The sequence below is a fragment of the Selenomonas sp. GACV-9 genome (assembly GCA_900116485.1).
GTDB classification, from domain to species: Bacteria; Bacillota; Negativicutes; order Selenomonadales; family Selenomonadaceae; genus Selenomonas_A; species Selenomonas_A ruminantium_G.
Window position 1 is genome coordinate 1 of the sequence record FPAX01000009.1, and the last position, 57,671, is coordinate 57,671.

60 protein-coding genes, 2 tRNA genes, 1 other RNA gene and 1 riboswitch (1 of these 64 running past the window's edge) are annotated in these 57,671 nt (G+C 53.1%); of the genes, 61 read left to right on the forward strand and 2 right to left on the reverse strand.

Translation table 11 applies throughout. The features are described from left to right. Positions 1–220: 220 nt before the first annotated feature. The 4 genes from BM322_RS08535 to BM322_RS08550 are packed head-to-tail and all read left to right on the forward strand — an operon-like array spanning position 221 to position 4,401. Complete coding sequence (locus BM322_RS08535; RefSeq protein WP_075429654.1) at positions 221–1,201, forward strand: biotin--[acetyl-CoA-carboxylase] ligase; 981 nt, start codon at positions 221–223, stop codon at positions 1,199–1,201. A gap of 21 nt (positions 1,202–1,222) precedes the next feature. Beyond that, positions 1,223–2,038 carry a type III pantothenate kinase gene (locus BM322_RS08540; protein WP_075429656.1) on the forward strand — a complete coding sequence of 272 codons (816 nt, stop codon included), beginning with the start codon at positions 1,223–1,225 and terminating at the stop codon, positions 2,036–2,038. Between the two features lie 2 nt (positions 2,039–2,040). Next, the gene (gene dusB, locus BM322_RS08545; protein WP_075429793.1) at positions 2,041–2,997 is read left to right on the forward strand and encodes a tRNA dihydrouridine synthase DusB; all 957 of its coding nucleotides are present in this window, start codon (positions 2,041–2,043) and stop codon (positions 2,995–2,997) included. 18 nt (positions 2,998–3,015) lie between these two features. Then, positions 3,016–4,401: an aminopeptidase gene (locus BM322_RS08550; RefSeq protein WP_075429658.1), complete on the forward strand. Its 1,386-nt coding sequence runs from the start codon at positions 3,016–3,018 to the stop codon at positions 4,399–4,401. A gap of 88 nt (positions 4,402–4,489) precedes the next feature. Here the strand turns inward: BM322_RS08550 and deoD are convergent, their stop codons facing one another. After that, positions 4,490–5,200, reverse strand: a complete 711-nt coding sequence (deoD, locus tag BM322_RS08555; RefSeq protein ID WP_075429660.1) for a purine-nucleoside phosphorylase — start codon at positions 5,198–5,200, stop codon at positions 4,490–4,492. A 185-nt stretch (positions 5,201–5,385) separates the two neighbouring features. Here deoD and rnpB point away from each other — a divergent pair. The 47 genes from rnpB (at position 5,386) to BM322_RS08790 (ending at position 48,810) form a co-directional block, all read left to right on the forward strand. Then, an RNA gene (rnpB, locus tag BM322_RS08560) (RNase P RNA component class A) lies at positions 5,386–5,741 on the forward strand. A 172-nt stretch (positions 5,742–5,913) separates the two neighbouring features. After that, a riboswitch (cyclic di-AMP (ydaO/yuaA leader) is annotated at positions 5,914–6,062 on the forward strand. A 17-nt stretch (positions 6,063–6,079) separates the two neighbouring features. Further along, positions 6,080–6,730, forward strand: coding sequence for an NlpC/P60 family protein (locus BM322_RS08565; RefSeq protein WP_177220848.1), 651 nt, complete (start codon positions 6,080–6,082; stop codon positions 6,728–6,730). Positions 6,731–6,998: 268 nt separating this feature from the next. Then, entirely contained in the window at positions 6,999–7,361 is a 363-nt protein-coding gene (gene folB / locus BM322_RS08570) for a dihydroneopterin aldolase (RefSeq protein WP_075429664.1), read from the forward strand. Positions 7,362–7,529: 168 nt separating this feature from the next. Further along, on the forward strand, positions 7,530–8,627 hold the full coding sequence (gene dprA, locus BM322_RS08575; RefSeq protein WP_075429666.1) for a DNA-processing protein DprA: 1,098 nt from the start codon (positions 7,530–7,532) through the stop codon (positions 8,625–8,627). After that, on the forward strand, positions 8,590–10,857 hold the full coding sequence (topA, locus tag BM322_RS08580; RefSeq protein WP_075429668.1) for a type I DNA topoisomerase: 2,268 nt from the start codon (positions 8,590–8,592) through the stop codon (positions 10,855–10,857). The genes dprA and topA overlap by 38 nt, the downstream gene beginning before the upstream one ends. Positions 10,858–10,859: 2 nt before the next feature. Next, complete coding sequence (gene trmFO / locus BM322_RS08585) at positions 10,860–12,194, forward strand: methylenetetrahydrofolate--tRNA-(uracil(54)-C(5))-methyltransferase (FADH(2)-oxidizing) TrmFO (protein ID WP_075429670.1); 1,335 nt, start codon at positions 10,860–10,862, stop codon at positions 12,192–12,194. Positions 12,195–12,198: 4 nt separating this feature from the next. Continuing rightward, positions 12,199–12,741: an ATP-dependent protease subunit HslV gene (gene hslV, locus BM322_RS08590; RefSeq protein ID WP_075429672.1), complete on the forward strand. Its 543-nt coding sequence runs from the start codon at positions 12,199–12,201 to the stop codon at positions 12,739–12,741. After that, positions 12,741–14,132 carry an ATP-dependent protease ATPase subunit HslU gene (hslU, locus tag BM322_RS08595; protein ID WP_075429674.1) on the forward strand — a complete coding sequence of 464 codons (1,392 nt, stop codon included), beginning with the start codon at positions 12,741–12,743 and terminating at the stop codon, positions 14,130–14,132. Before hslV ends, hslU begins: the two co-directional genes overlap by 1 nt. Positions 14,133–14,291: 159 nt before the next feature. Next, positions 14,292–15,068 carry a GTP-sensing pleiotropic transcriptional regulator CodY gene (gene codY, locus BM322_RS08600; protein WP_075429676.1) on the forward strand — a complete coding sequence of 259 codons (777 nt, stop codon included), beginning with the start codon at positions 14,292–14,294 and terminating at the stop codon, positions 15,066–15,068. 192 nt (positions 15,069–15,260) lie between these two features. Next, complete coding sequence (gene flgB / locus BM322_RS08605) at positions 15,261–15,683, forward strand: flagellar basal body rod protein FlgB (protein WP_075429678.1); 423 nt, start codon at positions 15,261–15,263, stop codon at positions 15,681–15,683. A gap of 31 nt (positions 15,684–15,714) precedes the next feature. After that, positions 15,715–16,161, forward strand: coding sequence for a flagellar basal body rod protein FlgC (flgC, locus tag BM322_RS08610; protein ID WP_075429680.1), 447 nt, complete (start codon positions 15,715–15,717; stop codon positions 16,159–16,161). Between the two features lie 37 nt (positions 16,162–16,198). Then, on the forward strand, positions 16,199–16,501 hold the full coding sequence (fliE, locus tag BM322_RS08615; protein WP_075429681.1) for a flagellar hook-basal body complex protein FliE: 303 nt from the start codon (positions 16,199–16,201) through the stop codon (positions 16,499–16,501). 46 nt (positions 16,502–16,547) lie between these two features. Next, on the forward strand, positions 16,548–18,137 hold the full coding sequence (gene fliF, locus BM322_RS08620) for a flagellar basal-body MS-ring/collar protein FliF (RefSeq protein ID WP_075429682.1): 1,590 nt from the start codon (positions 16,548–16,550) through the stop codon (positions 18,135–18,137). Further along, positions 18,138–19,166, forward strand: a complete 1,029-nt coding sequence (gene fliG, locus BM322_RS08625) for a flagellar motor switch protein FliG (protein WP_143102218.1) — start codon at positions 18,138–18,140, stop codon at positions 19,164–19,166. Then, positions 19,159–19,944: a FliH/SctL family protein gene (locus tag BM322_RS08630; protein WP_075429683.1), complete on the forward strand. Its 786-nt coding sequence runs from the start codon at positions 19,159–19,161 to the stop codon at positions 19,942–19,944. Before fliG ends, BM322_RS08630 begins: the two co-directional genes overlap by 8 nt. Further along, positions 19,941–21,281: a flagellar protein export ATPase FliI gene (gene fliI, locus BM322_RS08635; protein ID WP_075429684.1), complete on the forward strand. Its 1,341-nt coding sequence runs from the start codon at positions 19,941–19,943 to the stop codon at positions 21,279–21,281. Before BM322_RS08630 ends, fliI begins: the two co-directional genes overlap by 4 nt. 5 nt (positions 21,282–21,286) lie before the next feature. Beyond that, positions 21,287–21,751, forward strand: a complete 465-nt coding sequence (gene fliJ / locus BM322_RS08640; protein WP_075429685.1) for a flagellar export protein FliJ — start codon at positions 21,287–21,289, stop codon at positions 21,749–21,751. Continuing rightward, complete coding sequence (locus BM322_RS08645) at positions 21,748–22,395, forward strand: lytic transglycosylase domain-containing protein (RefSeq protein ID WP_075429686.1); 648 nt, start codon at positions 21,748–21,750, stop codon at positions 22,393–22,395. The genes fliJ and BM322_RS08645 overlap by 4 nt, the downstream gene beginning before the upstream one ends. 48 nt (positions 22,396–22,443) lie before the next feature. After that, entirely contained in the window at positions 22,444–23,076 is a 633-nt protein-coding gene (locus BM322_RS08650) for a MotE family protein (protein ID WP_075429687.1), read from the forward strand. A 110-nt stretch (positions 23,077–23,186) separates the two neighbouring features. Then, a complete protein-coding gene (locus BM322_RS08655) occupies positions 23,187–24,812 on the forward strand; it encodes a flagellar hook-length control protein FliK (RefSeq protein ID WP_075429688.1) in 1,626 nt (541 codons plus the stop codon). Between the two features lie 18 nt (positions 24,813–24,830). Then, entirely contained in the window at positions 24,831–25,352 is a 522-nt protein-coding gene (locus BM322_RS08660) for a flagellar hook capping FlgD N-terminal domain-containing protein (RefSeq protein WP_075429689.1), read from the forward strand. Between the two features lie 35 nt (positions 25,353–25,387). Beyond that, positions 25,388–25,762 carry a TIGR02530 family flagellar biosynthesis protein gene (locus BM322_RS08665; RefSeq protein WP_075429690.1) on the forward strand — a complete coding sequence of 125 codons (375 nt, stop codon included), beginning with the start codon at positions 25,388–25,390 and terminating at the stop codon, positions 25,760–25,762. A 110-nt stretch (positions 25,763–25,872) separates the two neighbouring features. Then, positions 25,873–27,429: a flagellar hook protein FlgE gene (locus tag BM322_RS08670; protein ID WP_075429691.1), complete on the forward strand. Its 1,557-nt coding sequence runs from the start codon at positions 25,873–25,875 to the stop codon at positions 27,427–27,429. Positions 27,430–27,620: 191 nt separating this feature from the next. Next, positions 27,621–27,821, forward strand: coding sequence for a flagellar FlbD family protein (locus BM322_RS08675; RefSeq protein WP_075429692.1), 201 nt, complete (start codon positions 27,621–27,623; stop codon positions 27,819–27,821). A 62-nt stretch (positions 27,822–27,883) separates the two neighbouring features. Further along, a complete protein-coding gene (locus BM322_RS08680; RefSeq protein WP_075429693.1) occupies positions 27,884–28,390 on the forward strand; it encodes a flagellar basal body-associated FliL family protein in 507 nt (168 codons plus the stop codon). A 34-nt stretch (positions 28,391–28,424) separates the two neighbouring features. Next, a complete protein-coding gene (gene fliM, locus BM322_RS08685; protein WP_075429694.1) occupies positions 28,425–29,429 on the forward strand; it encodes a flagellar motor switch protein FliM in 1,005 nt (334 codons plus the stop codon). Then, complete coding sequence (gene fliY / locus BM322_RS08690) at positions 29,422–30,660, forward strand: flagellar motor switch phosphatase FliY (RefSeq protein ID WP_075429695.1); 1,239 nt, start codon at positions 29,422–29,424, stop codon at positions 30,658–30,660. The genes fliM and fliY overlap by 8 nt, the downstream gene beginning before the upstream one ends. 92 nt (positions 30,661–30,752) lie before the next feature. Continuing rightward, positions 30,753–31,115: a response regulator gene (locus BM322_RS08695; RefSeq protein ID WP_014423701.1), complete on the forward strand. Its 363-nt coding sequence runs from the start codon at positions 30,753–30,755 to the stop codon at positions 31,113–31,115. Positions 31,116–31,174: 59 nt separating this feature from the next. Then, on the forward strand, positions 31,175–31,639 hold the full coding sequence (fliO, locus tag BM322_RS08700; protein ID WP_318254579.1) for a flagellar biosynthetic protein FliO: 465 nt from the start codon (positions 31,175–31,177) through the stop codon (positions 31,637–31,639). Positions 31,640–31,709: 70 nt separating this feature from the next. Continuing rightward, complete coding sequence (gene fliP, locus BM322_RS08705; RefSeq protein WP_075429699.1) at positions 31,710–32,441, forward strand: flagellar type III secretion system pore protein FliP; 732 nt, start codon at positions 31,710–31,712, stop codon at positions 32,439–32,441. Between the two features lie 26 nt (positions 32,442–32,467). Next, complete coding sequence (gene fliQ, locus BM322_RS08710; RefSeq protein WP_075429701.1) at positions 32,468–32,737, forward strand: flagellar biosynthesis protein FliQ; 270 nt, start codon at positions 32,468–32,470, stop codon at positions 32,735–32,737. A gap of 11 nt (positions 32,738–32,748) precedes the next feature. Beyond that, the gene (gene fliR / locus BM322_RS08715) at positions 32,749–33,531 is read left to right on the forward strand and encodes a flagellar biosynthetic protein FliR (protein WP_075429703.1); all 783 of its coding nucleotides are present in this window, start codon (positions 32,749–32,751) and stop codon (positions 33,529–33,531) included. Further along, positions 33,485–34,612, forward strand: coding sequence for a flagellar biosynthesis protein FlhB (gene flhB / locus BM322_RS08720; RefSeq protein ID WP_407047829.1), 1,128 nt, complete (start codon positions 33,485–33,487; stop codon positions 34,610–34,612). Before fliR ends, flhB begins: the two co-directional genes overlap by 47 nt. 37 nt (positions 34,613–34,649) lie before the next feature. After that, positions 34,650–36,737, forward strand: coding sequence for a flagellar biosynthesis protein FlhA (flhA, locus tag BM322_RS08725; protein WP_075429707.1), 2,088 nt, complete (start codon positions 34,650–34,652; stop codon positions 36,735–36,737). Then, on the forward strand, positions 36,738–38,111 hold the full coding sequence (gene flhF, locus BM322_RS08730; RefSeq protein ID WP_075429709.1) for a flagellar biosynthesis protein FlhF: 1,374 nt from the start codon (positions 36,738–36,740) through the stop codon (positions 38,109–38,111). It begins immediately after the preceding gene. A 1-nt stretch (position 38,112) separates the two neighbouring features. Beyond that, a complete protein-coding gene (locus BM322_RS08735; protein WP_075429711.1) occupies positions 38,113–39,027 on the forward strand; it encodes a MinD/ParA family protein in 915 nt (304 codons plus the stop codon). 18 nt (positions 39,028–39,045) lie between these two features. Further along, positions 39,046–39,738, forward strand: coding sequence for a flagellar brake protein (locus tag BM322_RS08740; protein ID WP_075429713.1), 693 nt, complete (start codon positions 39,046–39,048; stop codon positions 39,736–39,738). A gap of 24 nt (positions 39,739–39,762) precedes the next feature. Beyond that, positions 39,763–40,968, forward strand: a complete 1,206-nt coding sequence (locus tag BM322_RS08745; protein ID WP_075429715.1) for a chemotaxis response regulator protein-glutamate methylesterase — start codon at positions 39,763–39,765, stop codon at positions 40,966–40,968. A 22-nt stretch (positions 40,969–40,990) separates the two neighbouring features. Continuing rightward, entirely contained in the window at positions 40,991–43,057 is a 2,067-nt protein-coding gene (locus BM322_RS08750; RefSeq protein WP_075429717.1) for a chemotaxis protein CheA, read from the forward strand. Positions 43,058–43,072: 15 nt separating this feature from the next. Next, positions 43,073–43,540 carry a chemotaxis protein CheW gene (locus tag BM322_RS08755; protein WP_033169888.1) on the forward strand — a complete coding sequence of 156 codons (468 nt, stop codon included), beginning with the start codon at positions 43,073–43,075 and terminating at the stop codon, positions 43,538–43,540. 65 nt (positions 43,541–43,605) lie between these two features. After that, entirely contained in the window at positions 43,606–44,220 is a 615-nt protein-coding gene (locus tag BM322_RS08760) for a chemotaxis protein CheC (protein ID WP_033169889.1), read from the forward strand. A 1-nt stretch (position 44,221) separates the two neighbouring features. Next, on the forward strand, positions 44,222–44,707 hold the full coding sequence (locus tag BM322_RS08765) for a chemotaxis protein CheD (protein ID WP_075429718.1): 486 nt from the start codon (positions 44,222–44,224) through the stop codon (positions 44,705–44,707). A gap of 44 nt (positions 44,708–44,751) precedes the next feature. After that, the gene (locus BM322_RS08770; RefSeq protein WP_318254580.1) at positions 44,752–45,135 is read left to right on the forward strand and encodes a hypothetical protein; all 384 of its coding nucleotides are present in this window, start codon (positions 44,752–44,754) and stop codon (positions 45,133–45,135) included. A gap of 53 nt (positions 45,136–45,188) precedes the next feature. Next, positions 45,189–45,941 carry a FliA/WhiG family RNA polymerase sigma factor gene (locus BM322_RS08775; protein ID WP_075429797.1) on the forward strand — a complete coding sequence of 251 codons (753 nt, stop codon included), beginning with the start codon at positions 45,189–45,191 and terminating at the stop codon, positions 45,939–45,941. Between the two features lie 27 nt (positions 45,942–45,968). Next, on the forward strand, positions 45,969–47,642 hold the full coding sequence (locus tag BM322_RS08780) for a DUF342 domain-containing protein (protein ID WP_075429720.1): 1,674 nt from the start codon (positions 45,969–45,971) through the stop codon (positions 47,640–47,642). A gap of 38 nt (positions 47,643–47,680) precedes the next feature. Further along, the gene (locus BM322_RS08785) at positions 47,681–48,001 is read left to right on the forward strand and encodes a hypothetical protein (protein WP_082334439.1); all 321 of its coding nucleotides are present in this window, start codon (positions 47,681–47,683) and stop codon (positions 47,999–48,001) included. A 20-nt stretch (positions 48,002–48,021) separates the two neighbouring features. Next, positions 48,022–48,810, forward strand: a complete 789-nt coding sequence (locus BM322_RS08790; protein ID WP_075429722.1) for a hypothetical protein — start codon at positions 48,022–48,024, stop codon at positions 48,808–48,810. A 53-nt stretch (positions 48,811–48,863) separates the two neighbouring features. Here BM322_RS08790 and trpD read toward each other — a convergent pair whose 3' ends face one another. Beyond that, positions 48,864–49,880: an anthranilate phosphoribosyltransferase gene (gene trpD, locus BM322_RS08795; protein ID WP_075429723.1), complete on the reverse strand. Its 1,017-nt coding sequence runs from the start codon at positions 49,878–49,880 to the stop codon at positions 48,864–48,866. A gap of 163 nt (positions 49,881–50,043) precedes the next feature. On the opposite strand from trpD, the gene BM322_RS08800 reads away from it, so the two are divergent. The 10 genes from BM322_RS08800 to mreD form a co-directional block, all read left to right on the forward strand. After that, a tRNA-Pro gene (locus BM322_RS08800) sits at positions 50,044–50,120 on the forward strand. Between the two features lie 9 nt (positions 50,121–50,129). Next, positions 50,130–50,206: transfer RNA gene (locus BM322_RS08805), tRNA-Arg, on the forward strand. A 179-nt stretch (positions 50,207–50,385) separates the two neighbouring features. Beyond that, the gene (locus BM322_RS08810; protein ID WP_075429724.1) at positions 50,386–52,140 is read left to right on the forward strand and encodes a diguanylate cyclase; all 1,755 of its coding nucleotides are present in this window, start codon (positions 50,386–50,388) and stop codon (positions 52,138–52,140) included. A 165-nt stretch (positions 52,141–52,305) separates the two neighbouring features. After that, complete coding sequence (locus BM322_RS08815; RefSeq protein ID WP_075429725.1) at positions 52,306–53,583, forward strand: SLC13 family permease; 1,278 nt, start codon at positions 52,306–52,308, stop codon at positions 53,581–53,583. 131 nt (positions 53,584–53,714) lie between these two features. Then, on the forward strand, positions 53,715–53,987 hold the full coding sequence (locus BM322_RS08820; RefSeq protein ID WP_407047830.1) for a DUF4321 domain-containing protein: 273 nt from the start codon (positions 53,715–53,717) through the stop codon (positions 53,985–53,987). Positions 53,988–53,998: 11 nt separating this feature from the next. Then, positions 53,999–54,589 (forward strand): nucleoside triphosphate pyrophosphatase, encoded by a 591-nt coding sequence (locus BM322_RS08825; RefSeq protein WP_075429726.1) that lies wholly within the window; start codon positions 53,999–54,001, stop codon positions 54,587–54,589. Further along, the gene (gene radC, locus BM322_RS08830) at positions 54,558–55,247 is read left to right on the forward strand and encodes a DNA repair protein RadC (protein WP_075429727.1); all 690 of its coding nucleotides are present in this window, start codon (positions 54,558–54,560) and stop codon (positions 55,245–55,247) included. Before BM322_RS08825 ends, radC begins: the two co-directional genes overlap by 32 nt. A gap of 157 nt (positions 55,248–55,404) precedes the next feature. Continuing rightward, complete coding sequence (locus BM322_RS08835) at positions 55,405–56,451, forward strand: rod shape-determining protein (protein ID WP_075429728.1); 1,047 nt, start codon at positions 55,405–55,407, stop codon at positions 56,449–56,451. Then, positions 56,448–57,398, forward strand: coding sequence for a rod shape-determining protein MreC (gene mreC / locus BM322_RS08840; RefSeq protein ID WP_075429729.1), 951 nt, complete (start codon positions 56,448–56,450; stop codon positions 57,396–57,398). Before BM322_RS08835 ends, mreC begins: the two co-directional genes overlap by 4 nt. Further along, positions 57,395–57,671, forward strand: partial view of a rod shape-determining protein MreD gene (gene mreD, locus BM322_RS08845; protein ID WP_075429730.1) — the 5' portion only. Its footprint extends 224 nt past the window's final position; 277 of the gene's 501 nt are visible here — the first part of the coding sequence; its start codon is at positions 57,395–57,397; the stop codon falls past the right edge of the window. Before mreC ends, mreD begins: the two co-directional genes overlap by 4 nt.

The window sequence follows — 57,671 nt, forward strand, 5'->3', positions numbered from 1 at the left end:
ACACCAGCGCGGGTCATTTAGCGAAGCGGAGAAAAAGTGCACCCACCCTCACCCAAGCTGAGCTGTATCACGCTTATTGTAATCTCGCACTAACAGACAAACTGCAATTTACGTAACAAATATGGATGAGATGAACTGGCATTTTGCCACACCGTCTTTTTTAATGTCGGGATTCGTTGTATAATGAACAGGTGTGAAATTGGCAGAGGAGGAAATTCCATTGCGGACAAAGATACTCGAAATCCTGCGCAGTGCAGGCGATGCTTATATATCCGGCGAGGAGATGGCCAGCCGGCTTGGTGTTTCGCGGACGGCTGTCTGGAAACACATCCGTGAGCTGCGGGAAAACGGCTATGATATCGTCAGCCATTCGCGCAGCGGCTACTCGCTGCGTGAGACGCCGGACCGGCTGCTGCCGAGTGAGATCCGGCATGGGCTGAAGACGCAGTGCGTGGGGCGGGATATCCACTTTGAGGAGGTCCTCGACTCGACCAACAATGTCGCCAAGCGCTTGGCAGCTGCTGGTGCGGCCGATGGCACCATCGTGGTGGCTGAGCAGCAGACTGGCGGCAAAGGACGGTTGGAGCGCCAGTTCTTTTCGCCGGCAGGCAAGGGCATCTGGTTCTCGGCAATCCTGCGGCCGCCGTTCATGCCACAGGAGGCGCCAAAATGCACGCTGATGGCAGCGGTAGCTGTGTCAATGGCCATGGAGCGGTTTGGACTTAAGGCCGGCATCAAATGGCCTAACGATCTGCTCTACGAGAACCGCAAGCTCGTGGGGATATTGACTGAGATGAGTGCTGAGATGGATCGCATCAATCACATCATCATCGGCACGGGCATCAATGTCAACATACTGCCGGAGGAATTTCCCGCCGATATCCGGGAAACTGCGACTTCCTTGCAGGCGATGAACGGCGGCAGGCCGCTGCCGCGGGTGAAGTTTTTCCAGGCGGTCTTAGAGGCAATGGATGAGCTTTATGCTGAGGTCCTGGCAAACGGCTTTGCTCCAATCATGGAGGCCTGGCGCAAGTATTCAATCACGCTGGGGCAGGAAGTCCGCGTCATCGGCGTGCGGAATGGGGAAGAATATACGGGGACGGCCGTAGATATCGATGATGATGGCGCGCTGCTCGTCGATGCGGCTGATGGCCGCCATCGTGTATTGGCTGGCGATGTCTCCATCCGTCCGAAGAAGTAAGAAAATCAGGAGGAATATCCTTTGTTATTAGTATTCGATATTGGCAACAGCAACATTGTCATGGGAACTTATGAGGGCAAGAAACTCATCAAGCATTGGCGTATCTCGACCGACCGGCAGAAGACTGGTGATGAGTACGGCATGCTCATGAATGACTTGTTCCGCTATCAGGGAATCCGCATGACGGATATCCATGCGATCATCATCTCGTCGGTGGTACCGCCGCTCGTCGTGCCGATGGTCAAGATGTGCGAGCGCTATTTCCACATCCATCCGCTGGTTGTGGGGCCTGGCATCAAGACTGGCATCAAGCTGCATTATGAGAATCCGCGTTCTATCGGTGCCGATCGTATCGTCAATGTTGTCGGTGCCTACGAACAGTATGGCGGGCCGCTTATCGTCATCGATATCGGTACGGCGACGACCTTCGACGTGGTTGGCGATGCAGGCGATTTCCTTGGCGGCGTTATCGCGCCGGGCATCGGTACGAGCGCTGATGCGCTGTTCCAGAGTGCTGCCCAGCTGCCGCGCATCGAGCTGGTACCGCCCAAGCAGATTATCTGCCGCAATACGATCCAGGGCATGCAGGCAGGCATCATTTTTGGCTACGTCGGCCAGATCGATGAGATCGTGCGGCGCATCAAGGAAGAGTATGGCAAGGAGATGAAGGTAATCGCTACGGGCGGTCTGGCCCGCATGATTGCCAAGGAATCCGCGACAATCGACAAGGTCGACCACTTCCTGACGCTGACGGGACTGCAGGCTCTTTACGAGCGCAATGCTGACCGCCGCGAGGGGCATAATCCCGAGCGCCTCAAGAAGGAGAACGAAGTATGAGCATGGATATCGGCAAATTCCACTTTGAGCAGCCGGTATTCCTGGCGCCGATGGCCGGTGTGACTGATACGGCCTACCGCATCATCGCGCACGATATGGGCTGTCCGCTCTGCTACGCTGAGATGGTCAGCAGCCAGGGCATACATTTCCGCAATGAGCGCACGCTGGAGATGCTCAAGACGGAGCCCGAAGAGCGGCCGATTGCCATGCAGATCTTTGCCAATACGCCGGCGATGGCGGCTGAGGCGGCCAAATATGTCGAGGATCTCGGCATGGCCGATATCCTCGATTTCAACATGGGCTGTCCGGCACCGAAGATTGTCAAGAATGGCGAGGGATCGGCGCTTATGCGCGAGCCGGCTAAGGCGTTTGCGATACTTTCGGCTATCCGCCGGGCCGTCAAGATGCCGTTCACGGTCAAGATGCGCAAGGGCTGGGATGATGACAACGTCAATGTGCTGGAGATAGCCAAGCTGGCCGAGGAGGCCGGCGTCGATGCCATTGCCGTCCATGGCCGCACGCGTGAGCAGTTTTACCGCGACAATGCCGACTGGGAAATCATCGCGGCGGTCAAACAGATGGTGAACGTGCCGGTCATCGCCAATGGCGATGTGCGCAGCTGTGCTGATCTCAAGAAGATCTTTGCGGTCACAGGCGCTGACGGAGTGATGATTGGCCGCGCCGCTCAGGGAAATCCGTGGATTTTCCGCCAGCTCACCCATTACCTGCAGACTGGGGAGGAGCTCCCGGGGCCGACGATGCAGGAGCGTGCAGAGGTCATCCTGCGGCATTTGGATCTGTTGCTCAAATACAAGGGCGATTATGTGGGCCCGCGTGAGATGCGCAAGCATGCGACCTGGTATACCCGGGGCATAAAGCATGGGGCAATCCTGCGCGACCGTTTCAACAAGGCGGAAACGCGGCAGGATTTCGTGGATATCATCGATGAATTTTTTTGACTAGAAAGAAGGATATAGATGGCAGAGGAGAAGACTTCAATCTGGAATCAATACAGCGAAAAGGAAAAGCAGGAGCTGGAAGAACTCAACAAGGGTTACCGTGAATTCCTGTCAAACTGCAAGACTGAGCGCGAAAGCGTGACTGAGGCCGTAAGACAGGCCGAGGCGGCAGGCTACCGCAATCTCGCTGACATTGTGAAAAGCGGTGAGACGCTGGCAGCTGGGGACAAGGTCTATGCAGTCAATATGAAGAAAGCTGTCGTGATGTTCAACATCGGCGAGGAGCCCTTAGAGCAGGGCATGAACATTCTTGGTGCGCATATCGATACCTGCCGCCTCGATGTCAAGCAGAATCCGCTCTATGAAGATGGCGGCCTCGCATATCTTGACACGCATTATTATGGTGGCATCAAGAAATACCAGTGGGTGACGCTGCCGCTGGCACTGCATGGTGTCGTTGCCAAGAAGGATGGCCGCGTCATCGATATCTGCATCGGTGAGGCGGAAGAAGATCCGGTATTCTGCGTTACGGACCTGTTGATCCATCTTTCCCAGGAACAGATGAAGAAGAATGCTGCTAAGGTCATCGAGGGCGAGAATCTCGATATCCTCGTCGGCAATTACCCGCTCAAGAAAGAGGACAAGGAATCGGTCAAGGATGGCGTGCTCAAACTCATCAAGGATAAATATGATATCGATGAGGAAGACTTCCAGTCGGCTGAGCTGGCATTGGTGCCGGCAGGTAAGGCGCGCGAACTCGGCTTTGACCGCAGCATGATCTTAGCGTATGGTCAGGATGACCGCGTCTGCTCGTATACTTCGCTGGTTGCCATGCTGGCGACGGGCCACATGAAACGCACGGCCTGCTGCCTGCTGGTCGACAAGGAGGAAATCGGCAGTGTCGGTGCGACGGGCATGCAGTCGCATTTCTTCGAGAATGCTGTGGCAGAGGTCTTGAATGCCTGCGGGGCTTATACGGACCTTACGCTGCGCCGCACACTGGCAAACTGCAAGATGCTGTCCTCGGATGTGTCGAGTGCTTATGATGCGCTTTATGCGAGTGCCTACGATAAGAAGAATGTCTCCTATCTGGGCCGCGGCATGGTGTTCAACAAGTTCACGGGGGCGCGTGGCAAGTCGGGTTCCAACGATGCCAATGCAGAATACCTGGCGGAGCTGCGCCGCATCATGGATGGCAATGATGTCCACTACCAGCTCGCTGAGCTCGGCAAGGTCGATCTCGGTGGCGGCGGCACGATTGCCTATATCATGAGCCTGTATGGCATGCAGGTCATCGACAGCGGTGTCGGTGTCATGAGCATGCATGCACCTTGGGAGGTAACGAGCAAGGTCGATGTCTACGAGGCTCGCAAAGCGTATACAGCCTTTCTCAATGAAGCTTGAATTCAATAAAAAACGCGGCTCGCAAATCATGCGAGCCGCGTTTTCATGTATGAGAATTGAATTGGAAAACTTCTTGTACAAAACGAAATCAATCTTCGATTGCCGTTTCGAGGGCTATCTTGATCATGTCGTTGAAGGTAGTCTGGCGTTCCTCTGCCGTGCAGGCCTCGCCCGTCAGCAGATGATCGCTGACCGTGAACAGAGCCAGAGCCTGGACATGAGCCTCAGCAGCGAGGGTATAGAGGGCTGCGGCCTCCATCTCGACGGCAAGCACACCGTACTTGCGGAGCTTGTCGTTGTCGATCTCATCATCGTAGAAGCGGTCAACGGAGATGATGTTGCCGACCTTGGCATGCAGGTTGAGCTTTCTCGTGTTGGCTACGGCTTTTTCGAGCAGCTCGAAATCAGCCAGCGGTGCGTAGTTGATCGAACCACCGAAGATGTTCTTGATGATGGAAGAATCGGTGCTGGCGCCCTGGGCAATCAGCACATCACGTAGTTTGACATCAGGGTGCATACCGCCACAGGTGCCGACGCGGAACAATTTCTTGCAGCCGAAGGCATGGATGAGCTCGTGGACGTAGATGGAGATGGACGGGATGCCCATACCCGTTCCCTGCACGGATACAGGAACGCCCTTGTAGGTGCCCGTGTAACCTAAGATGTTGCGGACAGAGGTGTACTGCTTCGGATTATCGAGGAAGTTCTCTGCAATGAACTTTGCCCGGAGCGGATCGCCTGGCAGCAGGATACGCTCAGCGATGTCGCCTTTTTCGGCGCCGATATGTGGTGTTGCCATGATGAATTCCTTCTTTCTCAAAAATGGATTCGGAAAATTTAAAACTTGCATATTAATTATAAAAAAAAATAAGAAATAAGAAAAGGCCAAATGTCTAAAAAGTATTAGAAAAGAATTAAAACAAGCGGTTTAGTACCTGATTTGACAAATACGTGCTAATTGTGCTATAATCACGTACGTTGATATAAGTTGTCAAGACAATCGCGGCTGGCTTAGAGCCAGATGAGGAAAGTCCGGGCTCCACAGGGCAGTGTGCTGGATAACGTCCAGCGAGGGTGACCTTAGGGAAAGTGCCATAGAGATTTAGACCGCCTGACTTGTCAGGTAAGGGTGGAAAGGTGCGGTAAGAGCGCACCAGCAGTCAGGTGACTGGCTGGCTTGGGTAAACCCCACACGGAGCAAGACCAAATAGGGAAGGGATGATGCGGCCCGCGGAACCTTCCGGGTTGAGTCGCTTGAGCCGGCAGGTAACTGTCGTGCCTAGATAAATGATTGTCGCCGCGCAAGCGGAACAAAACTCGGCTTATTGATTGCTTATAGCAACGTGAAATGAATATTGTGGCTGTCAGTAATGGCAGCCAATTTTCATGTCTGGATACTTTCTGAAAAAAAACTGGAAGAACACGCCACATTAAGAGCGAATAAGAGAGTTTTTAAAAAATAGCAGGAATACGACGACTTATGTCGTATTATATAAAGTGGGTTCTATAAAGATATGGAACAAGCCGAATCCAGCCCAGGAGCGGGGGAACCAATTTCCTTGGGGCGAACGTCAGGCTCATGGTGATCGTGAAATTGACGCGGGTGGTCTTCTCTACCCGAGCCCGGCAGCTAACCTCGTAGGCGAATAGAGAGAGGAGTGGCTTTTTGAGTAAAGCAATGCGCGTATTTGCGCTATCCATGATCCTTATGTGCTGGTTTTCCGTATGCGGGGCTTCGGCATTCCGCGTAGGCGATCAGGGCACCGAGGTAGCAGAGATCCAGGGACAATTGGTCCGTCTCGGCTACGACGTCTCAGCTGATGGTGACTTCGGTCCGGCCACGGCTGAGGCAGTGAAGGCATTCCAGTCATCGCACGGTATGAATGCAGATGGACAGGTAGGTTCCTCGACTTACGTGGCACTGCTCGGCAAATCGATGCCGGCTGTAAAGCATGGTTCCAACTACATCAACCGTACGATTCTCTCCGAGTCCATGCAGTACCTTGGTGTACCGTATGTATTCGGTGGCACGACGCCGAACGGCTTTGACTGCTCGGGCTATGTGCAGTATGTCTTCGCACATGCTGGCGTTTCCCTGCCGCGTACGGCGGATGTCCAGTATGAGTGCGGCACGCCGGTTTCTTCCGGTGAGCTCATGCCAGGTGACCTGGTATTCTTCTCGACGTATGATGCGGGTGCATCCCATGTCGGCATCTATCTTGGTGACCGTCAGTTCATCAATGCGTCGTCGAGCCGCGGCGTCAGCGTAGCATCGCTTGACAGCTCCTATTGGGGCTCCTGCTACATCGGCGCTCGCCGGGTAATGTAAGATGACCAGTATGGTTGGGAGAGGCAGAGGCCTCTCCACTTTTTTTATTGATAGAAGGAGGACAGGATGGGGGATCTCTTTTTAGCTTTGCTGATATTCCTGATGGCAGCATATACCTTCTGGGATGAATTGTTCACGAATTAATTAGAAATATTCGCAAAAATAGGCAGGAATTTTGCCGCAGGTCACGAAATACATAAACAATGAGTACCTTGTAGGTAGTGATAAGATGTAGAATGATGGATTCAGTTTATGAGGAGTGACCACAATGGCAAAAGTAAGGATTCTCAACATGATGTTCTATGGGTTCCATGGCGTTTATGAATATGAGCGTGAGCAGGGCCAGAAATTCTATCTTGATATCGAGATCGAGACGAAAGATGACCGCATGGCAGAGACTGATGATGTCCGGGATGGCGTCGATCCGGCTGCTATCTACGACATCGTTAAAGACGTGACGGAGAATAAGCGCTTTCAGATGCTGGGAGCTCTGTCGGCTCATATCGGCGATAAGCTCCTAGCAAAATATCCGCATTTCCATACGGTTACGGCACGTATCCGCAAACCATCGGTGCCGATTTCGGGGCCAATCGACTATGTTGAGGTCGAGACCACTCGCGTGCAGAAGTAATAGAAGAAGATACAGGTCATCAGTCAGAGGCTGGCTGATGACCTTTTGTCATGTCAAGATCCCGTCATTATTCCGCAAAATATTTCTGAAATTGTAATGGAAAGTGTTGCATTCGATTTAAATATTCGCTAAGATGAATAAATGTATAGATCTAAGGATGGCGATAGCATGGATTCCGAAGATAGATATTATCTAGCGGCACTAGTACGCACACCAGGTGTGGGCAGCCGGTTGCTGCAGCAGCTGCTGGCACATTTCACGTCAGCACGGGCAGTCTGGGAGGCTGATGGAGAGACGCTCGTTTCTCGAGGCGGCTTGTCATCTGGGCAGGCACAGCGCTTGGCCGTGTTTTGCCGTCAGCAGCCGTCGCTGCCAGAGCAGCTGGCAGCTGCCTGCCGGCAGGCGGCTGTGCAGCTGTGTACGATCTGGCAGAAAGATTACCCTAATATATTGAAGGAAATCTTCGATCCGCCGATGGTCTTGTTCTATCGGGGAACGTTGCAACCGCAGGCTGCACGCGTTGCTATGGTAGGATCCCGCCGCTTTACGCCGTATGGCGAAGGGATTGCCCTGGAGTTTGGGGAACGTTTGGCGGCGGCAGGCCTTACGCTGGTAAGCGGCGCTGCTCGTGGTATCGATACCGCTTCCCATAGAGGCGCACTCAAAGGCGGCCGCACGGTTGCCGTGCTGGGCTGTGGGGCAGATGTCGTCTATCCGCCTGAGAACCGGCGGCTGCTCGCGCAGATCATTGATGCGGGGGGAGCCGTCATCTCAGAGTATGGCCCTGGTACCCAGCCCCTGCCGGCTTTCTTTCCGGCGCGCAATCGCATCATCAGCGGATTATCCCAGGGGACTGTCGTTATCGAGGCAGCCAGCCGCTCGGGATCGCTGATCACGGCAGAACTGGCTTTATCTGAAGGACGCGATGTATTTGCTGTTCCTGGCAGCATCTATTCGCCGACGAGTCAGGGGTGCAACCGGCTGATCCAGCAGGGGGCAAAACTCGTGCAGGGGCCTGGGGATATCCTTGAAGAGTACGGGCTGGCAGTGCCGCCTAAGAAGAAAACGACACGGGAATTTACGCCTGAGGAGCGTCAGGTCTGGCAGGTCCTCTCCTTTGAGCGCCCGTTGTCCATGGATGAGATCATCCAGAGCCTGCCGGATGGTGAAATGTCGAATCTGGCCTTTATCCTTTTGCAGATGGAACTAAAAGGCCTTGTTATAGAGAATGAGCTGCATGCCTATCGGCGTGCTGAGAGGGAGTGAAGGTTTGGCTGCAGCAGCAACGAAAACCAAAACGAAAGCAAAGACGAAAGCTAAGGTCAAGAAAACCCTGGTTATCGTGGAGTCGCCAGCCAAGGCGAAAACCATTGAGAAGTATTTGGGACGCAAATATATGGTACGCGCATCGATGGGGCATCTGCGCGATTTGCCGAAGAGTCAGTTCGGCATAGATGTGGAGAATGAGTTTGAGCCGAAATACATCAATATCCGCGGCAAGGGCGATCTCATCAAGGCCTTGAAGAAGGACGCCAAGAATGCCGATAAAGTCTATCTGGCAAGCGACCCTGATCGCGAGGGCGAGGCGATTGCCTGGCATCTGTCGTATATCCTGGGGCTGAATCCTGAGGAAGACTGCCGTATCGTATTCAATGAGATCACCAAACCAGCAATCCAGGATGCTGTCAAGCATCCACGGGCCATCAATATCGATCAGGTTGATGCACAGCAGGCCCGTCGCATGCTCGACCGCATCGTGGGCTATAAGCTGTCGCCGCTCCTTTGGCGCAAGGTGCGCAAGGGACTTTCGGCCGGGCGCGTACAGTCGGTTACTGTCAAGCTGATCTGTGACCGGGAAAAGGAAATACAGGCGTTTGACTCGGTGGAGTACTGGACGGTTGGCCTCAAGCTGCGCAAGGATAAATCGGCCATGTTCGATGCAGAGCTCACCCATGTGGACGGCCAGAAACTCGAATTGCATAACGAAAAGGAAACCAATGAACTGCTGGCGGATTTTGACAAGCAGCAGCTTACGGTAGACTCTGTCAAGAAGAGTGAGCGCCGCCGCAAGCCGGCAGCTCCGTTTACGACGAGCTCTTTGCAGCAGGATGCTGCCCGCAAGCTCGGCTTCACGTCGCGCAAGACGATGATGCTGGCGCAGCAGCTCTATGAAGGTATCGAGCTGGGCCGTCATGGCGCAACTGGTCTCATCACGTATATGCGTACGGATTCCACGCGCCTGTCGGATCTGGCCCAGGATGAGGCCCGCAACTATATCAGCGAACAGTTTGGTGAGGCGTACATCCCTGCCAAGCCGAATGTCTATGCCGCTGGCAAGAAGGCTCAGGACGCACATGAGGCCATCCGTCCGACGGATGTCAACCTGACGCCGGAGACACTCGAGAAGTTCCTGAACAAGGACCAGCTCAAACTCTATACGCTGATCTGGCAACGCTTCACGGCGAGCCAGATGACACCGGCTGTCTATGATACGATGAGCATCAGCATCAAGGCGGGGCAGCGATACACGGTACGTGCTGCCGGCTCCAAGCTCAAATTTGCCGGTTTTACGGCTGTCTATGCCGGTGCAGATACGACGAAGAAGGAAAAAGACGTCGTATTGCCGGAGATTGCTGAAGGCGACGTGCTGACTACGGCCAAGACGCTGCCGCAGCAGCATTTCACCGAGCCGCCACCACGCTACAACGATGCCTCGCTCGTCAAGACGCTGGAGGAAAAGGAAATCGGACGTCCGAGTACGTATGCACCGATCATCGAGACAATCCAGGCACGCGGCTATGTGCAGCGCATCGACAAGCATTTCCAGCCGACGGAACTCGGCTTTGTCGTCGTCGATATGCTTGAGGAGTATTTCAAGAACATCGTTGATGTCAAGTTCACGGCCAATCTGGAAAATGAGCTCGATGAAATTGCCGAGGGCAAGGTCAAGAAGAACAATCTGCTCAGGGAGTTCTATGATCCCTTTGAAGAGACGCTCGAAAAAGCGGATGAGGCCATCGGTCATGTGGAGCTGCCGGTCGAGGTATCAGATGTGCAGTGTGAGCGCTGCGGCCGCATGATGGTCGTCAAACAGGGCCGTTTCGGCAAGTTCCTGGCCTGCCCCGGCTTCCCTGAGTGCCGCAATACGAAGCCGCTGCTCGTGGATACGGGGGTCAAGTGCCCGAAATGCGGCGGTGCCATCGTGGAGCGCAAGACGCGCCGCGGCCGTAACTTCTATGGCTGCAAGAATTATCCCGAGTGTGACTATACGACCTGGGATCAGCCACAGCAAGAGAAGTGCCCGGAATGCGGAGCCTTCATGCTCAAGCATCATTATAAGAATGGCCGTGCGTTGCTCTACTGCAGCAACGATGACTGCAAGACGCGCATCGACCATCCCATCAACAAGGAATTAGAGAAAATGCGCCAGCGTGCGGAGGCCAAGAAAGCCCGAGAGGCAGAAAAGGCTGCGCAGGCGGCGAATGAGGAAAAATAAACGTGGAAAAAGTTATTATCGTGGGAGCCGGTCTGGCCGGTTCGGAGGCCGCCTGGCAGGCGGCTGAGCTTGGCGCTGAGGTCACGTTGTACGAGATGCGCCCCGAAAAGTCAACGCCGGCCCATAAGACGGCTGGCTTTGCTGAGCTTGTCTGCAGCAATTCGCTGCGCGGGGCTGGCCTTGAAAACGCAGTCGGCGTGCTCAAAGAGGAGATGCGCCGACTGGGCTCCATCATCATGGAGGCTGCCGATGCGACAAAGGTGCCGGCGGGCGGGGCGCTGGCTGTTGACCGCCACGGGTTCAGCGACTATGTGACGAAGAAGGTCACGGAGCATCCGCACATCACGGTTATCCATGAAGAACTTGAAGCTATCCCGCTGGCAGAGGATGCGATTACGGTCGTGGCCAGTGGGCCGCTGACAGCCGGCAAGCTCGCTGAGGACATCGCTGCCCGTACTGGCAACGATTCGCTGTATTTCTATGATGCGGCAGCGCCAATCGTCAGCATCGATTCAGTGGATATGAGCAAGGCTTACCGTGCCTCCCGCTATGGCAAGGGAGAGGCAGCCTATATCAACTGTCCGATGACGAAAGAAGAATATGAGGCGTTCTGGACTGAGCTTGTCCATGCGGAAAAGGCACCGACCAAGGATTTTGAGAAGGAGAAATTCTTTGAGGGCTGCATGCCGGTTGAGGTCATGGCAAGCCGAGGCAAGGACACGCTGCTCTATGGTCCGCTGAAACCTGTCGGGCTTGAGCACCCTGAGACAGGCGTGCGGCCGCACGCTGTCGTTCAGCTGCGCCAGGATAATGCCAGTGCAACGCTCTACAATATCGTCGGTTTTCAGACCCATCTCAAATGGCCGGAACAGCGCCGTGTGTTTGGCATAATCCCGGGGCTCGAGAATGCTGAGTTCCTGCGCTACGGTGTCATGCACCGCAATACGTTCCTGAATTCACCGCAGCATATGCGCGCAACGTTGCAGTTGCGCGGTGAGGATAATCTGCTGTTTGCCGGTCAGATGACGGGGGTTGAAGGCTATATCGAGTCCGCATCATCGGGACTCATCGCCGGTGTCAATGCTGCACGCCTGGCTATGGGCAAGGAGCCTTTGGTATTCCCGGAGGAAAGCTGCCATGGTGCACTTTGTCATTACATCACGACCAGTGAGGCAAAGCATTTCCAGCCGATGAATGTCAATTTCGGCATCCTGCCGGAGATTGATATGCGCAATGAGAACGGCAAATACATCAAGGACAAGAAGCTCAAGAAACAGCGGCTGGCCGAGCGGGCGCTGGCTGCTATCGAAACGTTCAAAGCAAAGATTGGAGAATGACGCAATGGAGACACAATTTCATGCAACGACAATCTGTGCCGTACGCAAGAACGGCAAGACAGCTATTGCTGGTGACGGACAGGTAACGTTTGGCGAGCACACGATCATGAAGGCGAATGCCCGCAAGGTGCGCCGCCTCTATCATAACAAGATCCTGGCTGGCTTTGCTGGCTCCGTGGCGGATGCCTTCACGCTATTCGAGAAATTCGAGGCAAAACTCGAGTCATATAATGGCAATCTGCAGCGGGCGGCTGTTGAATTGGCCAAGGAGTGGCGTACGGACAAGGTGCTGCGCAAGCTGGAGGCACTGCTGCTCGTGGCGGATCACGATACGATGCTGATGCTTTCGGGCAATGGCGAGGTCATTGAGCCGGATGGCGATGTGGCGGCAATCGGATCGGGCGGCTTCTACGCGCTTTCAGCTGGCCGTGCCATGGTCAAGCATACGGAGATGAGCGCTGGCGATATCGCCAAGGAGGCACTGTCGATCGCGGCAGATATTTGTGTTTATACGAACCATAACATCAAGGTGGAGGAACTGGACTAATGAAGGAAATCGGCGTAAATGAACAGACTCCGCGTCAGATCGTCGAGGAGCTCAATAAATATATCGTTGGTCAGGATGAGGCTAAGCGTTCTGTAGCTATTGCCCTGCGCAATCGTTGGCGCAGCCGTCAGTTATCTGACGATATGCAGGAAGAGGTCATTCCGAAGAATATCCTGATGATCGGTTCTACTGGTGTCGGCAAGACAGAAATTGCCCGTCGGCTGGCCAAGCTGGTCAATGCGCCGTTCATCAAGGTGGAGGCAACGAAATTCACCGAGGTTGGCTATGTGGGCCGCGATGTCGAATCCATCGTGCGCGACCTCGCGGAGACAGCGGTGCGCATGGTGCGTCAGCAGCGTCTGGATTCGGTGCAGGACAAGGCTGCTGAGCTGGCTGAGGAGCGCATCCTCGACGTGTTCGTACCTGAGCCCCGCAAAGCCCAGAGTCCGCTGGGCCGCCTGTTTGGCACCGATAGCGAAGAAAAGACTGAGGAGCAGCCTGAGCCTAAGTATCAGGCGGGCCGTGACTGGGTGCGCAAGCGTCTCAAGAATGGCGAACTTGAGCAGGAAACTATCGAAATCGATGTCGAGGAAGCTGGTAAGCCCATGGTCGGCATGTTTGCTGGATCAAGTCTCGAGGGGATGGGCGATAACCTGCAGGATATGATCGGCAATCTCATGCCCAAGCGTCATAAGAAACGCAAGGTAACAGTTGAGCAGGCCCGCAAGATCTTCACGCAGGAAGAGGCAGGCAAGCTTATCGACATGGACGCTGTAGCTGATGAGGCGATAAAGGTTGCTGAGCACAGCGGCATTGTGTTCCTCGATGAGATCGACAAAGTGGCTGTGAAGGGCAATTCTTCGGGGGCTGATGTTTCCCGCGAGGGTGTGCAGCGCGATATCCTGCCAATCGTTGAAGGCTCGACAGTCATGACGAAATATGGCCCGCTGAAGACGGACCATGTGCTGTTCATTGCTGCTGGTGCGTTCCATATGGCAAAACCCTCGGACCTTATTCCGGAGCTGCAGGGACGTTTTCCGATTCGCGTCGAGTTGAAATCCCTGCGCAAGGAAGACTTTGAGAAGATCCTTACGGAACCGCGCAATGCACTGCTGAAGCAGTATGAGGCATTACTTGCGACGGAAGATGTGAAGATCGTGTTCCAGCCGGATGCGATTTCCCGTTTGGCCCAGCTGGCCTGCGATGTCAACGAGCAGGCTGAGGATATCGGCGCTCGCCGCCTGCACACCCTGCTGGAAAAACTGCTGGAGGAAATCAGCTTCACGGCACCGGAACTTGCCGAAAAGGAAATCATCATTGATGCCGCTTATGTGGATAAGCAGCTGTCGGATATTGTCGTGAACCGCGATCTGTCCCAGTTTATCCTCTGAATGGGCACATCCTGTCAAATATTTCGAAAATTTAATTAAAAATATTGTTCAACATCTATGATTATTTTGAAAAATGTGATAAGATAATTATAGTTATAATCAGGCTGATTTATAGCCCGAGGAAGAATAGCGGAATATTTGAAAAAGGAGAAAGCTTAAATGGAATCATTACTGAAAAAAACCAGAAAGATCAATCAGCTGCTGCAGCGTTCGGAAAATGTCGAATATGATGGTATTTCCCGTGTACTCAGCAATGTCCTTGGGGCGAATGTCTATATCACGAACCGCAAGGGGAAGATTTTCGGTTATGCTTTCATCGATGACTTCGAATGCGATCTCATGGTCGACAAGGTCATCAACCAGGGTGAGTTCCCGAAGCACTATGTGAGCTGGCTCATGCGCATGGATGAGACGAATGCCAATCTGCGTTCCAAATCTGGCATGTGTGCTTACGAAGAGAATACGAAGTGCATGTTCAATGGCAAAAACACGACCATCGTTCCAATCTATGGTGTCGGCGAGCGCATCGGCACGCTGATCGTTGCCAAGTATGACGAAGAGTTTACGGATGATGACCTGCTGCTCTGCGAGTATGGTGCTACGGTAGTTGGTATGGAAATGCTGCGTGACCATGCCGAGAAGATTGAGATTGAGGCGCGCAAGAAGGCTACGGTCCAGATCGCACTTGAAACGCTGTCGTTCTCGGAGCGCAAGGCGGCGTTCGCTATCCTTTCGGCTCTGCAGGATACGGAAGGCCTGCTCGTGGCATCGAAGATTGCTGATGAGGTCAAGATCACGCGCTCGGTTATCGTCAACGCGCTGCGCAAGTTCGAATCGGCAGGCGTCATCGAGTCGAGATCGCTGGGCATGAAGGGCACGTATATCAAGGTGCTCAACGAGTACCTGCTCGATGGAGTGCGTAAATTGAAGGATTGAACATTCTGCTTATTATAGCTGGCACCATTTCGTGCCAGCTTTTTTCGTTCCTGAAAAAAATTACACAGGGTATCTTCTAAAAAAGAGAAAAAAATGATAAACTTTAAAGGAATTGCAGGCATTATGTAGAAAATAAATAAAAGGTAACTATAGCCGGACGGAAAATATGAAAGAAAGGATGTGATTCCGGAAATGCTGGAACAGATCGTGAACTCGTCGAACTTCGATTATCTGGGCCGGGGCCTGGCGGCGGCGACGATGCGCCATGAAGTCATCAGCAACAACATTGCCAATGTGAATACGCCGAACTTCAAGCGAAGTGCGGTGAATTTTGAGGACCTGCTGGCAAAGGAACTGCATCTGGACAATGACGGCAGAAGACTGAACATGGTAAGGACGCATGACCGTCATTTGCCGATGGCCTTGCCAGGCAAGGCGCAGGCTGTCATCGAAGAAGACGGAACGACGACGATGCGCGTCGATAACAACAATGTGGATATCGATATCGAGATGGCAGGGCTGGCGAAGAATCAGCTCTACTACAATGCGATGACCACAGAGCTCGGCAGCTTCATCACGAAGATGAAGAATGTCATCACAAGCGGCCAGAGCTGATGAAGGATCAGGGATATAGAGGAGATAACTTATGAGCATGTTCTTAGGAATTGATGCGGCAGCGTCGGGCCTCACGGCTGAACGCCTGCGCATGGACGTCATTTCCAACAATATTGCCAATGCTAATACGACTAGGACTCAGGAAGGCGGTGCTTATCACCGCCGTTATGTAGTCTTTGAGCCCCGTATGAAGGGAAACAACAGCTTTTCGAGTTTCCTGCAGAAATCGGTCAACAAGCTGGAGGCTGGTGACGGCGTGCGGGCTATTGGCATTCAGGCAGATGATACGCAGGGCCCGCTTGTCTACGATCCGGGACATCCGGATGCTAATGCACAGGGGTATGTGGAGCGTCCTAATGTCAATATCGTTGCCGAGATGGTCGATATGATCACAGCATCGCGTGCCTATGAGGCGAATACGACGACCATCAATGCGGCCAAGTCCATGGTGACGAAAGCCCTGGATATGGGCAAGTAAGCGCAATCATAGTTGTTTTTATTGAAAGGGTAAAGATATGGAGATAGCAGCATTGCAGATGACTCCGGTGTCCATGCATGCGGACAGTCATCTGGGCGAAACACAGCCTAAGAAAGAAGTCAAGGGCTTTGGCGAATATCTGACGGATGCCTTGAAAAAGACGAATGAACTTCAGCTGGAGTCTGACCGTGAAAATGCGCTGTTGGCAGCCGGTCAGATCGATGATGTCGCGCAGGTGGTCATTGCCAGCCAAAAAGCTGACATTGCCCTGCAGCTTACCCTTCAGCTGCGCAACCGTGCGGTTTCCGCTTATCAGGAAATCATGCGCATGCAGGTATGATGACACAGTATAGATGATATAGAATTGACTTGAAGGGATTGAGATCATGGGAGATTGGAAAGAGCGGTACGAGAACCTGTGGGCCAGGTTCAGTAAACGCCAGCGGTATATCATGCTGGGGTCCGCTTTGGCTATTCTCGTTGCTATTATCGGGGTCAGTGCCTGGTATGGCAATAAGCCGGATATGGTTCCATTGTTTACCAATATGGAGACAAAGGATGCCGGTGAAGTAGCGGCAAAATTGAAAGAATCGAAAGTTGATTTTGAGGTACAGGAGAATAAGCAGGGAACAACGATTCTCGTCCCGTCGAAGAATGTGCATAATGTTCGACTGGAATTATCGTCCCAGGGATTGCCGCGTGGCAATAAGGGCTTTGAGATTTTCGATGACAGCAAACTCGGTGTTACGGAGTTCCAGAATAAGGTAAATTACCTGCAGGCCCTGCAGGGAGAGCTGACGCGTACCATCGAGCAGATCGAAGCCGTTGAGAAGGCGCGTGTGCATATCGTGCTGCCAGAGGACAGCTTGTACAAGAAAAACGAGAAACCGGCGACTGCTTCGATCATGTTGCATCTCAAGCCGCATGTTGAGCTGAGCAAGAAGGAAATCAAAGGTATCGTGAACCTGGCTGCTAACAGTATCCAGGGGCTCAAGCCGGAGAATATCACGATCATCGATGATACGGGCAAGATCCTCAATGATCCGGATGAAAATGAAGAGAATAGCGTTGGCGCGAAGACGATGACGCAACTCGATATGACCAAGAAGGTTCAGGATAATATCCAGAAGAACATCCAGTCCTTGCTGGATCAGTCGCTGGGCGAGGGGCGTGCATTTGCACGTGTCAGCGTAGAGCTGGATTTTGATGACCGCACGACGGATAAGCAGACCTTTACGCCGGTGGTTGATGATTCGGGTATCATCCGCAGCCAGCAGGATCTCAGCGAGAACTACAATGGCACGTCGACGCAGCCAGGTGGTGCGGCTGGTGTCCAGTCGAATGTACCGGGCTACGTCGCTCAGAATGGCAATGCCAATGCTGAATACGAGAAGAAAGAGTCGACGAAGAACTACGAGATCAACGAGGAGAAATCGAAAGTCGTAGCTGCACCGGGCTCTATCCGCCGCCTGAATGTTGCGGTCCTCGTCAATGAGGATGTCAATGCGACGCAGCAGGACAGCATCATGCGTACGGTCAGCAGTGCCGCTGGCATCAATCAGGACCGTGGCGACACGATCTCGGTTGAGCCGCTGCCGTTCAGCACGGAGCTCAGAGACCGCCGTGCTGCTGAAGAACAGGCTGCTAAGGATAGAGAAGACCGCATCTTCTACATGCAGATCGCAGCCGTGCTGCTGGTACTGGCTTTGATCGTGGCCTATATCATGATGCGCCGCAGAAAGAAACAGCAGGAACTGGCGGCTCTCGAGGAGCAGAGACGCCTCGAAGAGGAAGAGAAACAGCGTTTGGCTGCCGAAAGAGCAGCTCTTGTGGAGGCCGGCGAAGTGGGCGAAGAAGAGCTTACCGAAGAAGAACAGCGTCGTCTCACCGAGAAACAGACGCTGCAGCAGCTCATCGATCAGAAACCGGCCGAGGTGGCTATGCTTATCAAGACTTGGCTTTCGGAGGATGAATAAATGGCATTTGATATGTATGGAGAAAGCGAGTCGGAGCTCTCCAATCAGCAAAAAGTTGCGATATTGTTTATAGCGCTGGGGCCTGAGTATTCGGCCAAGCTGTTTCAGCATCTCGATGATGAAGAGATCGAGAAGATCACCCTTGAGATTGCCAATCACAAGCAGGTCAGCTCGGAACAGAAGGCGGCCGTCATCAGTGAGTTCTATCAGATGGCGATGGCCAGGGACTACATTTCGAATGGTGGTCTCGAGTATGCACAGAACGTACTCGAGAAGGCCCTGGGCTCCGAAAAGGCGATGGAAATCCTCAACCGCCTGACGACGAGCCTGCAGGTCCGTCCGTTCGACTTCCTGCGCAAGACCGATCCGTCGCAGCTCATGAACTTTATCCAGAACGAGCATCCGCAGACGATTGCGCTTATCATGGCTTATCTCGATCCCGATCAGGCAGCTACTGTCCTCGGATCGCTGACGCCGGAGCAGCAGGCTGATGTTGCTAAGCGTATTGCGCAGATGGACCGCACTTCGCCGGATCTCATCCGCGAGGTGGAGCGTGTCCTCGAGCGCAAGCTCTCGGCACTGGTTACGCAGGATTTCACGACGGCGGGTGGTGTCAAGGCTATTGTCGAAGTGCTCAACCGCGTCGACCGTACGACCGAGAAATCCATCATCGAGACTCTCGAGGTGGACAATCCGGAACTGGCCGAGGAGATCAAGCGCCTCATGTTCGTATTCGAGGATATCGTCCAGCTCGACGACCGTTCGCTGCAGATGGTTCTGCGCGAGGTGGATACGAAGGATCTGTCGCTGGCTCTCAAGGCTACGCCGCAGGAAGTCGCCGACAAGGTATACAGGAATATGTCCAAACGTGCTGCCGACATGCTGCGTGAGGAGATCGAGTTCATGGGCCCGGTCAAGATCCGCGATGTCGAGGAGGCACAGCAGAAGGTCGTCAATGTCATCCGCACGTTGGAGGACAAGGGCGAAATCGTTGTTTCGCGTGGACAGGGAGACGAGATGATTGTCTAAGGTTATCAAGGCCGCTGTATGGAAAGACAATCCTCATTACATCGATACGCCGGAGCCGCCAAAGCAGGAGACTCCGGCTGATGTGATGATGGATGATGAGGCTTTGTCCCATATGATGGCAGAAATTGCTGCCAAGGAGCAGCGGGCATCAGAGATGCTCAAGGATGCCAAAGTAAATGCAGAGATAATCAAACAGGAGGCCCAGGCGGAGCATGAGCGGCTTATCGCTGAGGCTCAGCAGGAAATCGACGAGCTTAAAGAACAGGCTCAGCAGGAAGGCCGCCGTGAAGGTTATGAGGCTGGCCATGCTGATGGCGAGCAGAAAGTTCGCGAGGAGATGGCAGAGCTGATCCGGCAGGCCAATGCCAAGGCCGAGAAGACGCTGGCGGATGCCAAGGCTGCTTCGCAGGACTACGTCCAGCAGGCAGAGCACGATGTCGTGACGATTGCCATGAGCGTGGTGGAGAAGGTATTGCCGCAGCACTTCATCGATGTGCCGCAGGTGGTACTTCCCCTCGTCAAGGACGCTATCCTGAAGGTCAAGAATCAAAAGGAACTTATCGTCCATGTGCCACCGGAAAGCTATGATCTGGTACTCATGGCGCGTGATGAGTTCCGCACGATCCTGACCTATGGCGATGCTATACTGACAATCAAGTCTGATGAAAGCTTGAAAGCTGGCGATTGTTTGATTGAAACACCGAATGGCAGTGTTGATGCGCGTCTGGCGACGCGTATGGAGCTTTTGAAACAAGCAGTACGGGATGTAATGTTATGACTGATGTGAGGGACAACAAGGGGTTCCAACTGAATATCGGGAAGTTCACGGATGCTGTGGCGGCCTGTCCTTCGATGAAGCTGACGGGCAAGGTCACCCAGGTCATCGGACTGGTCATTGAGGCCCAGGGGCCGACGGTCAGTGTTGGCGAACTGTGCTATGTCCACTCACGTTTTGCCAATGTGCCGCCGATTCCGGCTGAAGTCGTCGGTTTCCGCGAGGGCTATGTCATGCTGATGCCGGTCGGCGAGATGCAGGGCATAGGGCCAGGCTGCGAAGTCGTGTCGGCGCAGAAAATGCTGCAGGTCAAGGTGGGGCCGGAGCTTTTGGGCCGAGTGCTCGATGGCTTAGGCAATCCGATGGATGACAAGGGGCCGCTCTTATGCAAGGAGGAATACCCTTTGCAGGCTGATCCGCCAGCCCCGCTTACGCGTCCGCGCATCCATGAGAACTTGTATGTCGGTGTGCGGGCAATCGATGGACTCATCACGATGGGTGAGGGGCAGCGTATCGGTATCATGGCTGGTTCAGGCGTCGGCAAATCGACCCTGCTGTCGATGATTGCCCGCAATACCGAGGCGGATATCAGCGTCATTGCACTCGTGGGGGAGCGTGGCCGTGAGGTTCGCGACTTCATCGAACGCGATTTGGGCGAAGAGGGCATGAAACGGTCGGTTGTCGTTGTGGCAACCTCTGATCAGCCAGCGCTCGTCCGCATCAAAGGCGCGATGACAGCTACGGCGATTGCCGAATATTTCCGCGATCAGGGCCGCAAGGTCATCTTGATGATGGATTCGGTCACACGCTTTGCTATGGCACAGCGTGAGGTGGGCTTGACGATTGGCGAGCCGCCAGCAACGCGTGGCTATACGCCATCTGTCTTTGCCATGCTGCCACGCCTGCTGGAGCGGGCGGGCACGAGTGCGACGGGCTCTATCACGGGAATCTATACGGTCCTGGTCGACGGTGATGATATGAATGAGCCGATTGCCGATGCGGTCCGCAGTATCCTTGATGGGCACATCGTCCTGAGCCGCAAGATCGCGGCCCAGAACCATTTCCCGGCTATCGATGTCATGCCGAGCGTCAGCCGTGTCATGAATGAAGTAGTATCGCCGGAGCATTTGAAGGCTGCACAGCAGATGCGTCAGCTTATGGCGGTCTACCGTGATGCGGAAGACCTCATCCATATCGGCGCTTATGTCAAGGGCTCAAGCGCCAAGATCGATGAATCCATCGCCAAGATCGATGCGATCAATGATTTCCTTTGTCAGGGAATCTTTGAGGTGGATACTTATGAGGATACCGAGAATAAGCTGATTGGCATATCTGGGTGAGTTGAATGAAGAAGTTCAAGTTTCAGCTGGAGACCCTGCTCAAGGTAACGCGCATGAAGAAGGAGGACGCGGAGGTGGCCTTCGCAGAATCGGCGCGTAAACTCGAGGAAGGCAGGGCGGCGCTGGCAACCCTCATGGCAGAGATGCAGCAGGGCCAGCGGGACTATGAGGCGTTATCGCAGGAAGGCATAAAGGTAACGATTGGGCGTCTGATGACGTTCAACAGTTTCTTTGCCTGGAAGCGTGAGCAGATAGAGATGCAGCAGGGAATCATCCTGCAGCTGCGCGCAGAAAAGCAGAAGAAACTGCAGGAACTCATGGAAGTCATGAGCTATCTCAAGAGCATAGAACAGCTCAAGGAGAAAAGGCTGCAGGAATACAAGGAAGAAGCGATGCAGGAAGAGCAGAAGATGCTCGATGAGATTGGCCTGCAGCTGACGATGAGAAGGAAGGCAGGGGAAGCTTCATGATAAACCTGATGGGAGTACGGGCCGTGCAGGCAAGGATTGCCCAGCTGCAGCAGCAGTTTGGCATGCCGGGGCCGGTTCCAGGCATGGACTTTCAGCAGAAACTCGATAAGGAAATCCAGCGGGCAAAGACAGGGGGAACAGCTGCTGCGGCAGCTGGCGCTGCTGCTGAGACGGCAAAGCTCAAGGATGCAGTGGTACATAGCAGCAATGATGCTGGCAGCACTGCAAACCCATTTCCATCCTATTCAGTCAACAGCAGCTTGCCGGTGGCTGATCAGAACCTTTCCACGCTCATCGATGCGGCGGCTCGCAAGTATAATGTCGATCCCAAGCTCGTATCGGCTGTAGCTGAAGTCGAGTCAGGCGGCAATCAGGATGCAACCTCGTCTGCTGGTGCAGTCGGTGTCATGCAGCTGATGCCTGATACGGCAGCTGCCTTGGGGGTCAATCCTTACGATAAGAAGTCGAACATCGAAGGTGGGGCAAAGTACCTGCGGCAGATGCTCGATGCCTTTGACGGCGATGTCCGCCGGGCGGTAGCCGCTTACAATGCCGGCCCGCAGGCAGTAAGGGATTACGGTGGAGTTCCGCCCTATCAGGAAACGCAGAATTATGTCAGCAAGGTGCTGGATATCTACCGGTGATGGTTCAGTCATGGTAAATAGTAGATCAAGGTAAAGGCAGGTAATACGATGGCAGGGGAAAAGCCAAAGAAAAAAGGAAAGAAAATAGTGAAGCTGCTGCTGATGCTCTTCCTGTTGCTGGTACTTATCATTGGCGGATTTGCCCTGGGCATCTATCTGCGGCTGTTTGATACACAGGAGGCAAATGAGAAGCTGGGGCTCCATGAGCTGCCTGTGGTGGGGCAGTATTTCGTGAAGCCTGCACCGACGCAGGCAGAGATGGAGAATACACCGGTGGAAGATGTCAAGCCGGAAAAAGACGAGAAGAAACAACCGCAGTCCAAGAAGATCACCATTTCCAAGAAAGAGATCGAGAAGCAGATGAAAGAGCGCGAGGCTGGTGAGCGTAAACGTGTCTCGAAGCTGGCGCGTCTCTATAATTCGATGAAGCCGAAAGATGCGGCCAAGGCGATGGATGAGCTGGATGATGATCTCTGCATCGCCATCCTGCAGCGCATGGATGAAGGCAATGCGGCCAAGGTCTTGTCGGAGTTCGAGGCAGGTAAGACTGCACGGCTGACGCAGATCATGTATGAAGGCACGCAGAAGCAGATGAATACGGAAGAAGATGTACGCAAGATGCTGGAAGCTGAACAGGCAAAGCAGAATGGTGAGAATACAGAGACATCGGCAGATCAATGAAAGAAAGTCCTTCCTGGTTGGCAGGAAGGACTTTTTTCGGGCAGCGAGAATTTATTACTTAAGAGAATCAAGGATTCTTACGATACATAGTATAGTAAGGAGGTGAGTGTGTGAATACAGCAAATGTAATGGCTGTTGCGCCGCAGGCTGGAGCACAGACGAAGGTACAGGCGAACAAGCCTGTCGTGAAATCTGGGAAAAGCGCTGGCAAGGGGATGGAATCCTTTGGCGATGCTCTGGATAAACTCGATCAGGACATCAAAGAAGCAATGACGCAGACAGCCGGAAAAGAGCAAGGAAGCACAGCAGACGATGGTGATGTCATGGAGGATGCACCAAAAGATCCGCTGGCTGCAGTGCTCGCTGCATCACAACAAGGGAATGAAACGCAGACTCAGGGAGAGGAAATGGCCGAGCCAATGCCGGAGGCAAAAGAACCGGCGACAGTAGTAGATCTTACTGCTGAGGCTGAGGCGGCTTTTATCGATAAAATGGTGCAGAAGGAGGACAAGGCCGCAGACCTGCAGAGCCTGATTCCTCAGTCTGCTGAGGAGAGTCAGAAAAAACAGGATTTCCTGGCCATGCTGTCTGGACAGCAGCTCAAGGGTAGAGACCATCGGGCGTCGGCACCGACAATGTCCGAAGCGGTAGAGGGAAAGCCGAAGCAGGCACCGACGCTGCTTGAGTCACAGCTGTTGAAGGCGCAGCAGGATGCTGCAAGTAAGGGAGCGGCTGTTCCTGCGGAAAATATCCTGCAGGGCTCCAATGCCCAGTCAAGGACAATCAATCCGCAAATGGCCCCGGCTGTGCAAGAACAGCAGCAGACTCCGCTTGCAACACAGCTGACAGCGGCTGCTCCTGCAGTACAGGAACTGGCAAAACAGCCGGCAGTACAGCAGATGGTGCTGCAGGATCCCGCTGCTAAGCAGGAAGCCAGGAGTGATAAGAACATCACGGAGCTTCTGGGAGATGCAGGATTCACAATAGAAGAGAACACGGAGACTGCACCTATCCGCATGGATACGCAGCAGACTATGAGGCAGGCTGGACAACAGGCTCAATCCAACGGACAGCAGCAGGCGAATGCTCAGCTGGTGGCAGAGGATGCTAAGACATCAGCATCAGTACAGCAGCTGCCAGAGGAAGCTGTTGGTGATAGGGCACCGGTAGATCAGCAGCCCGCTGCGGGACAGACGGTAAGTGCCTTCCAGCAGAGCCTGCAGGAGAGCATCACGGGCACAGCGGCCTCAAAGAGACAGGATGTGCAGCAGCCACAGACTGATTTTGACATCCCGCGTCAGATTATCGATCAGGCCCGTCTGATACGTCGGGCTGAAGATACGCAGATGGTCATCAAGCTCCATCCCGAGCACCTAGGAGAGTTGACGCTGAAAGTTTCGGTTACGCAGAATGGTTCGGTCAATGCTTCGTTCCACAGTGATAATGCACAGGTACGGGCAGTCATCGAGAATTCGCTCGTGCAGCTTCGTCAGGAGCTTAACAATCAGGGACTCAAGGTGGATAGCGTTGAGGTCTATGCGGGGCTGGCCGATGGACAGCTGCCGCAGGAACAGGGGCAGCAGGCCTGGCAGGATCAGCAGGGAAGCAATGCCAGCAATATACGCGGAATCGCAATGGATGCGGAGGAATATGGTGAGGAAGCTGAAGCACTGGCAGCAGCTGCTATGCAGGGAACAGCGCCGGCAGCTTCCGATGGCGTAGACTACCGGATATAGAAGTTAGGAAGTGAGTATATGGCAAATTCACTCAATACCATTACGACAAATGGTGTAACCCAGACGCTGGAAAGTTATCAGCAGTCGCAGTCTAATTCGACAAAGAGTGCCAATGATGCACTGGGCAAAGACGCATTCCTGCAGCTGCTGGTCACGCAGATGAAGTATCAGGATCCGCTGGATCCACAGGATAATGGCGAATATCTGGCTCAGCTGGCACAGTTCTCGGCACTGGAACAGATGACGAATGTTGCGGATGGCTTATCGAGTGTGTCGCAGCTGGTCAGCAATATCGATACGTCGGTCCTTGTTGGACAGCTCAGCAGCATGATTGGGCAGCAGGTCCAGTGGACGACGACGACAACGACGACCGATGCTGATGGCAATACCAAGACGCTCAAGAATACCTTGGAAGGCACGGTCAAGGGCGTCAGCATTTCGGATGGATCGCCATCCATCGTGGCTGAGGCCGGAGGCAAGACCTATCAGGTAGCTATCAGCGATGTGACGCGTATTGGTGAGGGATCGAAAAATACGTAATCGTTAATAAGGGAAAGGCAAGGGAGGAGTCTATAATGGCTGTTTCAAGGATGTATCTGAATACACAGCCACTTCTTCCTCTTTGCCAGCCTGCAAGCGATAAGCAGCAGCAGGTAGGAAAGGCAGATTTTTGCGGATTCCTGCAGGAAGCGCAAAAGGATGTGAATTTCTCGCGGCATGCAGCAGACCGGCTGCAGGAACGGAATATCCGTTTGAGCAATCAGGATCTGGTAAAGCTTGGCGACACAGTGGATCGGCTGGCACGAAAGGGAGCACGGGAATCGCTCATCTATATGAATGATGTAGCGTTGGTCGTCAGCGTGACGAACCGTACCGTGATAACGGCTATGGATGGCACAAGTGGAAATGAGAATATAATAACGAATATTGACAGCGCAGCAATCTTATGAAGTTGGACCTAACGGAAACTTTGGATGGCTGAATGACAGAGGCCGTCCTGCTGCGCATCAGTATGATGAAGAAAGAGATTCTTTCATGTAAGGAAAGGAAGTAATTCATTATGATGCGTTCGCTTTTCTCCGGTGTATCCGGACTTAAATCCCATCAGACTCGTATGGATGTCATTGGTAACAATATTGCTAATGTCAATACGACAGGCTTCAAATCAAGCCGCGTCACGTTTGCCGATACGCTTTCGCAGACGATGACTGGAGCATCTTCCCCAAGCGGTACGCTTGGTGGTACGAACCCGAAACAGGTCGGTCTTGGTACAGGCGTTGCGTCAATCGATCTGCTGTTTACGGATGGTTCTGTGCAGTCGACGGGTAAGAATACCGATCTCTGCCTGTCGGGTAACGGCCTGTTCGTGGTCAAGCAGGGGACGCAGACCTTCTATACCCGTGATGGTGCTTTTGAATTTGATGCGGACGGCAATTACGTCCTGCCGGGCTCTGGACTTTTCGTGCAGGGATGGACGGCAACGAATGGTACGTTGAATACGTCGGGGGCAGTGGGCAATATCCAGATCCCTGCTGGCAAGAGCATGGCCGCTGCGGCAACGACGACGGCAACCTATGCGAATAACCTGAATGCCGCAGCTTTGACGATAACGTCGATCACGCAGACGGTAAGCACGAGTGGTGTGACATATACGGCACCGGCTAATGCGACGACAACGCTGACCTGGTCGGATGGTACGACAACGGCTGGTACGGCAGGTACAACGTATACGATCGGCCAGGCTGGTACTGGTACGTTGACGCTGAAGTCGATTTCGGCGACGACGACAAATTCAGCGGATACATTGACTGCTTCGATAAATGCGCCGGTAACGATAACCATGAGTGATAAATCGACGGTTACGCAGACCACGGGTTCGTATACGCCGACTTACAGCCTGCCGCTTACTACGACAATCACTGCTTACGATACGCTTGGCAATGCGCATAGCATCCCTGTGTACTTCACGAAGACAAAGACGAGCAGTGCGATGGGCAATGAGTGGACGGTATCGATCACGTCTGATCCGACGGCTTCGTCTACTACCATAACGGAAAGCGATGGTTCGACAACGACTATCAATCTTACACCAGCAGTATTACACTTCTCGACAGATGGTAAACTGCTCAGTGGTACGGGTTCATTGGCACTGACTTTGACGAATGGCTCTACGGGAACCCAGAATATCACGTTGGCGATGGATTCGGTCACGCAGTATGCTGGCAACAGCACCATCAACGCTTCGGCAGATGGCAATGCTGCCGGTACGCTTTCGAGTGTCTCGATTGACAGCTCGGGCATCGTTACGGGCACGTATACGAATGGTGTCAAGCAGGCAGAGGCACAGGTGGCCGTAGCGCAGTTCACGAATGCTTCCGGTCTTACGAAAACTGGCAATAGCCTCTACCAGGAGTCGAACAACTCCGGTACGCCTAATGTCAAGACCGCTACGGATCTGGGTGTTACGATCACACCATCAGCACTCGAGATGTCCAACGTCGATATCGCTAACGAGTTCTCGGATATGATTGTTACCCAGCGCGGGTTCCAGTCGAACTCCAAGATCATCACGGTCGGCGATGAGATGATTGAGACTTTGATCAATATGAAGCGTTGATAACTAATAACGTGGCTTTGCGGCCGGTGCATGAAAATGCACCGGCCTTTATTCATGATTGTTTTCTGTTTGGAAATTTCTTGCAGGTTTTTTAGAGAATCTGGGAAAATAAAAAAGGAAATTGGGGGGGCGACGACGAAAAGAAAAAGAATGAAGATGTATAGTAGTGAGGATAAGGAGATGGGGCAGTTATGATAATGCTTACAAAATTTAATTCTAAGACAAATAAAAAAGGAGAATTTGTCCTCAATGCCGAAATAATAGAAACTATAGAGGAAACGCCGGATACGGTCGTCACGCTGACAAATGGCAAGAAGTTCATCGTCGATGAGCCGATGGATGAGATTGTCCGCCGCGTGATGAAATATCGTCGGGCGCTGCATCAATTTTGATGTAGACAAATCGAAAACTCTTGGTATAATTAGGAAAGCAGATTTAATGGAGGGAGTATCAAATGGCAGACGAAGAAAAGGAAAACGAGGCGGCGCCGGAAGAAGCGAAGAAGAAATCACCGATAATCCTGGTGGTAATTCTGGTACTGGTCGGCCTTGTTCTGGCCGGCGGTATTTCGTTCTTTATTACCACAAAGATGATGAAGGAAACGGCTACGGAGTCTGTGAGCGAGCATCATGACCCAGGGGTATTCATCAAACTTGGTGATGCCAAAGAGGGAATCATGGTCAATGTCGGTGGCCAGAAGGCCGGTAAGTTCCTCAAGGCAGGTATCGTACTTGAGATGAATCCTGGCAAGAAGGATAACATCGAGGAAGGCAAGCTCCAGCCGGTGGCAGAGACGAAAATCCTCGATACGACGATGCAGATCCTGCGTAGTGCCAAGCTCGATGAGTTTGATGCATCCAAGCAGGACGATCTGAAGAAGAAGATAAAGGATGAGCTCAATGCGAAGTTGGGAGCCGGCTCGGTCTATGATGTCTACATCACCAGTTTCCTGCTCCAGTAACATTACAGCAGTATAGCAGGAAGGAGGACGAAGGTTGGCAGATGATGTACTGTCTCAATCTGAGATAGATAAACTGCTTTCAGCGCTCTCAGACGGAACAGTATCCGCAGAAGAAGTCAAAGCAGACGAAGAACAGAAAAAAGTAAAAACTTACGATTTCAAGCGGCCGGACAAGTTCTCCAAGGATCAGATCCGAACCTTGTTCATGTTGCATGAGAGCTTTTCCCGGTTGTTGAATACCTACCTGTCCACGCATCTTCGCACATTGGTAAATGTCGAGGTGGCATCGGTTGAGCAGCTGACTTATCAAGAGTTTGTCCAGTCGTTGGCCAATCCGTCGGTAATCAGCATCTTGGCGGTTCCACCGCTCAAGGGAAACATTATCATGGAGGTCAATACCGAGATTGCCTTTGCATTCATCGATCGCGTATTTGGTGGTGAGGGTAGGACAGGTATTAAGCCACGTGTACTCACCGAAATCGAGGAAGTCGTCATGAAGCGCTTCATCGATACGGCGATGGGACATTTCAAAGAGGCTTGGTCCAATGTTGTCGAGTTCAGACCAACGTTAGAAGCGACGGAGTCGAATCCGCAGTTTACGCAGATCGTACCTCCAAGTGATATGGTAGTCATCGTCACGATTCAGATGAAGGTGGGCGATGTTGAGGGCATGATGAATATCTGTATCCCTTATCTGGTATTAGAGCCAATCATGTCCAAGCTGACCACGACGTTCTGGGTGGCATCTTCGGTTTCCAAGGATGACGATCCAGAGCAGGTCAAAATCCTGCAGCGTAAGATTGAACGCACTGAGGTACCGTTTGTCGTCCAACTGGGCGGCGTGGACATCACTATCAACGAGTTCCTGACTCTGGGCTTTGGTGATGTGTTGCAGATGGATGCCAAGGTGGATGACAATCTGCTCTGTCTGGTCGGGCATAAGCCCAAATTCTACTGCCGTCCCGGTACATCCGGCAAGAAAATGGCGGTACAGATAACCCAAATAATAAACGAAGGAGATGAAGATACTGATGAGTGACGATATGATCTCGCAAGAGGAGATTGACGCCCTGCTGAACGGCGGTGCAATACCGGAGGCAGGCGGCGATGCAGCACCCGCGGGAGAGTCGGAGGCAGCAGTTGAGGCACCAGCCGCAGACAGTAGCTCATCTCAGTTGGATGATGTACTCACGGATATCGAGAAGGATGCACTGGGGGAGATTGGGAATATCTCGATGGGCAGTGCAGCGACTACGCTTTCCGTACTGCTTGGCCATAAGGTAAGCATCACGACCCCGACTGTTTCGGTCTCGACGATGAGTATCATTCAGGAACAGTACCCGATGCCCTACCTTATCGTTGAGGTTGGCTATACGATTGGTATCGATGGCAATAATGTCCTGGCTATCCAGGCACAGGATGCCTCGATCATCGCTGACCTCATGATGGGCGGCGATGGCACGAATCCTGATACGGAAATCAATGAGATTGCTATGAGCGCCGTGGGCGAGTCCATGAACCAGATGATGGGCACGGTTGCTACTTCGCTTTCCACGATGTTCAACAAGAAAATCGATATCTCGCCGCCTAAGGTCAACCTGATCGATCTGGGCAATGAAGACAAAGTTACTGAGCTTGTCGGCGAGAATGAACCGGTGGTTCGGACGTCCTTCCGCATGGAGGTTGACGGTCTGATTGACAGTGAGATCATGCAGATCTTACCAGTATCGGTTGCTAAGGAAATGGTTGAGTCGCTGACGAACAGTGCGCAGGCAGAAGAGTCTGAGCCAGAGCCGGCTCCAGCACCCGCTCCTGCCCCGGCCGCTGCGGCACCCGCTCCGGCTCCGGCAATGGCGGCACCGCCGCCGCAGGCAGCTCCCGCTGCACCGGCGATGGCAGCCCCGCCGATGGGCGGCTATGGTATGGCGATGCAGCCTCATGTTGCAACGAACGTGCCGGTTCAATCCGCACAGTTCACGCCGCTTAATACGCAGCCTGTTCAAGTCAATGATGCCAATATCGGCTTGATCCTGGATGTGCCCTTGCAGGTAACGGTGGAACTGGGCCGTACGAAGAAATCCATCAAGGAGATTCTGGAGCTTACGAATGGTTCAATCGTAGAGCTTGACAAACTGGCTGGCGAGCCGGTAGATATCCAGGTCAATGGCAAGTTCCTGGCCAAGGGCGAGGTCGTTGTCATCGATGAGAATTTCGGTGTCCGTATTACGGAGATAGCAAGTCCAGCTGAGAGAGCGGCTAAGCTTCAGTGATACCCACTCTTGTTTTAGGCAGGACTTTCTTATATAATTAAAAATATATTGAACCAAGTCGAATGATTTTTTAAGATGAGGAGAGATGAAACATGGCAGTACGAGTATTGGTCGTTGACGATGCGGCATTCATGAGAATGATGGTTAAAGACATTCTTTCGAAGAATGGCTACGAAGTAGTCGGCGAGGCAGAGAATGGTATGAAGGCTCTGGAGAAATATCAGGAGCTTAAGCCGGATCTCGTTACGATGGATATCACGATGCCGGAGATGGATGGTATTAGCGCAGTCAAAGAAATCAAGAAAGTTGACCCGAATGCTAAGATCGTAATGTGCAGTGCAATGGGCCAGCAGGCTATGGTTATCGAGGCCATCCAGGCTGGTGCCCGTGACTTTATCGTTAAGCCGTTCCAGGCAGATCGTGTACTGGAGGCTGTCCGCAAAGCAGTAGGCTAATGGAGAGAAAACACATTCTTTTGACGTGTGTTATTGGGATACTGGTAATTCTAGTCTTGATGGATCCCGTCCTGGCTGCTGAAGAGGCGGCCAAGGGCGGGTATTTGTCAGGGTATGAGAATACAGACCCGAAACCCTCGTCGATTTCCTGGTGGTCATCTATTGCTTATTTGGTCAGCCTTTTTGCCATTTTTATTTTTGTGGTGGGGCTGGCTTATTTTGCTGCTCGCTTTCTGGGCGGGCGTTTTGCGCAACAGAAAATGGGGTATGGCGGGAAAATCCTTTCCCATCTGCCGCTGGGGCCGAATCGGTCGGTCTGTATCATTGAGATGGCTGGGCGCATGTTCATGCTGGGGGTAACTGAGCATTCGATTACCTTGTTGGCAGAGATAACCAATCCGGATGAGGTGGACAGGCTGCGTCGGGAGGAGCTGACAAGCTCCCAGGTACCGGAAATGTTCTCGCAGCAGCTAGGGAATCTGTCGGATCTTGTACAGAAGGTGCCACCGATTTTCCGCAAATGAGCAGCAATTGGTGTATATCTAAGAGTGAGAAAGGATTGTAGGCGCTTTGAAACGTCGGGATGTTCTGATTATGCTGGGGGGGCTGGCCTTCCTGCTGTTTATGACAAATAATGCCCTGGCGGCGCCTTTGATTCCTACGGTGAATGTGGATGTGGGAACCTCGGAAAAGCCACAGGATGTAGCAGTCACGCTGCAGGTCATGGCTTTGTTGACGATACTGACGCTGGCTCCTGGAATCTTGATCATGACGACATCGTTTGTCCGTATCGTCGTCGTTATCGGCTTCCTGCGCAATGCACTTTCGACACAGAATGTGCCGCCAAACCAGATCGTCATCGCGCTGTCGCTGTTCCTTACCTTCTACATCATGGCGCCCTATTGGGGGCAGGCAAACGAGAACGGTCTCCAGCCATATCTGGCCGGGCAGATTACCCAGGAACAGGCTTTGGAAAATGTTGCAGAGCCAATCCGTGAGTTCATGTTCAAGCAGACACGTGAATCGGATCTGGCCTTGTTTGTCAATCTGTCCGATGCGGAACGTCCTAATGGACCGGAAGATGTATCAACGTTCACGCTGATACCGGCATTCATCATCAGTGAGCTCAAGACGGCATTCCAGATTGGTTTCATGATTTATGTGCCGTTTATCGTCATCGATATGATCGTGGCAAGTACCTTGATGTCGATGGGTATGATGATGTTGCCGCCGGTCATGATATCGCTGCCGTTCAAGATCTTGCTGTTTGTCATGGTCGATGGATGGCATTTGCTCATCAAGTCCCTGATTGTCAGCTTCAAGTAGCAGGGGCATAAAAGGGAGGTTGTAGCATGTCGGGAGATTTGGTGGTCCAGCTGGGGCAGGAAGCCTTGTTCGTCGTCATGCTGGTGGCAGCACCGATGCTGGGCTTAGGCCTGATTGTTGGCCTTATGGTCAGTGTTTTTCAGGCAACGACTTCCATCCAGGAGCAGACGCTGGCATTTATCCCGAAAATAATTGCCGTCTTTGTGGCAATCTTGATTTTTGGGCCGTGGATGCTCCGTATCATGGTGGAGTATCTGACGAATGTTCTCGTCAATTTGCCGTCTTATATCGGTTAGAGGAGTGAATAATGGATTTCTATGATCTTTTGCAGGGCCATGCGGCAGTGTTTCTGTTACTGATGACCCGGGTCAGTGGGATATTCCTTATTTCTCCGTTTTTTGGCAGCATGAATATTCCTGTGTACTTTCGTGCGGTGGCATCGCTTGCGATGGCTGTTGTTCTGTATCCCGTCATTGATAATATGGGGATGATCCAGGCACCGGCAACGATATGGGCTTACGCAGGCGCTGTCTTGTCCGAGTTGTTTATCGGTTGGCTCATTGGCTTTGTCGCCTATATCTCGTTTGCGGCAATCACGATGGCTGGTAAGGTCATGGATATGCAGGTCGGATTTGCCATTGTCAATGTTATGGATCCAACTTCCGGTCAGCAGATGCCGCTTATCGGAAGTTTTCTTTATAATTTGACGGTCATTATCTTCCTGGTGGTCAATGGACATCATATGCTTATCGACGCTTTATTTGAGAGCTTCAAGCTGGTGCCATTGCTGTCGCTTTCCATGAATCTGTCGCTGCCACTGATCATTGCCAAGTTCACGACAGGGATATTCCTGACAGGCATGAAGATCGCAATGCCGGTGACCTTTGCCATCCTGCTGACGAATGTGGGCCTGGGTATCCTGGCTCGTACAATGCCACAGATGAATATCTTTGTTGTCGGTATCCCGATGCAGCTGACGATTGGTACGCTGATTTTGGCAATGGTCCTGCCGTTCTATGTATTATTCCTGGATGTGCTGTTCAATGAGATGTATGGAAATATCACAATCGCTTTACAGGCCCTACAATAGCAGGCCCTTTGTCTTTGACCTGCAGCTCTTTGCAGGCGATAAGACAGAGGAGCCGACTTCCAAGAAACGTGCCGACGCCAAGAAAAAGGGCCAGGTCGGCAGGAGTACGGAGCTCAATACGGCTTTTGTATTGTTGATCGGTTTCTTTATCATCAAGGTGATGTGGTCGAGTATCTATGGCAGCATCGCTGCGTACACGACGTATACATTCAGTCACCTGAATCAGCCGGTTGACACGGAGAATATAATACGCATATTCATCGGCATCATTGAGCTTTTGGCCCAGACGTCATTGCCCATCATGTTTGGCATCATGATCATGGGCCTGGCAATCAATTTCTTCCAGGTGGGCTTGAATTTCAATACAGAGGCGATTGGTTTCAAACCCGATAAGCTCAATCCTATCAATGGCTTTGGTCGTATCTTCTCGAAGCGGTCGTTGGTCGAGCTTGTAAAGTCTTTATTCAAGATTGCAATCATTGGTTTTTTCCTTTATGATTTCTTGAAAGATCATCTGATGGCGATGCCACAGTTTATCTATTTTGATTTGCCGAACAGTTTGGCGCAGATCGCAGACATCGTGTTCAGCATGGCCTTTGAGGTCATTGCCGTGATCATCGTGCTTGGTATTCTCGACTATGGTTATCAGAAATGGCAGACCACGCAGGATCTGAAGATGACCAAGCAGGAAGTCAAGGATGAGATGAAGCAGACCGAAGGTGATCCGCAGATCAAGGGCAAGATCAAGCAGAAACAGCGTCAGATGGCTATGAGCCGCATGATGCAGGAAGTGCCGAAGGCGGATGTCATCGTCACGAACCCGACGCATTTTGCGGTGGCCTTGCAGTACAGCAAGGGAATGGTTGCGCCGCTCATCGTGGCCAAGGGACAGGATCTGGTTGCTCAGCGCATCAAGGATATTGCGCGCGATGCGCGCGTGCCTATCGTTGAGAACCGTCCGTTGGCGCGGGCGCTCTATGCGAGTGCTGAGGTCGGTGACACTGTGCCGTCGGAGCTCTATCAGGCGGTCGCTGAGGTCCTGGCGTATGTCTACCGGTTGAAGAACCGGCGCCGGGCTTGATGGTTAATATATTTTTCGAAGGTAAGGAGAGTCATATATGGCTGCACCACAGGCAGCTGCTGCGTCAAATGCATTTGGCAAGGGCAGTTTTATCCAAAAATACAGTGATGTAATGATTGCGGTAGCAATCATTGTCATCGTTGTCATGATGATCATTCCGCTGCCAACGCTGCTGCTGGATATGCTGATCTGTCTGAATATCACGATCGCACTCTTGCTGGTCATGGCAGTTATCTATAACAAGGAAGCACTCGACCTGTCGATATTCCCTTCCTTGCTGTTGGTGACGACGTTGTTCCGTCTGGCACTCAACATATCCTCGACACGTCTTATCCTGCTCGATGGTTATGCTGGTGAGGTCATCACGGCATTCGGTAACTTCGTTGTCGGTGGTAATCCGGTTGTCGGTTTTATCATGTTCGTCATCTTGGTTGCCGTCAACTTCATCGTTATCACGAAGGGTTCTGAGCGTGTCGCAGAGGTATCGGCACGATTCACCCTCGATGCTATGCCTGGTAAGCAGATGTCTATCGATGCAGACCTCAATCAGGGAGCCATCACCGACGCAGAAGCCAAGATACGCCGCGAGAAGATCCAGCATGAGTCGGATTTCTTCGGCGCCATGGATGGTGCGTCGAAGTTCGTCAAGGGCGATGCCATTGCCGCTATCCTGATCATGTTCATAAACATTGCCGGTGGCTTCATCATCGGCATGATGCAGCGCAATCTTGAGGCTGTCCAGGCCTTGCAGACCTATACACTGCTGACCGTCGGCGAGGGCCTCGTCAGCCAGATACCGGCACTCTTGATTTCTACGGCAACAGGCCTGATCGTTACGCGTGCTGGTGCCGAAGGCAATATCGGCAGTGACCTCGTCAATCAGCTTGTTCGCAACGACCGTATTTATTTCATCCTGTGTGGCGTATTGCTGTTCTTTGCTATCATCCCAGGTTTGCCAGGAATACCATTCACGGTGCTGTCGCTGTTCTGCTTCTTCATTGGCCGCTTGCTGCGACAGGGAGTCGAGGTCAAGACCGAGACCCAGAAAGAGGCTAAGAAAGTCCAGGAAAAGAAGAAGGCTACGACACCGGAGAATATCGTATCGCTGCTGCAGGTCGATCCGATGGAACTGGAAATCGGCTATTCGCTGATTCCGCTTGTTGATACGGGACAGGGCGGTGACCTTCTGGACCGTATCGTCATGATCCGCCGCCAGTGTGCGCTCGAACTTGGCCTTGTCGTGCCGACAATCCGCATCCGCGACAATATCCAAATCAAGCCGAATGCGTATATCATCAAGCTCAAGGGCATTGAGATAGCCAAGGGTGAGCTCATGCTCGACCATTATCTGGCGATGAATTCCGGTACGGTATTTGAAGAGGTACCGGGCATCGAGACGACTGAGCCGGCATTTGGCCTGCCGGCCCTCTGGATTCCGGAGAATGAGCGTGAGCAGGCTGAGCTCAACGGCTATACCGTCGTTGATGCTGTATCGGTTCTGGCTACGCATCTGACAGAGGTCATCAAGCAGCATGCTGATGAGATCCTCGGCCGTCAGGAGACGCAGAACCTTATCGACAACCTCAAGAAGACCAACCAGTCGCTGGTCGACGAGGTTGTGCCGGATCTCATGAATGTCGGCGAGATCCAGAAGGTATTGTCCAATCTTCTTCGCGAGCGTATCTCGATTCGCGATATGGCGACGATTCTCGAGGTGCTTGCGGATTATTCACGAGCCACCAAGGATACGGAAATACTTACCGAGTATGTCCGCCATGCAATGGCGCGCCAGATTACCCAGCAGAATGTGCAGAATGGCACACTGCCCTGCATCACGCTGGATCCGGCGCTGGAAAACCGCATTGCCGGTGGTGTGCAGCGCACAGATCATGGCTCTTATGTCAGCCTCGATCCCGATTCGCTGCAGAAACTCATTACGGCACTCAATACAGAGCTGCCGAAACTTACAAACATGGGCTATCAGCCAATCGTGCTGACAAGTCCGGCGGTAAGGCTGTATTTCCGCAAATTGGTCGAGCGCTCTGTTCCGGGACTCATCGTCCTGTCACATGCTGAGATCGAGCAGAGTGTCGAGATTCAGATTCTTGGGGTGGTGAAGATCTAAGTGCAGATAAAAGTAGTCAAGGCTCCCTCGATGAAGGAAGCCATGCAGCAGGTAAAGGAAGAATTGGGACCAGATGCGGTCATCCTGCATACGAAAAAATACCGGGAGGGTGGCTTCCTGGGATATCATAGTTCGGAGGTCGTTGAGGTTACTGCCGCGATTGAAGAAGCAGACGCAAGGCAGGAGAAGAAGAAGGCGAAGCAGGCTCCGGCAGGCAGGCCAGCCAAGTCAATAGGCATGGGCAGCCGGTTGGACGTGGTGTCTCCGGCTGCACCGGTACTGCCGAACCAGGTTTTATCTCAGTACAAGACGAACGGGACAGAGGCAGGGGTGCGCATGGCGGAATCGCCAATCCCAGCACCTATGTTCCAGCAAGTACAATCTACTGGACAGGCTGGTAGTAGTACGCAGCCGTCAGTTCCCAGCGCAGACCCAGTCGAAACAGCAAAACAAGAGGAAGATGTACAAGTGATGGAAAAATCAGCAGCAGAAAACGTGGCATCCAATCCGGAAGATACTGAAAAGATCCAGCGGCTTGAAGACGAGCTGGCGCAGATGAAGGCAATGCTGGCGCAGGTGATGAGCAAGGACCAGCCGAAGGATCAGGTATCCATACAGGAAGCCCTGCGCCGTCAGGAAGTGGAGGAAGACCTGCTCAAGGATATGGCCGCGCAGCTGCCGGCGGGCGATACGCTGCTTGACAGCCGTGATGAGCGGGCTGCGGATGTGCTGGCCGGCTATCTGGGTGAGGCGATGAATTTCTCTGAGGGCATCACGCTCAATAAGCATGGTGTACGCATCGTGGCCTTGATTGGCGCTACTGGCGTCGGCAAGACGACGACATTGGCAAAGATTGCGGCCAGGTTCGTACTGGAGAAGAATATCCGTGCAGCGCTTATCACGGCGGATACCTACCGCATTTCGGCTGTCGAACAGCTAAAGACCTACTCGGATATCATCGGCCTGCCTCTGGAGATCGTCTATTCGCCAGATGAGCTCAAGGTGGCTATCCATAAGCATCGTGATAAGGATCTGATCCTTATCGATACGGCGGGACGCAGCCAGCATAACGAATATCAGATGAAGGAACTGCAGGATTTCCTGGCAGTGAATTCTCATATCGAGTGCCATCTGGTAATGAGTGCGACGACGAAAAGCCGTGATGCAGCTGATATCCTTGAGAAGTTTTCGGTCTGTGAGCCGGATCGGGTCATCTTCACGAAAACCGATGAGACCAGCAGTGTCGGACTCATACTGAATCTGCTGGCCCAGCGGGACATCGCGTTGTCCTTCCTGACGAATGGACAGAGTGTTCCCGATGATATCGTACCGGCGACACCGGTGAAACTCGCTGAATTGCTGTTGAGGGAATAAGATGGGAGATCAGGCGCAAAGACTTCGCCAGCTGGTTGGCGATAAAACGGAATACCCGACAGATTACAGTGTACGCAGCGCAGCTGATCCAGCAGAATTGCGCACTGGTGCCCTGGGCACCAGAGTATTGGCTGTGACGAGTGGCAAAGGCGGCGTCGGTAAGACGAACCTTACGGTCAATCTGGCAATTGCGCTGGGGATGGCTGGACAACGCGTTCTCGTCATCGATGCAGATCTGGGCATGGCGAATGTTGATGTGGTGCTGGGCAGCATGTCGCGCAAACATTTGCTGCATCTGCTGGAAGATGGTACGGAACTGCAGGATGTCGTGATGCATGGGCCCTATGGTGTCAATTACATCTCCGGAGGATCGGGCATCGAGAAGGCAGCAGAATTCACGATCGAGGAGCGGCAGCGTCTGATGCAGAAACTGACTGGCTGCGCAGAGTTGGCGGATATCATCCTTATTGATACGGGGGCTGGTCTTGGCAAGAATGTTATGGATTTCATCCTTGCTGCTGATGAGGTCCTGCTTGTGACAACGCCAGAACCGACAGCCTTGACCGATGCCTATGCTGTCATGAAGGCGTACAGTATGTATGCGAGCCATCAGAATATCCGGCTGGTTGTGAACCGCGTCTACGATGAGGCAGAAAGCCGTGAGGTAGTGGCAAAACTGCAGCAGACGTCGGAGCGTTTCCTGAACATGCCGATTGATTGCCTTGGATATATTTTCGAGGATACAGCCGTCATGCGGTCGGTGCGCAAGCAGACACCGTTTTTGGTAGCGCATCCTGGCAGTACGGCGGCACGGTGCATACAGGCTATGACCAATAGTGTCCTGTATGGCAGCAAGATGAAGGTTACGCAGGGGTGGAGAGGATTTTTGCGACAAATTTTTAGTTTTTCGCGTTAAACATGGAGGAACTTTACTATGGCGGGCGAATTAATAAAAGCAAGGGATGTCTTAAAGATTGGCCAGCGCGTGGAGTTTTTTGTCGAAGCGAGCGATGAACGCCATGCAAGCCGTATCGAGGGCATGACGGATGAAGAACTGATCGTGGCAATGCCGATGAGCAGCAAGCATGTGCCTATCATTCCACTTAGTGGATCGCACTTATATGGAGTGGCAGTAGGCAGGCAGTGCCAATATCGTTTCTTCACGACTTTTCACGAGACAGGGATGCTCGATGAACGCATTGCCGTCTGGTATATCAGTTTTCCAGAAGAAGTTGAGCGGCATCAGAATCGCGAGTTTGTCCGTGTGAAGGTCAATCTGCCGGTGATGGTACGGCTTATCGATGAGGAAGGAACCATCCTGTCGCCGGTGACGACTCGGATGGTCGATCTCAGCGGCAATGGGATCTGCTTTGCGCTGGATCGGGAGGTCAAGCCTGGCATGCAGGCAGCGCTTTCGCTTGACAGCATCCCGGGCGTGGGCTCGATTGAGCAGATGTGCAAGGTGGCCAGCTGCAGGAAAATCGAGAAGGATGATGGTGAGTACGTATATCACATCGGTGCATCGTTCCAGCATCTGCCACGCGCCGTGAGCAATCAGATTGTCCATTACCTGTTTACCGTACAGCGGACAACGATTGCTAAGGGAATCAACAAGAAGGACTTGTAAGGAGTTCTGAATGGGGGGAGCAGGATGATTCGTGTCTTGGTTGCCGATGATTCAGCATTTATGCGAAAAGTCTTAGCAGACCTGTTCCAAAAACAGCCGGACTTCGATGTAGTCGGGACGGCAATGGATGGCAAGGATGCGGTCAAGAAGGTAAAGCAGCTCAAGCCTGATCTGGTGACGATGGATGTCAACATGCCGGTCATGGATGGCATCAACGCATTAGCTGTCATCATGGAATCGTGTCCGGTGCCGATAGTTATGCTGAGCAGCTTGACACAGAAGGGAACGGATGCTACAATTCGGGCATTGAGCCTTGGCGCGGTGGATTTTATCAGCAAGGCCGGTGGATCGATCTCGCGCATTGATGACATCGAGGAGGAAATCCTTGCCAAATGCCGCAATGCTGCCAGGGCGCACGTCCATCGAACGTCCATGGCAGTGAAGTCGCAGGCAGTGGCATCAGTACCACCTGCCATGAAACGGGGAGAGCTTCCGCGTCGGCAGGGAATGAAGCTTACTACGCCGGCTGTAGCTCAGCCACCTGCCGGGCAAACGACAGGTGTAGGCGGCAAGCGGTTCAACCCACTGCTGCAGCCTCGTGCGAATGCGCCGGCAGCTGCCAGCAGGCCCGTACCTGTGATGAGCGGTTCTGTGGGAACCAGCAAGAAACTGGTAGTGATCGGCACATCGACAGGCGGGCCACAGGCATTGCAGAATGTCATAACAAGACTGCCGGGAAATCTTCCCTGCGGGGTTGTAGTGGTTCAGCATATGCCGTCAGGATTTACGAAAGCATTGGCTGACCGGTTAAACTCCATATCACAGGTGTCCGTCAAGGAAGCTGAGGATGAGGAGGTAATCCGGCCTGGCTATGTATATATTGCACCAGGAGATTTCCATCTGCGCATCAAAGAAGAAGGCGGAACACGCAAGATCAAGCTCAGTCAGGAGGCGCGGGTGGGAAACCATCGTCCGGCGGTAAATGTGATGTATGACTCAGCTGCACCATTGGGCAAGAACCTTGTGGCTGTCATCATGACAGGCATGGGGGCTGATGGCTGTGAGGGAATGAAGAAGATCAAAGCAGCTGGAGGTTACAGCATTGCGCAGAACGAGCCTACCTGTGTGGTTTATGGAATGCCAAAAGCAGTGGTGGATGCAGGGCTGGCCGATGAGATTCGGCCGTTGCAGGACATCGCCAATGCCATCGTCGAGGCTGTAAAGAGATAGAAAGGATATAGGGGGAATACAAATGGAAACAAATCAGTATATGGACATGTTCTTGGATGAGTCACATGAACATTTACAGTCTTTGAACGAAGGACTGCTGAGCCTGGAGGAGAATTCAGAGGATGTGTCGGTCGTCAATGACATCTTCCGCAACGCGCATACGCTGAAAGGCATGTCGGCAACTATGGGATATAATAAGATTGCCGAGCTGACGCATGAGATGGAAGATGTTCTCGATCTTATCCGCAAAGAACAGCTCAAACTCGATGAGGATATCATCGATACGCTGTTCAAATGCTTGGATTCGCTCGAGCAGATGATCAACAGTGTAGCAGATGGTGAGTCGGAAGATGTCGTTGATGTATCCGACCTCGTGGCAAAACTCAGCTCGATCTCTAAAGGTGAGCCGGCACCGGCAGCTGCAGCACCAGCAGCTGCTGTGCCTGCGGCTGCTGCACCGGCAGCTGCTTCTGCTGGCGGCATGCAGCTTACGGATATTGACCGTGACATGCTGCGCCAGGCGAAAGAAGGCGGCATGATTGGCGTACATGTCCAGATCACGTTGTCGGAGACCTGCCTGCTCAAATCGGCACGTTCCTACATGGTAATGAATGCGCTCGATGAGATCGGCGACGTCGTGAAGTCTGTACCTCCGGCTGAAGACCTGGAGCAGGAGAAGTTCGACCATACCTTCGATATCCTGGTCGTTACGGGGGCAGATAAGAAAGCCGTAGAGGATTCGCTGAGCAGCATTTCCGAGATTGATAAGATCCTGGTCGAGGTAGTCGATCCGGATGCACAGGCAGCCCCGGCTCCAGCTGCAGCTCCGGCTCCGGCAGCAGCGGCACCGAAAGCAGCTGCACCGGCTCCGGCAAAGAAAGAAGCAGCTCCGGCAAAGAAAGCAGCACCGGCGAAGGCAGCTCCGCCGAAGAAACAGCACCAGAGCCAGTCGGTTCGCGTTGATATCGACAAGCTCGATACGCTGATGAATCTCATGGGCGAGCTCGTCATCAACAAAGTCCGTCTTGAACAGATTGGTCAGACGCATCGTTTGGCTGAGCTCACTGAGACTCTGGAGCAGATGGATCGTGTGACGACTGACCTGCAGAACATCGTCATGAAGGTCCGCATGGTCCCGGTCAGTGCAGTATTCAATCGTTTTCCGCGCATGGTACGCGACGTTTCCAAAGAGCTCAATAAGGAAATCAACCTGACCATCGAGGGTGAGGAGACAGAGCTCGACCGTACCGTTATCGATGAGATCGGCGATCCGATCATGCATCTTCTGCGCAACTCTCTCGACCATGGTGTCGAGCATCCGGATGAGCGCGAAGCAAAAGGCAAGCCGCGTACTGGTGAGGTCGGCCTTATTGCCCGTCATGAAGGCAACAACGTCGTCATCATGGTTACTGATGATGGCGCTGGTATCGCAGCCGACAAGATCCGCAAGAAGGCTGTCGAAAAAGGCATGATCTCGCAGGAAGATGCGGATAAGCTCGAGGATGCGGATGCAGTGCGCCTGATTTTCCTGCCTGGCTTCTCCACGGCTGAGCAGATCACGGATATCTCGGGCCGCGGCGTTGGTATGGACGTTGTCCGCAGCAAGATCGAGTCGCTTTCCGGTCATGTCGATGTTGAGACGAAGATTGATGAAGGTTCGGTATTCAAGATCAAACTGCCGTTGACGCTCGCTATCATCCAGGCGATGCTCGTCAAGGTACAGGAAGAGATGTATGCGATTCCGCTGGGCTCGATTGACAGCACGATCAATATCCAGCCAGAGGATATCAAGACAGTAAGGAATAAGGAAGTCATTGTCCTGCGTGGTGAGATCATCCCGATTATCCGCATGGAAGAGACGCTGCAGGTACCGCACGTCAAGGATTCGGATGAGATTTTCGTAGTCGTTGTCCATGCTGGCGAGGCTAAAGCAGGTATCGTTGTTGACAACTTGATTGGACAGCAGGAAATCGTTATCAAGACCTTGGGCAACCTGTTCGCAGGCCTCAAGATGTTCTCTGGTGCAACGGTTCTCGGCGATGGCCGTGTTGCCCTGATCCTGGATGTCGCTACGATGATGCAGCAGTAAGAGGAGGTAGCTGAGATGGCAAATGAAGAGAACATGAATGAGATGGATGAAGGCAGACAGGTAGTAGCCTTCAAGCTTCGGGATGAGGAGTATGGTGTCAGCATACTGAATGTCCAGGAGATCCGCAATCTCACCGATATTACCCGCGTTCCTTTTTCCGCTGATTTCATCAAGGGCGTCATCAATCTGCGCGGTTCTGTGCTGCCGGTCATTGACCTCAAGAAACGCCTGGGACTCGCGGAAACGCCGTATACGGATGATACCCGTATCGTCACGGTGAATATCGACGATCTGCACGTCGGTATGCTTGTCGATGCAGTGACGGAAGTACTCACGATTGACAGCAAGCCGGTGGATACGAAAAAGGCGATCAATGATAAGAGCGGGTCGCGTTTCCTGAGCGGTATCGGCAATGTAGATGGCCGCTTGATCATCATGCTGAATCTCGAAGAGATTATCGGCAATGTCGGTGATGGCAAATAACTAGATAGTATCAGTGAAGGGGAGGGCTACGGCACGTCCCCTTCCTGTAGAAGAGAGGTCCAACTATGACAGATGAATTGAATCTTTCCGCCAATCAGCTTGATGCCTTGCGGGAGATTGGCAACGTTGGTGCGGGCAACTCCGCGACAGCGCTGTCGCAGGTCATCAATCGACGAATTGATATGAATGTACCAAAGGTAGCACTTGTTCCGCTCGAGGCCGTACCAGATCTGGTCGGTGGACCGGACGCTGTTGTCGTTGGTATATTCCTGCGCGTCTACGGCAAAGCACCGAGCAACATCCTGTTCCTGCTGCCGCAGAAAAGCGCGTTCTACCTGGTAGATACGCTTATGGGCAAGCCGCATGGTTCGACGACTTCGCTGGATTTCATGGATGAGTCGGCACTGATGGAGATCGGCAATATCTTGTCCGGTGCATATCTCAATGCATTCTTTACTTTCACGAAGATTACGATGCTGCCATCAATCCCTGCCTTGGCAATGGATATGGCAGGCGCAATCCTCAACGTCGTTTTGGCACAGCTGGGACAGATGGGCGACCAGGCACTTGTCATTGAAACGGAATTCCTCTCCGAGGATGATGGCATCAATGGCCAGTTCTTCCTGGTTCCAGATCCAGGCTCGTTGAATACAATTATTGACGCGGTAGGAGTTGAGTGATATGGCAGATCTTATTCGAGTCGGCATGGCAGACTACAAAGTAGGCCAGGCGCCGTCCACAATAATCAGCTATGGCCTCGGCTCCTGTATCGGCATATCCCTGTACGATCCGCAGACAAAGGTCGGTGGACTCTTGCATATCATGCTGCCGGACAGCACACAGGCCAGGCCAACCGATAACCCGGCAAAATTTGCCGATACCGGATTGCCGCTGATGCTGAAGGATGTATTGGCCTTAGGTGCTTCGCGTACACGACTGGTGGCTAAGATTGCCGGCGGTGCGCAGATGTTTGCTTTTGCCAATGCGACGGATATCATGCGAGTGGGAGCACGTAATGCCGAGGCTGCAAAGAAGATCCTGAAGGATCTGAATATCCGGCTGATTGCTGAGGATACAGGCGGCACATATGGCCGTACGGTTTCCATCGATATGGAGACCGGGGTATATAAAGTCAAGACCATAGACAAAGGTGAGAAGGAAATCTAAGACACAAGCTAGATCCGTTGGGAGGTGAAGCAGCTTTGTTTAAAATGGGAATGTCGTTGGTATTTGCGGTTATTTCGGCGCTGATCATAGTCCTGACCGGACTCAGCAGTGATGCGAGACTGACGACGGTGCTGCTCCGCAGCCTGATTGGTTTCCTGCTGACAGGTGCCCTGGTCTGGCTGGTGACATTCATCCTCGAGATGAAGGATATCGTTGGCTTCGATAAGAATCTGGAGCTCATAGAGTCTTTAGAGGAAGAGGAGCCCAAGAGTCCGGAAGAGTATGAAGCTGAGGATGAAGCTGAGGATGAAGCCGCAGCCGAGCAGGAAGAGCAGCAGTCAGAAGAGGAACAGGAGAATGAGCCGACGGGATTCAGACCGTTAGGCGCAGAGGATCTCAGACATATGGAGGCGCCGCCGCAGAATTGATGGTGCCTGCAAGAAAATGATGGAGGGAGGACGTTCCATTGGATTCTGTGGGAATGAACCAGGATGAAAATTTGGCCGATGTCACTTCCCTTTGGCATAGCTATCTGGAACATAAGACTGTCGAGCTTCGCAACCAGCTGGCCGAGCATTATCTGCCATTGGTCAAGCTGGTTGCAGGCAGGCTTGCAATCAGCCTGCCTGCCCATGTGGATCGTGATGACCTGCTTTCCAGCGGTTTTTTCGGCCTGATGGATGCGATTGACCGGTATGACATGGAGCGCAAGAACAAGTTTGAGACGTATGCGGGAGTCCGTATACGTGGTGCAATGCTTGATTATCTGCGATCGAAAGACTGGCTGCCGGTTGCAATCCGACAGAAGATACGGCGCTATGAACAGACTGTTTACGAGCTGGAAAACCGTTTAGGACGTCCGGCAAACGATGGGGAACTTGCTGCGGAACTTGGTCTGACCGACAAGGAGCTGCATAATCTGGAAAGCCAGATCAGTGTGGCGACTGTGATTCCGCTGGATGATTACCTGCGGACAGATTCGCCAGCCTCAGGCGAAGAGGGGCCGACGGAACGCCTGGAAAAGGCAGAACTCCGCAATACGCTGGCAACGGCAATCGAACGCCTGCCAGAAAAAGAAAAAAAGGTTGTAGCGCTCTATTACTACGAAGAATTGACGTTGAAAGAAATCAGCTTGATCATGAATTTGTCCGAAGCGAGAATCTCGCAGCTCCACACCAAGGCGGTGTTCCGGCTGCGGGGATATCTGGCCAGGATGAAGGCAAGCTTAGTATAGCAAATTCAGCCTTAGGGGGGACGTATCATGGATGACCAGACATTGCGCCCGGCAGTAGGCAGCATAGAAGCAGGCTACTTATTTGAATTTCGGGAAGATGGTGTCTATCTGACGATCTATCCTGATGCTGCTGACGGCCTTGCGTTCGAACTATCGGATATACGCCAGGTCCTGCATGACCATGGCGTTATTGATTACGACATCATAACGCTTTCTCAGATTGTGCGCGAGGCAGCTGGTGAGCCGCGGAAGCTGGCATCATCGTATGGTTCGCCGGAAGATATGGCTGAGCTGGAAAAGCAGCAGCAGGTCCAGAAGGAAGAAAAACCGGTCGAAGAAGACCAGAAGAAGGCAGGAATCATCGTCGATATCAGCCATGACAAGATGCTGGCAACCATTCGTTACGATACGAATGTCGGGAGACTGCTGCCAACCTATGAAGAAGTCCGGCAGGCACTGCAGGATGCTGGGGTCACCTATGGCATCAATCCAGATGCCATAAAGAAGGGGATTGAGAGCCTGTCGCCGTTCGTAGCGGCGCAGGGACAACCACCTCGGCACGGTGAGAATGCGCGGATTGAACGTCATTTCGACTTGGGGGTCAAAGGCCGTCCGAAAGTCGATGAATACGATCGCGTGGACTTCAAGGACATGAATCTCTTTGTACTGGCCCGGAAGGGTGACTTACTGGCAGTACGTATCCCACAGACGCCGGGAGAGGCAGGCCGGGATGTTTATGGGCGGGATATCAACGCCCGTAATGGCAAGCCGATTCCGATGCCGCAGGGGAACAATACCGAGATTTCCGGTGAGAATGAGCTCATTGCGCTGATCGATGGACAGATTGTCGATACAGGTAAGAAGATATCCATCGATCCTCATCTGCTGATCAAAGGCGGCGTGGGCGTAGGAACTGGTAACATCGATTTCGTTGGCAGTGTTGAGATCAAGGGCAATGTCGAGGCCGGATTCAATGTCAAGGCTACCGGCGATGTCCAGGTCGGCGGCATGGTCAGCGGTGGCAACGTAGAAGGGCGTAATGTCTTTGTCAACGGCGGTGTCAATGGTATGAACCGTGGTAAGATAAGGGCTGAGGAAGATGTTCATGCCACGTTTGCTGAGAATGCGGAAATCGAGGCGGGGCGTGATATCTATCTGCGTGATGTGGCCCTGCATTCCATGCTTACGGCAGGCAAACGCATCTATCTCGAAGAAAAGCGCGGCATGATTGCAGGCGGAAAATGTGCTGCCGGCGAGGAGATACGCTGCAAGATCGTGGGCAATCCAGCTTCGGTCGTCACACGGCTTTCCGTAGGTGTCAATCCGCAGTTGCAGAAAAAGTATCGCGATCTCTGTCGGGAGTATAAGGAGTCGAAAGATCGTCTAAGGCAGATCAATCAGATGCTCAATACCCTCAGCAAGATCGATATCAGCCGTCTGCCGCAGGAACGCATCAATCAGATCAATGCGCTGACGCGTTCGCAGTTCCCGCTAGCTGGCAAGATCAAGCGGGATGAACAGGAGATCCAGGCGCTGGGTGAGGAGCTGTCGCAGATGCAGAACGGCAAGATCCGTGTCAGCGATACGATTTTCCCTGGAGTCAAAGTTTCGATCAATTCGATCATCATGAACGTGCAATCGGAAATCATGAGAACAACGCTGACCGTGAAAGATGAGCGGGTGGATATTGGTCCGTACTGACTGAAGAAAGAAGGGGAGATCCGATGGATGTCACACCGATGAGTTTGCAAATGATGGTTCCGCGCTCTGCTGATGCGACGCAGGTGCAGCATAACCTGAATCAGGCGAATGCGATGCAGTCGGATTTTCAAGCCATCAAGCAGAAGGAAGAAGATAAGCTGAAACAGGAGCAGGTCCGTGAAAAGGATGAATTGGAGGACGGCCGTATCAAGGATGATCCGGAGCGGCAGCAGAAGCAGGGCAAGGGCGGCAGTCAGCGTCGCCGCTATGCGGCTGCGGCAGAGCAGCAGGATGAGCCAGAACTGGAACGTTTTGCCAAGGATCCGTCACGTGGAAATCTTCTGGACATCAGCCTATAGGAGGCAGGTTGCATTCGTTTATGGTCACAACATTAGGTTTACTTATCATTGTCGGTTTCCTGTTGGTCATGGGAGCCCGTTGGCTTTCGCAGCGTCAGCAGCAGCAGATTGACGGTGAGGCGCTTCGACAGTCAACGGATCAGCTCAAAGAGGAGTTGGAGCGGTCTGCTGATGCGGTAATCAATCGCATGGGCAGCCATATCAAGCATCTGGAGCGTTTATTGCAGGAGGCTGATGATCGCAGCCGCAGGTTGGAGGCTCAGTTGGAAGAGGCTAAGAAAGCAGGCCTCGATCTTGAGCAGCAGCTGCGTCAGCTTTCGGCAGATACGCTGGCTGCACATCGTGCCTCAGAGGAGCTAGCTTCGCGCTGGCAGGCGCAGGCTTCGCTGATGCCGCCTGTGCTGGCACCGATGGTGGGGGCTGCCGCACCATCGCCAGTCGCGGCCAGGGAGCCTGAACGCGTGGATGCGCAGGATTTTGCTCAGGTGCTGCAGCAGTCAATGGAGCGCGATGAGCTGACGCAGGCTCAGAATGTGGAGACTCCACCGGTAAGTGTCCAGCAGGCAGCTGGGCTTGCGGAGGCCATGAACAGCCGTGCCGCGCAGAGTGCGGTGGCGGAACCAGTGGCTGAATCGGAGGAGGCAGCGCCTGCCGATGATGGTGTCGATATCTCACCGAATGCCGCGAAGGCCAGAGCTCTGCTGCTAAGTGGTTACAGCGTCGAAGAAACAGCGCGGGAGACGGGCATCGGCAAAGGTGCTATCGAGCTGCTGCGCGAAATGAATCGCCGTGAATTGGAAAAGGAATAAAAAATAGTGCTATGAGATGATTGGTCTCATAGCACTATTTTTATGGAATCGTATCAAGCGTTGGACAGCTGACGGAATTCTTCAAGTTTTTTCATGGCGGCGCCGGAGGCGATAAGCTGACGGGCTTTATCGATACCAGCAGCGATGCTGTCTGCCTGTCCGCCTACATAGATGGCAGCACCAGCATTAAGGAGCACGATGTCAGTCTTAGGGCCGGTGGCGCCATTCAGGATATCAAGCGTAACCTGTGCGTTCTCAGCGGGATTGCCGCCGCGGATGTCGTCCTTGCTGCAGCGCGTGAAACCGAAATCTTCTGGCTTTACGGTGTAGCGCTTGAACCAGCCGTCGCGGAATTCGCAGACGCTGGTCGGGGCGCTGAGTGAGAACTCATCGAGGCAGTCCTGGCCATAGATGACCATACCGCGTTTGACACCCAGCGAGAGCATGACTTTCGCCAGCGGCTCGAGCAGATACTCGTCGTAGACGCCAAGTACCATATGGGTCGGATGGGCAGGATTGGTCAGAGGGCCGAGGATATTGAATACCGTGCGGATACCGAGTTCCTTGCGGATGGCGCCGACGTATTTCATCGAGGCATGATATTTCTGGGCGAACATGAAACAGAGACCAATCTTTTCGAGCTCTTCAACGACCTTCTCGGGGGGCTGGGAAAGATTCACGCCGAGGGCCTCGAGGCAGTCCGCTGCGCCGCATTTCGAGGAGGCTGCACGATTGCCGTGCTTGGCGACCTTCACCCCAGCGGCCGCGATGATCATAGCGGCTGTCGTGGAGATGTTGATGCTGTGCGCGTGGTCGCCGCCAGTGCCGACGATATCGAGCACGTCCATATCGTGATTGACACGCAGCGCATGGTCACGCATGGCGGCGGCTGATCCAGATATCTCGTCGATGGTCTCGGCTTTGGTGCTCTTGGTCGATAACGCCGAGAGATAGGCCGCATTCTGCACCTGGGAGGTTTCGCCGTTCATGATCTCATTCATGACATCATAGGCTTCCTGATAGGTCAGATCCTTTTTGCTGACAATCTTTTCAATGGCTTGCTTTATCATCAGTATTCACCTCAAATACATATTGTTTGCATAATCAAGATAAACACTATCATTAAAATGTAAAGTTGTCAACAAGACAGATCTGATAGCAAGGAAAAAAGCATCATAATGAAAAAAGAGTTGACAGCATAGGTTAAATTGGCTATAATACATGAGTGGTCTACGGGATGTAGCGCAGTTTGGTAGCGCGCCTGCTTTGGGAGCAGGATGTCGCAGGTTCGAATCCTGTCATCCCGACCATTGTTTTTTGCGTCAGTAGCTCAGTTGGATAGAGCAACGGCCTTCTAAGCCGTGGGTCGGGGGTTCGAATCCCTCCTGACGCACCAACGGAAATAAGGGCTCCGGGGAATCCTCGGGGCTTTTTTTGTATATCGTGGTTGGCGGAGGACAGGAAGTGCATGTTTTTCTTGCTTAACCAGGCCGTAAAGGGTAATATGATATTGGTGTGTTGTATATGTAAGCAACGTAAGAGCGGATTGTTTTGTTAGATGTGAAGGTTTAGAAAATGAAACAGATTCCTTTTTCCATAAAAAATCGTCAAGAACTCAATGACTGCATCGAGAAGGTACAGCAGGAGGTTCGGGCCATGAAGTCCCTGTCCTGCGTGCTGGTTTCGATTTTCATGGATACGGCCAATGAACGCATGTTGATGGAGATGAAGCATACGATCAACGCGACCTTTCCCGAGGCACAGATTGTCGGCTCCGTATCGATGGGGGAAATCGTCAACGGTACGCTGGTTGAGCATGATATTGTCGTGAATTTCACGTTGTTTGAGTGTTCGAAGGTGCGTGTGCTGTCCTATGATTTCCGGCAGATCGGCAGTCATCAGGCTGGCCGGGAGCTTTTGGCTATCCTCAATGCCGATAAGGATGTGGCTGCTGTCGAGGTGATATCTGCTGGTTTTCATCTGGATATCAACCCGTTCTTTCATGAGGCATCCAAGTCGCGGAAGGACATCGTCTTTTTCGGTGGCCTGGCTGATGATGGCAGCCTAGGGCAGAATGGTATGGTGTTTGCACAGAATACCACGCTGCGTCATGGTGTGGCCGTGGCGGTATTCAGCGGTAGCAAGCTCCATGTGCAGGCTAGCTCGAGTTTTGGCTGGAAGCCACTGGGGCGCAGCATGACCGTCACGAAGATGGATGGAGAGTTCTGTCTCAAGGAACTCGACGGGATACCGGCGCTCGATGTGTTCGAGCGTTATCTGGGTATCGTCAACGATGAGCGGTTCCTCGTTGAAGCTTTGACGTTCCCTTTCTATTTTGAGCGCAACGGTACGGTACTGGCACGCCATCCCCGCCGCTGTCGCGAGGACGGTGGCGTCATGTTCGGCGCGGATTTCCGCGTGGGTGAGAAGGTACGCCTGGCCTATGGTGATCCCAGTGACATCATCGAAAATGCCATGGTGCTGCAGGAGAATCTGGCCAATTTCCGGCCGGAGGCCATCTTCATGGTCAGCTGTGTGGCGCGCTGGATGCTGCTGGGCAGTGACACGGAGCAGGAGCTTTCGGTCACGCGCCATCTGGCACCGTCGTCAGGGTTCTATGCCTATGGTGAGTTCATGCGTAATGCCGATGGCGAAATCATGGTTTCGAATATGACTTTGGTGACAATCGGCATGCGCGAAGGCTTGGGGCATAGCGACAAGAAGAATATCAAGGTGGAGCATCCGAAGTTCAAGAAACATCGCACGATCATGGCACATCTCGTTCATTTCATCGAGACGACGACCCAGGAGCTTGAGGAGACAAATTCCAAGCTGTCCCGTTTGGCGCAGATCGACCGCATGACGGAGGTCTTGAATCGTGGTGAGACGGAAAATCGCTTGCGGGATATGCTCGACCAGGCTAAATTGCTTGGGCAGCCGATGTCGATCCTGATGCTTGATATTGATGATTTCAAGGGCATCAATGATACCTTTGGTCATGAGATGGGCGATAAGGTCATTGGTGCCGTGGCCGATATCCTGCGGGATTCGACACGCAAGGCCGATGATGCGCCGGGCCGTTGGGGCGGCGATGAGTTCCTGGTGGTCTTCCAGGATATGGAAAGCACTGAAGGCCGGGAAATTGCCGAACGCATCCGCCGGAAGGTGGCGGCCATCGACTTCCTGCCGGAGGGACGCAAGGTGACGGTTAGCATTGGCTTTGCTACGGCTGGTGAGGAAGATACGCCACATGAATTATGCCGGCGCGCAGACATGGCGCTCTATGAAGCGAAGCGCAGCATTGGCAAGAATATGGTCGTTGTGCACTAACAATTCCTGGTAGGAATAATAGCCTTGCTTTTTAGGAATACCTATGGTAAGATGTTGGTACAAATTGGATAGATAAACAAGGCGGAGTCTGGTCACCAAGGGCTCCGTCTATTTTTTATCTGGAATCGAAGAGGTCTTGATTGGACCTGTCAAAGGAGGCATATGATGGAAGTTTTAGCAGGTATTATCTTTATTTTCATGTATATGGTCATCGTATCGGAGAAGATCCACCGTACGGTTGCTGCCATGCTTGGTGCGACAAGCATGGTGCTGCTGGGGATCTTGAACCAGGAAACGGCACTGCACCATATCGACTTCAACACGTTGGGGCTTTTGGTCGGCATGATGGTTCTGGTCGGCGTGACGAGCCATACGGGGCTTTTTGACTATGTAGCCATCAAGGCTGCCAAGGTGGCCAAGGCTGAGCCGAAGCGGATCCTTGTCTATCTCGGACTTATCACGGCGGTATTCTCCGCATTCCTTGATAATGTCACGACGGTGCTGCTGATGGTGCCGGTAACGTTCAGCATCACGCAGAAGCTGCACATCAATCCGATTCCGTTCCTGCTCACCCAGATCATTGCGTCGAATGTCGGTGGTACGGCTACGCTGATCGGCGATCCGCCGAATATCATGATCGGCAGCGCGGTAAAAGAGCTGACCTTCATGGCCTTTATCGAGAATCTGGCGCCGATTGCCATTATCAACCTTATCGTTGTCATCTTCATCGTGGAGGTACTCTACAGCAAGAAGATGAAGACGAAACCGGAACTGCAGGCAGAGCTCATGCAGATGGATGAGAAGAAAGCGCTGAAGGATCGCAAGCTGCTGGCACGTTCGCTGTTTGTGCTCTCACTGGTCATCCTCGGGTTCTTCACCCATTCACTCACGCACATCGAGTCGTCGATGATTGCGTTGACTGGTGGTTTCCTGCTGCTGCTGCTGGCAGGCGGCAGCCACCATCTCGTCGAGACGACGATGAAGTCCGTCGAGTGGGCAACGATTTTTTTCTTCATTGGTCTCTTCATTGCGGTTGGTGGCCTTATCGAGACGGGCATCATCGGCAGCATGGCCAAGCAGGCAGTGGAGCTTACGGGCGGCGATGTGACGAGCACGTCGCTGCTGGTGCTCTGGCTCAGTGCCATTGTCTCGTCGGTACTTGATAATATCCCGTTCGTAGCGACGATGATCCCGTTGATCCAGAACATGGGAACGATGGGCGTCAGCAATCTGGAGCCAATCTGGTGGAGCTTGGCACTCGGTGCCTGCCTGGGTGGCAACGGTACGCTGGTTGGTGCGTCGGCTAACCTTATCGTGGCCGGCCTGGCGGCTGATCGTGGTGTCAAGATCACGTTCATCAATTATTTCAAGGTGGGTTTCCCCATCATGCTCTTGACGATTGTGCTCTCGACGGTGTATGTTTATATCCGGTATCTGATGTAATCCGGTAATAAGCGGTTATGGAATGATCAGTTCCATGACCGCTTTTGTTTTTCCTCATATTGTCTATTCTGGCAGGAATATGTCTATGAGAGGAGAATATAGTCGATGGTAAATGGTTTGGAGGGGTTCTTTTGGCAAAATTCAGTGGCAGAGGATATGGTATGTGTATTCTCTTTGTGGTGATAGGCGCAATCTTAGGCGGAATCTTGGGACAGCTTTTGATGAATGTCGATGCCTTGGCAGGCATCATGCCGTATCTCGTGACGACGTATCCGGTATTTGATATCGCGCCGGTGACATTCAATCTCTATGTGATCCAGTTGACGCTTGGTCTGGCCTTTGCCCCGAATCTCATGAGCATCCTGGGCATCGTGCTGGCTATCGTCTTGTTCCGCAAGTATTGAGAGGAGGCAGCATGATCATTTTAGCGTCGGGGTCGCCACGCCGGAGAGAACTCCTTGAGCAGATTGGAGCAAAGTTTGTGGTGCAGGTCAGCGATGCCGCCGAGGAAAGCGGCGACGCAATGGCACCGCAGGAACTCGTGAAGAGGAATGCCATCGTCAAGGCGGAGGCAGTGGCCAGTGAGCATCCGGAGCTGCCGGTGCTCGGGGCTGACACAGTCGTCGCCCTTGATGGGCATACGTATGGCAAACCGTGTGATGCAGAGGATGCCTGCCGCATGCTGCGCCTGTTTGCAGGGCGCACTCATGAGGTAGCGACGGGCATAGCAATCGTAAATGGCGGCAAGGTCTATGCTGATGTCGTGACGACCAAGGTCACGTTTGCGCCGCTGACGGATTCTGAAATCCAGCGCTATGTTGCGTCAAAAGAGCCGCTTGATAAGGCAGGCGCCTATGCAGTCCAAGGGCTCGCGGCAGTGTTCATCGAAAAGCTTGACGGCTCTTACTCGAATGTCGTAGGACTGCCACTTCATGCATTGGCACGGCTTGCCGGAAAGGCAGGCGTCGATTTATATGGCAATCATGGTGAGGGATCTGCCCGTTGAGGAACGTCCACGGGAAAGGCTGCTGCATGCTGGTGCAGCGTCGCTTAGCAATGCAGACCTTTTAGCGGTGCTGCTGCGGTCGGGGACGCGGGAACAATCGGTGCTCCGCATTGCGGAGGAAGTATTGGCGCGTTACAAGGAGCGTGGGCTCGAGGCTATCGTGCACATGCCGGCGGCAGAGCTGACGGCGATAAATGGTGTGGGATCAGCCAAGGCGGCAACGGTGTTGGCGGCAGTGGAACTAGGGCGGCGGCTGGCGATGGCGCCAGCCGCGCGCATCGTGGCCGTACATGGGCCTGATGATGCGGCTCATTTTGCGATGCCGCGGTTCCAGTTCGAGCAGCGGGAGCATTTTGCGGTCATGCTGCTCGATACGAAGAATCATATTCTCGGCATGCCTGATATCTCAGTCGGCAGCCTGCAGGCTGCGGTCGTACATCCGCGCGAAGTTTTCCGGGCGGCCATCGACTATGCGGCAGCGGCGATGATCCTATTCCACAATCACCCGAGTGGCGATCCGAACCCGAGCCGGGAGGATATCGCGGTGACGCAGCGGCTGGTCAAGGCAGGCAAGATCATGGACATTCCTGTGCTGGATCATATCATACTGGGACGGCAGCAATTCTTGAGCTTCAAGGATAAAGGATTGTTATCGTAAGAAAAAACCTTTATTTTTCTTGTCCTTTTCCGCAAATTTCCGTTACAAACAACCATGAGTTGTGCTACAATAAAATAGCTGTTTAAAAATAATCGTAAGATCTGCCGGTGGTTTCCGTCGGCTTGTTTAAAAGTTTCGAAGGGAGTTTTTCAATAAAATGTGGAGTCTTTTGGGTGGTTTATCGCACGATATGGGTATTGACCTCGGTACGGCAAATACGCTGGTTCACGTGAAGGGCAGAGGCATTGTCCTGCGTGAGCCGTCGGTTGTTGCCATCAAGAGCGACACGGGTGATGTCCTGGCTGTTGGCGAGGAAGCTAAGCAGATGATCGGCCGTACGCCGGGCAACATCGTAGCAATCCGTCCGATGAAGGATGGCGTCATCGCTGATTTTGACGTGACCCAGGCCATGCTCAAATACTTCATCCGCAAGGCGATGGGCTCGAAGTCGTTCATGAGCTCCCGTCCGCGCGTCGTTGTCGGTGTGCCGTCCGGTGTCACGGAAGTTGAGAAGCGTGCGGTCATCGATGCCGCTCAGCAGGCTGGTGCCCGCGAGGCATATCTGATTGAGGAGCCGATGGCAGCAGCAATCGGTGCTGGCCTGCCGGTCGAAGAGGCTACGGGCAGCATGGTCGTAGATATCGGCGGTGGTACGACGGAGATCGCTGTCATCTCGCTAGGCGGTATTGTTACGAGCCGCTCCATCCGCATCGGCGGTGATGAGATGGATTCCTCCATCGTGCAGTACATCAAGCGCATGTACAACCTCATGATCGGTGAGCGCACGGCTGAGGAGATCAAGATCAACATCGGCACGGCTATCGTCACGCCGGATACGGATAAGTCCATGGACATCCGTGGCCGTGACCTTGTCAGTGGCCTGCCGAAGACGCTGACGATCCAGGCTAAGGAAATCCGCGATGCCTTGAACGAGCCGATCTACAAGATCATCGATGCCGTCAAGGGCACGCTGGAGAAGACTCCGCCAGAGCTGGCTGCAGATGTCATGGATCATGGCATCATGATGACGGGCGGCGGTGCATTGCTTACGAATTTCGACAAGCTGCTCTCCCATGAGACGGGCATGCCGGTCCTCGTTTCTGAGGATGCGCTTTCCTGCGTCGGCGAGGGTACGGGTAAATCCCTTGAGAACATTGAGCTTCTCAAACGCGTAGTTATGACCTCGAAGAAGTTGAGACAATGAGCAATAGAGTAAGAAAAGATAAGGATTCGCATCGCAAGTTATGGGCTGTGCTCTTCGTCATTGTGAGCTTGTTCTGCATCATTTTCTTTGCCGCCCGCGGGCGGTTCCAGGCACCAGTGAGCAGCAAGGCTGCCTTGCTGGTGCTCTCGCCGTTCCAGCAGGCAGTTTCCTGGGTCGGCAGTCAGGTGCGTTATGTCACCAGCAGTGTCTGGGAAATCGTGACTATCCACGAGCAGAACAAGTTGCTGCGCAATGAGGTGGAGCAGCTGCGTGTGCAGAATCTTGAAGCCAGTGAGGCTTTGGCGGAAAATGAGCGCTTGCGGACCCTTTTGGGTTATCAGCAGATGATGACGCAGTTCGATATGGTCGGCGCCCGCGTCATTGGCCGTGAGTCGGCTACCTGGTCGAATGTGATTGTCATTGACCGTGGCCAGAAGGATGGCGTAGATGCCGACATGGCAGTGGTGACGGAGAAAGGGCTCGTTGGTCATGTACTTGAGGCAGGCTGGAATACCTCGAAGGTGCAGCTGATTCTCGATCCGCGCTCTTCGGTCGGTACGATCGTCCAGCGGGCTGAGTCCCGGGTTGCAGGTATCGTGCAGGGCGATCTGGATAATCCGACGATGCCGCAGATGGTCAATATCCCGAAGAATGCCGACGTAGTCGAGGGCGATGTCATCGTGACTTCTGGCTTTGGCGGCACGTATCCGAAGGGCATCGTCGTCGGCCTGGTTTCGTCTTTGCAGAACGATTCAGGCGGATTGCTGAAGATCGGCCTCTTAGAGCCGGCAGTGGATTTCCAGAAGCTCGAGGATGTCATGGTCATCACGGCATCCCGGGAGGCGCCTCCGGAGCCGATCAAGCCGCCGCAGCAGACGCCGGGGACGGAGACGGATCCGGCAGCGCAGGCGGCTGCTGCCAAGGCTGCTGAGGAGAATCCGCAATGAACAAGTTTGGAAGATTAGCGCTGTTTGTCATCGCCTTATATGTTTTGCAGACATCGCTGCTGCCGATGATTGCCTATCGTGGTATCAGCCCGAATCTCATGCTGCTCCTTACCGTATCGTTTGCTTTCCTGCGCGGTGTGCGTCAGGGCGGGCTCATGGGCTTTGCTACGGGGCTGCTGCAGGATCTGGCCTCGGGAACATTCTTTGGAATCAACGCCTTTACGAATATGCTGCTGGGCATGTTCTTTGGCCGTTTTTCCGACCGCGTGTTCA

Coding starts and splice junctions, on each gene's coding strand:
- dusB (WP_075429793.1), top strand. CDS start 2,041: ATGGATATCGGCAAATTCCACTTTGAGCAGCCGGTATTCCTGGCGCCG.
- BM322_RS08550 (WP_075429658.1), top strand. CDS start 3,016: ATGGCAGAGGAGAAGACTTCAATCTGGAATCAATACAGCGAAAAGGAA.
- deoD (WP_075429660.1), bottom strand. CDS start 5,200: ATGGCAACACCACATATCGGCGCCGAAAAAGGCGACATCGCTGAGCGT.
- BM322_RS08565 (WP_177220848.1), top strand. CDS start 6,080: ATGCGCGTATTTGCGCTATCCATGATCCTTATGTGCTGGTTTTCCGTA.
- folB (WP_075429664.1), top strand. CDS start 6,999: ATGGCAAAAGTAAGGATTCTCAACATGATGTTCTATGGGTTCCATGGC.
- dprA (WP_075429666.1), top strand. CDS start 7,530: ATGGATTCCGAAGATAGATATTATCTAGCGGCACTAGTACGCACACCA.
- topA (WP_075429668.1), top strand. CDS start 8,590: ATGAGCTGCATGCCTATCGGCGTGCTGAGAGGGAGTGAAGGTTTGGCT.
- hslV (WP_075429672.1), top strand. CDS start 12,199: ATGGAGACACAATTTCATGCAACGACAATCTGTGCCGTACGCAAGAAC.
- hslU (WP_075429674.1), top strand. CDS start 12,741: ATGAAGGAAATCGGCGTAAATGAACAGACTCCGCGTCAGATCGTCGAG.
- codY (WP_075429676.1), top strand. CDS start 14,292: ATGGAATCATTACTGAAAAAAACCAGAAAGATCAATCAGCTGCTGCAG.
- flgB (WP_075429678.1), top strand. CDS start 15,261: ATGCTGGAACAGATCGTGAACTCGTCGAACTTCGATTATCTGGGCCGG.
- flgC (WP_075429680.1), top strand. CDS start 15,715: ATGAGCATGTTCTTAGGAATTGATGCGGCAGCGTCGGGCCTCACGGCT.
- fliE (WP_075429681.1), top strand. CDS start 16,199: ATGGAGATAGCAGCATTGCAGATGACTCCGGTGTCCATGCATGCGGAC.
- fliF (WP_075429682.1), top strand. CDS start 16,548: ATGGGAGATTGGAAAGAGCGGTACGAGAACCTGTGGGCCAGGTTCAGT.
- fliG (WP_143102218.1), top strand. CDS start 18,138: ATGGCATTTGATATGTATGGAGAAAGCGAGTCGGAGCTCTCCAATCAG.
- fliI (WP_075429684.1), top strand. CDS start 19,941: ATGACTGATGTGAGGGACAACAAGGGGTTCCAACTGAATATCGGGAAG.
- fliJ (WP_075429685.1), top strand. CDS start 21,287: ATGAAGAAGTTCAAGTTTCAGCTGGAGACCCTGCTCAAGGTAACGCGC.
- BM322_RS08645 (WP_075429686.1), top strand. CDS start 21,748: ATGATAAACCTGATGGGAGTACGGGCCGTGCAGGCAAGGATTGCCCAG.
- BM322_RS08650 (WP_075429687.1), top strand. CDS start 22,444: ATGGCAGGGGAAAAGCCAAAGAAAAAAGGAAAGAAAATAGTGAAGCTG.
- BM322_RS08660 (WP_075429689.1), top strand. CDS start 24,831: ATGGCAAATTCACTCAATACCATTACGACAAATGGTGTAACCCAGACG.
- BM322_RS08665 (WP_075429690.1), top strand. CDS start 25,388: ATGGCTGTTTCAAGGATGTATCTGAATACACAGCCACTTCTTCCTCTT.
- BM322_RS08670 (WP_075429691.1), top strand. CDS start 25,873: ATGATGCGTTCGCTTTTCTCCGGTGTATCCGGACTTAAATCCCATCAG.
- BM322_RS08675 (WP_075429692.1), top strand. CDS start 27,621: ATGATAATGCTTACAAAATTTAATTCTAAGACAAATAAAAAAGGAGAA.
- BM322_RS08680 (WP_075429693.1), top strand. CDS start 27,884: ATGGCAGACGAAGAAAAGGAAAACGAGGCGGCGCCGGAAGAAGCGAAG.
- fliY (WP_075429695.1), top strand. CDS start 29,422: ATGAGTGACGATATGATCTCGCAAGAGGAGATTGACGCCCTGCTGAAC.
- BM322_RS08695 (WP_014423701.1), top strand. CDS start 30,753: ATGGCAGTACGAGTATTGGTCGTTGACGATGCGGCATTCATGAGAATG.
- fliO (WP_318254579.1), top strand. CDS start 31,175: ATGGATCCCGTCCTGGCTGCTGAAGAGGCGGCCAAGGGCGGGTATTTG.
- fliP (WP_075429699.1), top strand. CDS start 31,710: ATGCTGGGGGGGCTGGCCTTCCTGCTGTTTATGACAAATAATGCCCTG.
- fliQ (WP_075429701.1), top strand. CDS start 32,468: ATGTCGGGAGATTTGGTGGTCCAGCTGGGGCAGGAAGCCTTGTTCGTC.
- fliR (WP_075429703.1), top strand. CDS start 32,749: ATGGATTTCTATGATCTTTTGCAGGGCCATGCGGCAGTGTTTCTGTTA.
- flhB (WP_407047829.1), top strand. CDS start 33,485: ATGAGATGTATGGAAATATCACAATCGCTTTACAGGCCCTACAATAGC.
- flhA (WP_075429707.1), top strand. CDS start 34,650: ATGGCTGCACCACAGGCAGCTGCTGCGTCAAATGCATTTGGCAAGGGC.
- BM322_RS08735 (WP_075429711.1), top strand. CDS start 38,113: ATGGGAGATCAGGCGCAAAGACTTCGCCAGCTGGTTGGCGATAAAACG.
- BM322_RS08740 (WP_075429713.1), top strand. CDS start 39,046: ATGGCGGGCGAATTAATAAAAGCAAGGGATGTCTTAAAGATTGGCCAG.
- BM322_RS08745 (WP_075429715.1), top strand. CDS start 39,763: ATGATTCGTGTCTTGGTTGCCGATGATTCAGCATTTATGCGAAAAGTC.
- BM322_RS08750 (WP_075429717.1), top strand. CDS start 40,991: ATGGAAACAAATCAGTATATGGACATGTTCTTGGATGAGTCACATGAA.
- BM322_RS08755 (WP_033169888.1), top strand. CDS start 43,073: ATGGCAAATGAAGAGAACATGAATGAGATGGATGAAGGCAGACAGGTA.
- BM322_RS08760 (WP_033169889.1), top strand. CDS start 43,606: ATGACAGATGAATTGAATCTTTCCGCCAATCAGCTTGATGCCTTGCGG.
- BM322_RS08765 (WP_075429718.1), top strand. CDS start 44,222: ATGGCAGATCTTATTCGAGTCGGCATGGCAGACTACAAAGTAGGCCAG.
- BM322_RS08770 (WP_318254580.1), top strand. CDS start 44,752: ATGGGAATGTCGTTGGTATTTGCGGTTATTTCGGCGCTGATCATAGTC.
- BM322_RS08775 (WP_075429797.1), top strand. CDS start 45,189: ATGAACCAGGATGAAAATTTGGCCGATGTCACTTCCCTTTGGCATAGC.
- BM322_RS08780 (WP_075429720.1), top strand. CDS start 45,969: ATGGATGACCAGACATTGCGCCCGGCAGTAGGCAGCATAGAAGCAGGC.
- BM322_RS08785 (WP_082334439.1), top strand. CDS start 47,681: ATGAGTTTGCAAATGATGGTTCCGCGCTCTGCTGATGCGACGCAGGTG.
- BM322_RS08790 (WP_075429722.1), top strand. CDS start 48,022: ATGGTCACAACATTAGGTTTACTTATCATTGTCGGTTTCCTGTTGGTC.
- trpD (WP_075429723.1), bottom strand. CDS start 49,880: ATGATAAAGCAAGCCATTGAAAAGATTGTCAGCAAAAAGGATCTGACC.
- BM322_RS08810 (WP_075429724.1), top strand. CDS start 50,386: ATGAAACAGATTCCTTTTTCCATAAAAAATCGTCAAGAACTCAATGAC.
- BM322_RS08815 (WP_075429725.1), top strand. CDS start 52,306: ATGGAAGTTTTAGCAGGTATTATCTTTATTTTCATGTATATGGTCATC.
- BM322_RS08825 (WP_075429726.1), top strand. CDS start 53,999: ATGATCATTTTAGCGTCGGGGTCGCCACGCCGGAGAGAACTCCTTGAG.
- radC (WP_075429727.1), top strand. CDS start 54,558: ATGGCAATCATGGTGAGGGATCTGCCCGTTGAGGAACGTCCACGGGAA.
- BM322_RS08835 (WP_075429728.1), top strand. CDS start 55,405: ATGTGGAGTCTTTTGGGTGGTTTATCGCACGATATGGGTATTGACCTC.
- mreC (WP_075429729.1), top strand. CDS start 56,448: ATGAGCAATAGAGTAAGAAAAGATAAGGATTCGCATCGCAAGTTATGG.